The organism is Ruegeria sp. L11 (genome assembly GCF_056531755.1).
Genome location: NZ_JBQFMI010000010.1, coordinates 1 through 54,088 on the forward strand (window position 1 = coordinate 1; position 54,088 = coordinate 54,088).

At 57.9% G+C, this 54,088-nt stretch carries 62 protein-coding genes (1 of these 62 cut by a window edge); 40 read left to right on the forward strand and 22 right to left on the reverse strand.

Features of this window, described 5'->3' with window-relative positions; genetic code table 11:
* The 8 genes from ACR0CE_RS14845 to ACR0CE_RS14880 form a co-directional block, all read left to right on the forward strand.
* A partial coding sequence (locus ACR0CE_RS14845; protein WP_480833065.1) for a hypothetical protein occupies positions 1–215 on the forward strand: 215 nt, incomplete at its 5' end.
* A 196-nt stretch (positions 216–411) separates the two neighbouring features.
* Complete coding sequence (locus ACR0CE_RS14850) at positions 412–1,566, forward strand: phosphoserine transaminase (RefSeq protein ID WP_480833066.1); 1,155 nt, start codon at positions 412–414, stop codon at positions 1,564–1,566.
* A 97-nt stretch (positions 1,567–1,663) separates the two neighbouring features.
* Positions 1,664–3,259, forward strand: a complete 1,596-nt coding sequence (gene serA, locus ACR0CE_RS14855) for a phosphoglycerate dehydrogenase (protein WP_480774129.1) — start codon at positions 1,664–1,666, stop codon at positions 3,257–3,259.
* Positions 3,260–3,380: 121 nt separating this feature from the next.
* Positions 3,381–4,109 (forward strand): metallophosphoesterase family protein, encoded by a 729-nt coding sequence (locus ACR0CE_RS14860; protein WP_480774128.1) that lies wholly within the window; start codon positions 3,381–3,383, stop codon positions 4,107–4,109.
* Positions 4,110–4,144: 35 nt separating this feature from the next.
* Complete coding sequence (gene serB / locus ACR0CE_RS14865; protein WP_480833067.1) at positions 4,145–5,023, forward strand: phosphoserine phosphatase SerB; 879 nt, start codon at positions 4,145–4,147, stop codon at positions 5,021–5,023.
* A 41-nt stretch (positions 5,024–5,064) separates the two neighbouring features.
* The gene (locus ACR0CE_RS14870) at positions 5,065–5,394 is read left to right on the forward strand and encodes an ArsR/SmtB family transcription factor (protein ID WP_480506475.1); all 330 of its coding nucleotides are present in this window, start codon (positions 5,065–5,067) and stop codon (positions 5,392–5,394) included.
* Complete coding sequence (locus ACR0CE_RS14875; RefSeq protein WP_480833068.1) at positions 5,382–5,810, forward strand: SRPBCC family protein; 429 nt, start codon at positions 5,382–5,384, stop codon at positions 5,808–5,810. Before ACR0CE_RS14870 ends, ACR0CE_RS14875 begins: the two co-directional genes overlap by 13 nt.
* Before the next feature lie 22 nt (positions 5,811–5,832).
* Positions 5,833–6,153, forward strand: a complete 321-nt coding sequence (locus tag ACR0CE_RS14880; RefSeq protein ID WP_267364302.1) for a YciI family protein — start codon at positions 5,833–5,835, stop codon at positions 6,151–6,153.
* A 5-nt stretch (positions 6,154–6,158) separates the two neighbouring features.
* Here ACR0CE_RS14880 and ACR0CE_RS14885 read toward each other — a convergent pair whose 3' ends face one another.
* Positions 6,159–7,157: an asparaginase gene (locus ACR0CE_RS14885; RefSeq protein ID WP_480833069.1), complete on the reverse strand. Its 999-nt coding sequence runs from the start codon at positions 7,155–7,157 to the stop codon at positions 6,159–6,161.
* 179 nt (positions 7,158–7,336) lie between these two features.
* Here ACR0CE_RS14885 and ACR0CE_RS14890 point away from each other — a divergent pair, with 179 nt between their 5' ends.
* Positions 7,337–7,873 (forward strand): invasion associated locus B family protein, encoded by a 537-nt coding sequence (locus ACR0CE_RS14890; protein WP_209505046.1) that lies wholly within the window; start codon positions 7,337–7,339, stop codon positions 7,871–7,873.
* An 81-nt stretch (positions 7,874–7,954) separates the two neighbouring features.
* Here the strand turns inward: ACR0CE_RS14890 and ACR0CE_RS14895 are convergent, their stop codons facing one another.
* Positions 7,955–8,425, reverse strand: a complete 471-nt coding sequence (locus ACR0CE_RS14895) for a DinB family protein (RefSeq protein ID WP_480559954.1) — start codon at positions 8,423–8,425, stop codon at positions 7,955–7,957.
* Between the two features lie 465 nt (positions 8,426–8,890).
* On the opposite strand from ACR0CE_RS14895, the gene ACR0CE_RS14900 reads away from it, so the two are divergent.
* From ACR0CE_RS14900 to ACR0CE_RS14915, 4 genes are all read left to right on the forward strand, one after another.
* Positions 8,891–9,058 (forward strand): hypothetical protein, encoded by a 168-nt coding sequence (locus ACR0CE_RS14900; protein ID WP_209505044.1) that lies wholly within the window; start codon positions 8,891–8,893, stop codon positions 9,056–9,058.
* Positions 9,059–9,166: 108 nt separating this feature from the next.
* Positions 9,167–9,544, forward strand: a complete 378-nt coding sequence (locus tag ACR0CE_RS14905) for a lysozyme inhibitor LprI family protein (RefSeq protein WP_480484164.1) — start codon at positions 9,167–9,169, stop codon at positions 9,542–9,544.
* A gap of 93 nt (positions 9,545–9,637) precedes the next feature.
* Positions 9,638–10,825, forward strand: coding sequence for a dual-specificity RNA methyltransferase RlmN (rlmN, locus tag ACR0CE_RS14910; protein ID WP_480484163.1), 1,188 nt, complete (start codon positions 9,638–9,640; stop codon positions 10,823–10,825).
* A gap of 286 nt (positions 10,826–11,111) precedes the next feature.
* Positions 11,112–11,732, forward strand: a complete 621-nt coding sequence (locus tag ACR0CE_RS14915) for a cytochrome P460 family protein (protein WP_480493906.1) — start codon at positions 11,112–11,114, stop codon at positions 11,730–11,732.
* On the opposite strand, the gene ACR0CE_RS14920 is transcribed toward ACR0CE_RS14915, so the two are convergent.
* The 3 genes from ACR0CE_RS14920 to ACR0CE_RS14930 all read right to left on the reverse strand — a co-directional run bounded on the left by ACR0CE_RS14920 (position 11,729) and on the right by ACR0CE_RS14930 (position 14,707).
* On the reverse strand, positions 11,729–13,387 hold the full coding sequence (locus ACR0CE_RS14920; RefSeq protein ID WP_480833070.1) for a U32 family peptidase: 1,659 nt from the start codon (positions 13,385–13,387) through the stop codon (positions 11,729–11,731). The two genes, ACR0CE_RS14915 and ACR0CE_RS14920, sit on opposite strands and share 4 nt — an antisense overlap.
* Positions 13,388–13,451: 64 nt before the next feature.
* Positions 13,452–13,790: a hypothetical protein gene (locus ACR0CE_RS14925; RefSeq protein WP_267363720.1), complete on the reverse strand. Its 339-nt coding sequence runs from the start codon at positions 13,788–13,790 to the stop codon at positions 13,452–13,454.
* Positions 13,787–14,707, reverse strand: a complete 921-nt coding sequence (locus ACR0CE_RS14930; RefSeq protein WP_480833071.1) for a DnaJ C-terminal domain-containing protein — start codon at positions 14,705–14,707, stop codon at positions 13,787–13,789. Before ACR0CE_RS14930 ends, ACR0CE_RS14925 begins: the two co-directional genes overlap by 4 nt.
* Positions 14,708–14,867: 160 nt before the next feature.
* Between ACR0CE_RS14930 and ACR0CE_RS14935 the strand changes: the two genes are divergently transcribed.
* Positions 14,868–15,251, forward strand: a complete 384-nt coding sequence (locus ACR0CE_RS14935) for a hypothetical protein (protein WP_267363718.1) — start codon at positions 14,868–14,870, stop codon at positions 15,249–15,251.
* On the opposite strand, the gene ACR0CE_RS14940 is transcribed toward ACR0CE_RS14935, so the two are convergent.
* Both ACR0CE_RS14940 and ACR0CE_RS14945 read right to left on the reverse strand, forming a co-directional pair.
* The gene (locus tag ACR0CE_RS14940; protein ID WP_480833072.1) at positions 15,252–16,352 is read right to left on the reverse strand and encodes a cystathionine gamma-lyase; all 1,101 of its coding nucleotides are present in this window, start codon (positions 16,350–16,352) and stop codon (positions 15,252–15,254) included.
* 3 nt (positions 16,353–16,355) lie between these two features.
* The gene (locus ACR0CE_RS14945; RefSeq protein ID WP_267363716.1) at positions 16,356–17,198 is read right to left on the reverse strand and encodes an LOG family protein; all 843 of its coding nucleotides are present in this window, start codon (positions 17,196–17,198) and stop codon (positions 16,356–16,358) included.
* Between the two features lie 79 nt (positions 17,199–17,277).
* Here ACR0CE_RS14945 and ACR0CE_RS14950 point away from each other — a divergent pair, with 79 nt between their 5' ends.
* From ACR0CE_RS14950 to dapD, 3 genes are all read left to right on the forward strand, one after another.
* Complete coding sequence (locus tag ACR0CE_RS14950) at positions 17,278–18,189, forward strand: threonine/serine dehydratase (protein WP_480833073.1); 912 nt, start codon at positions 17,278–17,280, stop codon at positions 18,187–18,189.
* 44 nt (positions 18,190–18,233) lie between these two features.
* A complete protein-coding gene (locus ACR0CE_RS14955) occupies positions 18,234–18,833 on the forward strand; it encodes a GntR family transcriptional regulator (RefSeq protein WP_209598385.1) in 600 nt (199 codons plus the stop codon).
* A gap of 109 nt (positions 18,834–18,942) precedes the next feature.
* Complete coding sequence (gene dapD / locus ACR0CE_RS14960; RefSeq protein WP_480833074.1) at positions 18,943–19,770, forward strand: 2,3,4,5-tetrahydropyridine-2,6-dicarboxylate N-succinyltransferase; 828 nt, start codon at positions 18,943–18,945, stop codon at positions 19,768–19,770.
* A 117-nt stretch (positions 19,771–19,887) separates the two neighbouring features.
* Here dapD and ACR0CE_RS14965 read toward each other — a convergent pair whose 3' ends face one another.
* Positions 19,888–20,286 (reverse strand): hypothetical protein, encoded by a 399-nt coding sequence (locus ACR0CE_RS14965; protein ID WP_480833075.1) that lies wholly within the window; start codon positions 20,284–20,286, stop codon positions 19,888–19,890.
* A gap of 226 nt (positions 20,287–20,512) precedes the next feature.
* Positions 20,513–20,848 (reverse strand): cupin domain-containing protein, encoded by a 336-nt coding sequence (locus ACR0CE_RS14970; protein WP_480774119.1) that lies wholly within the window; start codon positions 20,846–20,848, stop codon positions 20,513–20,515.
* Between the two features lie 115 nt (positions 20,849–20,963).
* Between ACR0CE_RS14970 and ACR0CE_RS14975 the strand changes: the two genes are divergently transcribed.
* Positions 20,964–21,308, forward strand: coding sequence for a hypothetical protein (locus tag ACR0CE_RS14975; protein WP_209598381.1), 345 nt, complete (start codon positions 20,964–20,966; stop codon positions 21,306–21,308).
* On the opposite strand, the gene ACR0CE_RS14980 is transcribed toward ACR0CE_RS14975, so the two are convergent.
* Positions 21,305–22,363 (reverse strand): transporter substrate-binding domain-containing protein, encoded by a 1,059-nt coding sequence (locus tag ACR0CE_RS14980; protein WP_480488553.1) that lies wholly within the window; start codon positions 22,361–22,363, stop codon positions 21,305–21,307. The genes ACR0CE_RS14975 and ACR0CE_RS14980 overlap by 4 nt on opposite strands.
* Before the next feature lie 209 nt (positions 22,364–22,572).
* Between ACR0CE_RS14980 and dapE the strand changes: the two genes are divergently transcribed.
* Genes dapE through rnr form a run of 3 tightly spaced genes read left to right on the forward strand, consistent with a single transcriptional unit; the run spans position 22,573 to position 26,597 of the window.
* A complete protein-coding gene (gene dapE, locus ACR0CE_RS14985) occupies positions 22,573–23,712 on the forward strand; it encodes a succinyl-diaminopimelate desuccinylase (protein ID WP_480833076.1) in 1,140 nt (379 codons plus the stop codon).
* Positions 23,713–23,715: 3 nt separating this feature from the next.
* A complete protein-coding gene (locus tag ACR0CE_RS14990) occupies positions 23,716–24,291 on the forward strand; it encodes a TIGR04282 family arsenosugar biosynthesis glycosyltransferase (RefSeq protein ID WP_480833077.1) in 576 nt (191 codons plus the stop codon).
* A gap of 47 nt (positions 24,292–24,338) precedes the next feature.
* Entirely contained in the window at positions 24,339–26,597 is a 2,259-nt protein-coding gene (gene rnr / locus ACR0CE_RS14995; protein ID WP_480833078.1) for a ribonuclease R, read from the forward strand.
* On the opposite strand, the gene ACR0CE_RS15000 is transcribed toward rnr, so the two are convergent.
* Positions 26,588–26,974, reverse strand: a complete 387-nt coding sequence (locus ACR0CE_RS15000; RefSeq protein WP_480474187.1) for a DUF1801 domain-containing protein — start codon at positions 26,972–26,974, stop codon at positions 26,588–26,590. The genes rnr and ACR0CE_RS15000 overlap by 10 nt on opposite strands.
* Positions 26,971–27,669 carry a glutathione S-transferase family protein gene (locus ACR0CE_RS15005; RefSeq protein WP_480833079.1) on the reverse strand — a complete coding sequence of 233 codons (699 nt, stop codon included), beginning with the start codon at positions 27,667–27,669 and terminating at the stop codon, positions 26,971–26,973. Before ACR0CE_RS15005 ends, ACR0CE_RS15000 begins: the two co-directional genes overlap by 4 nt.
* Positions 27,670–27,753: 84 nt before the next feature.
* Here ACR0CE_RS15005 and ACR0CE_RS15010 point away from each other — a divergent pair, with 84 nt between their 5' ends.
* Complete coding sequence (locus tag ACR0CE_RS15010; protein WP_480484146.1) at positions 27,754–28,467, forward strand: helix-turn-helix transcriptional regulator; 714 nt, start codon at positions 27,754–27,756, stop codon at positions 28,465–28,467.
* Between the two features lie 87 nt (positions 28,468–28,554).
* Positions 28,555–29,847, forward strand: a complete 1,293-nt coding sequence (locus tag ACR0CE_RS15015; protein WP_480833080.1) for a lytic murein transglycosylase — start codon at positions 28,555–28,557, stop codon at positions 29,845–29,847.
* Positions 29,848–29,897: 50 nt separating this feature from the next.
* Here the strand turns inward: ACR0CE_RS15015 and ACR0CE_RS15020 are convergent, their stop codons facing one another.
* Together ACR0CE_RS15020 and ACR0CE_RS15025 are read right to left on the reverse strand one after the other, a co-directional pair.
* Positions 29,898–31,295 (reverse strand): aspartate aminotransferase family protein, encoded by a 1,398-nt coding sequence (locus ACR0CE_RS15020; RefSeq protein ID WP_480588361.1) that lies wholly within the window; start codon positions 31,293–31,295, stop codon positions 29,898–29,900.
* A gap of 77 nt (positions 31,296–31,372) precedes the next feature.
* Positions 31,373–32,056: a GntR family transcriptional regulator gene (locus ACR0CE_RS15025; protein WP_480484143.1), complete on the reverse strand. Its 684-nt coding sequence runs from the start codon at positions 32,054–32,056 to the stop codon at positions 31,373–31,375.
* A 140-nt stretch (positions 32,057–32,196) separates the two neighbouring features.
* Between ACR0CE_RS15025 and ACR0CE_RS15030 the strand changes: the two genes are divergently transcribed.
* From ACR0CE_RS15030 to ACR0CE_RS15050, 5 genes are all read left to right on the forward strand, one after another.
* On the forward strand, positions 32,197–33,282 hold the full coding sequence (locus tag ACR0CE_RS15030) for a polyamine ABC transporter substrate-binding protein (protein WP_267363696.1): 1,086 nt from the start codon (positions 32,197–32,199) through the stop codon (positions 33,280–33,282).
* A gap of 69 nt (positions 33,283–33,351) precedes the next feature.
* Positions 33,352–34,479: an ABC transporter ATP-binding protein gene (locus ACR0CE_RS15035; protein ID WP_480484142.1), complete on the forward strand. Its 1,128-nt coding sequence runs from the start codon at positions 33,352–33,354 to the stop codon at positions 34,477–34,479.
* Positions 34,479–35,369: an ABC transporter permease subunit gene (locus tag ACR0CE_RS15040; protein ID WP_480484141.1), complete on the forward strand. Its 891-nt coding sequence runs from the start codon at positions 34,479–34,481 to the stop codon at positions 35,367–35,369. Before ACR0CE_RS15035 ends, ACR0CE_RS15040 begins: the two co-directional genes overlap by 1 nt.
* Complete coding sequence (locus ACR0CE_RS15045; RefSeq protein ID WP_480474178.1) at positions 35,366–36,184, forward strand: ABC transporter permease; 819 nt, start codon at positions 35,366–35,368, stop codon at positions 36,182–36,184. Before ACR0CE_RS15040 ends, ACR0CE_RS15045 begins: the two co-directional genes overlap by 4 nt.
* On the forward strand, positions 36,181–37,485 hold the full coding sequence (locus ACR0CE_RS15050; RefSeq protein WP_480833081.1) for an NAD(P)/FAD-dependent oxidoreductase: 1,305 nt from the start codon (positions 36,181–36,183) through the stop codon (positions 37,483–37,485). The genes ACR0CE_RS15045 and ACR0CE_RS15050 overlap by 4 nt, the downstream gene beginning before the upstream one ends.
* Here the strand turns inward: ACR0CE_RS15050 and ACR0CE_RS15055 are convergent.
* From ACR0CE_RS15055 to ACR0CE_RS15065, 3 genes are read right to left on the reverse strand one after another with little or no spacing between them, the layout of a single operon-like run.
* Positions 37,478–38,365 (reverse strand): phosphotransferase, encoded by an 888-nt coding sequence (locus ACR0CE_RS15055; protein WP_480484139.1) that lies wholly within the window; start codon positions 38,363–38,365, stop codon positions 37,478–37,480. The genes ACR0CE_RS15050 and ACR0CE_RS15055 overlap by 8 nt on opposite strands.
* A gap of 50 nt (positions 38,366–38,415) precedes the next feature.
* A complete protein-coding gene (locus tag ACR0CE_RS15060) occupies positions 38,416–39,078 on the reverse strand; it encodes a flagellar hook capping FlgD N-terminal domain-containing protein (protein ID WP_480833082.1) in 663 nt (220 codons plus the stop codon).
* A gap of 2 nt (positions 39,079–39,080) precedes the next feature.
* Positions 39,081–40,325: a flagellar hook-length control protein FliK gene (locus ACR0CE_RS15065; RefSeq protein ID WP_480833083.1), complete on the reverse strand. Its 1,245-nt coding sequence runs from the start codon at positions 40,323–40,325 to the stop codon at positions 39,081–39,083.
* Positions 40,326–40,435: 110 nt separating this feature from the next.
* On the opposite strand from ACR0CE_RS15065, the gene ACR0CE_RS15070 reads away from it, so the two are divergent.
* The 6 genes from ACR0CE_RS15070 to ACR0CE_RS15095 all read left to right on the forward strand — a co-directional run bounded on the left by ACR0CE_RS15070 (position 40,436) and on the right by ACR0CE_RS15095 (position 44,126).
* Complete coding sequence (locus ACR0CE_RS15070; protein WP_480484136.1) at positions 40,436–40,711, forward strand: rod-binding protein; 276 nt, start codon at positions 40,436–40,438, stop codon at positions 40,709–40,711.
* Entirely contained in the window at positions 40,701–41,060 is a 360-nt protein-coding gene (locus ACR0CE_RS15075; protein ID WP_480484135.1) for a flagellar biosynthesis protein FlgN, read from the forward strand. Before ACR0CE_RS15070 ends, ACR0CE_RS15075 begins: the two co-directional genes overlap by 11 nt.
* Before the next feature lie 210 nt (positions 41,061–41,270).
* A complete protein-coding gene (locus ACR0CE_RS15080; RefSeq protein ID WP_209505009.1) occupies positions 41,271–42,482 on the forward strand; it encodes a flagellin N-terminal helical domain-containing protein in 1,212 nt (403 codons plus the stop codon).
* Between the two features lie 77 nt (positions 42,483–42,559).
* A complete protein-coding gene (gene flaF / locus ACR0CE_RS15085; protein ID WP_267366590.1) occupies positions 42,560–42,934 on the forward strand; it encodes a flagellar biosynthesis regulator FlaF in 375 nt (124 codons plus the stop codon).
* Positions 42,934–43,335: a flagellar biosynthesis repressor FlbT gene (gene flbT / locus ACR0CE_RS15090; RefSeq protein ID WP_480833084.1), complete on the forward strand. Its 402-nt coding sequence runs from the start codon at positions 42,934–42,936 to the stop codon at positions 43,333–43,335. The genes flaF and flbT overlap by 1 nt, the downstream gene beginning before the upstream one ends.
* Complete coding sequence (locus tag ACR0CE_RS15095) at positions 43,332–44,126, forward strand: DUF1217 domain-containing protein (protein ID WP_480833085.1); 795 nt, start codon at positions 43,332–43,334, stop codon at positions 44,124–44,126. The genes flbT and ACR0CE_RS15095 overlap by 4 nt, the downstream gene beginning before the upstream one ends.
* 76 nt (positions 44,127–44,202) lie before the next feature.
* Here the strand turns inward: ACR0CE_RS15095 and ACR0CE_RS15100 are convergent, their stop codons facing one another.
* From ACR0CE_RS15100 to ACR0CE_RS15110, 3 genes are all read right to left on the reverse strand, one after another.
* The gene (locus ACR0CE_RS15100) at positions 44,203–45,777 is read right to left on the reverse strand and encodes a DUF427 domain-containing protein (RefSeq protein WP_480484132.1); all 1,575 of its coding nucleotides are present in this window, start codon (positions 45,775–45,777) and stop codon (positions 44,203–44,205) included.
* 104 nt (positions 45,778–45,881) lie between these two features.
* A complete protein-coding gene (locus ACR0CE_RS15105) occupies positions 45,882–46,583 on the reverse strand; it encodes a winged helix-turn-helix domain-containing protein (protein ID WP_267365085.1) in 702 nt (233 codons plus the stop codon).
* Positions 46,555–46,842 (reverse strand): hypothetical protein, encoded by a 288-nt coding sequence (locus tag ACR0CE_RS15110; protein WP_480484131.1) that lies wholly within the window; start codon positions 46,840–46,842, stop codon positions 46,555–46,557. Before ACR0CE_RS15110 ends, ACR0CE_RS15105 begins: the two co-directional genes overlap by 29 nt.
* Positions 46,843–47,018: 176 nt before the next feature.
* On the opposite strand from ACR0CE_RS15110, the gene ACR0CE_RS15115 reads away from it, so the two are divergent.
* The 4 genes from ACR0CE_RS15115 (at position 47,019) to ACR0CE_RS15130 (ending at position 50,938) form a co-directional block, all read left to right on the forward strand.
* Positions 47,019–47,477 (forward strand): hypothetical protein, encoded by a 459-nt coding sequence (locus ACR0CE_RS15115; protein WP_209505002.1) that lies wholly within the window; start codon positions 47,019–47,021, stop codon positions 47,475–47,477.
* 110 nt (positions 47,478–47,587) lie between these two features.
* On the forward strand, positions 47,588–48,205 hold the full coding sequence (locus tag ACR0CE_RS15120; RefSeq protein WP_480555014.1) for a ribonuclease HII: 618 nt from the start codon (positions 47,588–47,590) through the stop codon (positions 48,203–48,205).
* Positions 48,206–48,312: 107 nt separating this feature from the next.
* Complete coding sequence (locus tag ACR0CE_RS15125; RefSeq protein ID WP_480484129.1) at positions 48,313–49,416, forward strand: DNA methyltransferase; 1,104 nt, start codon at positions 48,313–48,315, stop codon at positions 49,414–49,416.
* Positions 49,417–49,555: 139 nt separating this feature from the next.
* Entirely contained in the window at positions 49,556–50,938 is a 1,383-nt protein-coding gene (locus tag ACR0CE_RS15130; RefSeq protein WP_480506438.1) for an adenylate/guanylate cyclase domain-containing protein, read from the forward strand.
* A gap of 65 nt (positions 50,939–51,003) precedes the next feature.
* On the opposite strand, the gene ACR0CE_RS15135 is transcribed toward ACR0CE_RS15130, so the two are convergent.
* Positions 51,004–52,140 carry an alkane 1-monooxygenase gene (locus ACR0CE_RS15135; protein WP_480833086.1) on the reverse strand — a complete coding sequence of 379 codons (1,137 nt, stop codon included), beginning with the start codon at positions 52,138–52,140 and terminating at the stop codon, positions 51,004–51,006.
* Positions 52,141–52,201: 61 nt separating this feature from the next.
* Positions 52,202–53,257, reverse strand: coding sequence for an A/G-specific adenine glycosylase (gene mutY / locus ACR0CE_RS15140; RefSeq protein ID WP_480833087.1), 1,056 nt, complete (start codon positions 53,255–53,257; stop codon positions 52,202–52,204).
* An 81-nt stretch (positions 53,258–53,338) separates the two neighbouring features.
* Between mutY and ACR0CE_RS15145 the strand changes: the two genes are divergently transcribed.
* On the forward strand, positions 53,339–53,845 hold the full coding sequence (locus ACR0CE_RS15145; RefSeq protein ID WP_480484125.1) for a DUF721 domain-containing protein: 507 nt from the start codon (positions 53,339–53,341) through the stop codon (positions 53,843–53,845).
* A 13-nt stretch (positions 53,846–53,858) separates the two neighbouring features.
* Positions 53,859–54,088: the start of a DsbA family protein gene (locus ACR0CE_RS15150; RefSeq protein ID WP_267365070.1), read on the forward strand. It continues 433 nt past the right edge of the window; 230 of the gene's 663 nt are visible here — the first part of the coding sequence; its start codon is at positions 53,859–53,861; its stop codon lies off the right edge, out of view.

A 54,088-nucleotide genomic window follows, 5' to 3' on the forward strand; every position in this document is an offset into this window, starting at 1 on the left:
AAAACAACCCGCTGAAAAACGCCCCCCACACGGTGCGTGATCTGGTCGGCGACTGGGACCGCCCCTACACCCGCGAACAGGCCTGCTTCCCGCCGGGTTCCATGGGCGTCGACAAATACTGGTCCCCCGTCAACCGCGTCGACAACGCATACGGCGACCGAAACCTCGTATGCACATGCCCACCAATGGACGCATACGAAGACGCCGCAGAGTAACACAAACAAACCCCGCTGAAACATCGGCGGGGTTTTTCGCCAATCGGAAACGCGTGTTCTGATTTGTGCCCGTTTCAGATGTCGTTTTTACCCGGTAAAGCGTCTTTTCCGCTTGCTGCAGGTGCGAAGGCCCCCTAGGTCTGTCCGTGGGACACCCCTCCCCAACGAGGGGCGTGTATCTGGAAGGGTAATACACATGACGATCGAACAACCGGCGACGCGGCCGGCCAATCCGCGCTTTTCTTCCGGCCCCTGTGCCAAACCCCCCACATTTGACCTGACAAAACTGTCCGATGCCGCATTGGGCCGGTCGCACCGTGCCGCTGTCGGCAAGGACAAGCTGAAGGCGGCCATCGAAGGCACGCGTGAGATTCTGGGCATTCCGGCGGATTACCGCATTGGTATCGTTCCCGCCTCGGACACTGGCGCGGTTGAAATGGCGCTGTGGTCTTTGCTGGGTGCGCGCAAGGTCGAGATGCTGGCCTGGGAAAGCTTTGGGTCCGGCTGGGTGACCGATGTGGTCAAGCAGTTGAAGATCGACGCCGAGGTGAAAACCGCGGATTACGGGCAGATCGTTGATCTGGCTTCGGTTGATTTCGCAAATGACGTGGTCTTTACGTGGAACGGCACCACCTCGGGTGTTCGGGTGCCCAATGGCGACTGGATTGCCGATGATCGCCAGGGCCTGACGATCTGCGATGCAACCTCGGCGGCCTTTGCGATGGATCTGCCCTGGGACAAGCTGGATGTAACGACCTTCAGTTGGCAGAAAGTGCTGGGCGGCGAAGCAGCCCACGGGATGCTGATCCTCAGCCCGCGTGCTGTTGAACGGCTGGAAAGCTATACCCCCGCATGGCCGCTGCCCAAGATTTTCCGCCTGACCAAGGGTGGCAAGCTGATCGAGGGCATCTTTACCGGGGCAACGATCAACACACCGTCAATGCTGGCGGTTGAGGATTATCTGTTTGCGCTGGACTGGGCCCGCTCGGTGGGCGGATTGCAGGGGCTGATCGCGCGGGCGGATGCCAATGCGGGTGCGGTACACGCGTTCTGCGACCAGAACGGCTGGATTGCCAATCTGGCCGAGGATGAGGCGACGCGTTCGAACACATCCGTCTGCCTGAAGTTCACCGATGCCCGTATTCAGGACGGTGCAGCCTTTGCCAAGGCAGTCGCCAAGCGGCTTGAGACCGAGAATATCGCGCTGGATATCGGTGCCTATCGCGACGCGCCAGCAGGTCTGCGCATCTGGTGCGGCGGTACGGTTGAAACCTCGGATATCGAGGCGATGCTGCCCTGGCTGGCCTGGGCCTTTGCGACCGAGATCAAAGCGCAGGCGCAGGCTGCCTGAGTTTCATGTGCCGGGCTGAAGCCCGGCCTACCCCATCACCGTTATAGGGCGGGCGTCAGCCCGCTATCCCCCTGAAGAATTCAAAGGACCAAGCAAAATGGCTCCCAAAGTACTGGTATCCGACAAGCTCAGCGAAACCGCAGTGCAGATTTTCCGCGACCGTGGCATCGACGTGGATTTCATGCCCGAGCTGGGCAAAGACAAGGACAAGCTGGCCGAGGTGATCGGTCAATATGACGGTCTTGCCATCCGTTCAGCCACCAAGGTCACACCGACCCTGCTGGAAAAAGCCGACAGGCTGAAGGTCATCGGCCGCGCCGGGATCGGCACTGACAATGTCGACAAAGAGGCGGCCTCGAAAAAAGGTGTGATCGTGATGAACACGCCCTTCGGCAACATGATCACAACCGCCGAGCACGCCATCGCGATGATGTTCGCCGTGGCGCGGCAGATCCCCGAGGCCAGCACCTCGACCCATGCGGGCAAGTGGGAAAAGTCCAAGTTCATGGGGATCGAGCTGACGAACAAGACACTGGGCGTGATCGGTGCCGGTAACATTGGTGGCATCGTGTGCGAACGAGCGTTGGGCCTGAAGATGAAAGTCATCGCTTATGATCCTTATCTGGGCGAAGAGAAAGCCTCCAAGATGGGCGTCGAAAAGGTCGAGCTGGACGAACTGCTGGCGCGCGCCGATTTCATCACCCTGCATGTGCCGCTGACAGATCAAACCCGCAACATCCTGAGCCGCGAAAATCTGGCCAAAACCAAAAAGGGTGTACGGATCATCAACTGTGCCCGTGGCGGTCTGGTCGATGAAGTGGCTCTGTCCGAGATGCTGCAATCCGGCCATGTTGCCGGAGCGGCTTTTGACGTGTTCAGCGAGGAACCCGCCAAGGACAACGCATTGTTCAACCTGCCCAACGTGGTCTGCACGCCCCATCTGGGCGCGGCGACGACCGAGGCGCAGGAGAACGTGGCCTTGCAGGTGGCTGAACAGATTTCGAACTACCTGCTGACAGGCGCGGTCGAAAACGCGCTGAACATGCCCAGCGTGACTGCGGAAGAAGCCAAGCTGATGGGGCCGTGGATCAAGCTGGCAGGTCATCTGGGCAGCTTCATCGGCCAGATGACGGACGAGCCGGTCAAGGCGATCAATATCCTCTATGACGGTGTGGCCGCTGAAATGAATCTGGCTGCGCTGAATTGTGCCGTGGTCGCGGGGATCATGAAAAAGTTCAACCCCGAGGTGAACATGGTCTCGGCCCCTGTAGTCGCGAAAGAACGCGGGATCAAAATCTCGACCACCAATCAGGACAAGTCGGGTGTTTTTGATGGCTACATCAAGGTCACGGTCGTAACGGACAAGCGTGAACGGTCGATCGCCGGCACCGTGTTCAGCGATGGCAAGCCGCGCTTTATCCAGATCAAGGGCATCAACATCGATGCCGAGGTCGGCGCTCATATGCTGTACACCACCAACGAAGACGTGCCCGGCATCATCGGCACGCTGGGTCAGACCATGGGTGAGAGCAACGTCAATATCGCCAACTTTACCCTCGGCCGCGCTGAGGCCGGAGGCGAAGCGATTGCACTGCTCTACGTCGACGAACCGGTCCCGGCCGAAGCGCGGGCGAAGCTTGCCGAAACAGGCCTGTTTACACAGATCAAGCCACTGGAATTCGACGTCGCCTGATCGGGGCTGTTGAGTTTGAGGAACAGTTCAGGACCCGGTTATGCGAATATCCGGGTCCTTTGTTCTCTCAAACCATGATCTGAGGCACAAGCAAGCTGAACTTTACCGCCGGAGGCCGTCTATGACGCAGCCAATCTATGTTATTGGTGATCTGCACGGGCAGGTGGCTGAGCTGGAGCGTGCGCTGTCCCTGATCCAAAGCGACGGCGGACCCGATGCTCAGATCGTGTTTCTGGGTGATTACGTGGACCGCGGCCCTGACAGTCGCGGGCTGATCGAACGCCTGATTGAAGGGCGTGATGCGGGTCGGAACTGGATTACTCTGCTGGGCAATCACGACCGCATGTTTGCCTGGTTCATGGAAGACACTCCGCGCCACGATCCGCATTTGTTGGTGGGATACCACTGGTTGCATGACAGGTTGGGCGGGGTCGACACCCTGCGCAGCTATGGGGTGGAATTCGAAGGTCAGATCCGCCTTGAAAACCTGCACAGGATGGCGCAGGCAGCGGTGCCGAAGTCGCACCTGACCTTCCTGCGCGATCTGGTGGTGATGCATCAGACCCCCGAGATTGCCTTTGTTCACGCGGGTATCCGTCCGGGTGTCCCGCTGAATGAACAGCAGGCAAGTGATCTGATCTGGATCAGACAGGACTTCCACGACTACCAAGGCCCGCATCCCAAACTGATCGTTCATGGACACACGCCTGTGGATCAGGCGACGCACTATGGCAACCGGATCAATCTGGACACGGGGGCCGGGTACGGACGCCCGACGGGCGTCGCCGTATTCGAGGGACAGAATTGCTGGGAACTGACCGAACAAGGTCGAACACCATTGACGCCCTGACCGTTCCGCATGGGTATGACACTGGAGATTGGAATATGTACGTCGCCACTTTGCTGACCAACCCGGCTGCACCCTCACTGGACCGCGCCTTGCCAGAATCGCTGCGCAACGCGTGGGGCGGTGGGGATGTCCTGTGGCTCAGCCCGGACGAGGCGGTCGAGTTTGACCTGCGCGACATGCCCGCCAATCGCTGGGACGTTTGGGCAGACTTGCAGGGCATGGGCGTGGACCTGATTGTGCAGCCCGCACAGGGGCGGCGCAAACAGATGCTGCTGGCCGATATGGACAGCACCATGATCCAGCAGGAATGCATTGATGAACTGGCGGATGAGGCTGGCGTCGGCGAAAGGGTCAAGGACATCACCGCCCGCGCCATGAACGGAGAGTTGGATTTCGAAGGTGCCCTGATCGAACGGGTTGGTCTGCTGAAGGATCTGGATGAAAGCGTCATTGGCAAAGTTCTGCGCGAACGGATCACGCTGATGCCCGGCGGACAGGCGTTGCTGGCAACGATGCGGGCTAACGGAGCCTATGCTGCACTGGTGTCCGGTGGCTTTACCGCCTTCACCACGCGGGTGGCAGAACTGCTGGGGTTCGATGAAAACCGCGCCAACACTCTGCTGGCCGCAGATGGCAAACTGACGGGCGATGTGGCGCGTCCTATTCTGGGACGTCAGGCCAAAATCGAGGCGCTGGAACAGATCTCCACTCGCCTTGGCCTGTCCGAAGTTGACGTGATCGCCGTCGGCGACGGGGCCAATGATCTGGGCATGCTGGGGCGGGCCGGAACCGGCGTTGCCCTTCATGCCAAGCCGTCGGTGGCCGCGAAATGCGATGTGCGGGTGAATCACGGCGACCTGACGGCACTGCTTTACCTGCAAGGGTACAGTCGCGCGGATTTTGTCGAGTCTTGACAGGGCTTTTCATTATTTAACATTTGTGTTAAATATAGGTCATGAGCACGCTTCTGACCACCTTTTCCGCTTTGTCCGACGCCACCCGGTTCTCGATTGTCGAGCAATTGATGGAGCAGGGCGAACTGCCCGCCGGTGACCTGATCGAAGGGCGCGGAATGTCCGGCGCTGCGATTTCGCGCCATCTGAAAGTATTGCGCGAAGCCGGGCTGGTTGAACAGCGCGTGCGGGGCACCCAACGGATGTACTCCATCCGGCCCGACGGGCTGCGGATGATTGCCGACTGGACGATCTCCAAACGGCAATTCTGGGAAAGCAGCCTCGATCGCCTCAGTGATATCATCGAAAGGGAGAATTCATGGCCGACCTGAAACTGGAACGGGACTTCCCCGTCAGCCCAGAAGACCTGTTTGCATGGATCAGCGACGGCAGCCGGTTGTTGCAATGGTGGGGGCCCGAAGGGATGCACGTGCCTGAACACAATCTGGATTTCTCGCGCACCGGCCCGTGGTATTCGGTCATGGAAAACGGCGAGGGCCAGCAATACAAGGTCTCGGGCCACGTCACGCATGTCGACCCGCCAAACTCGGTGGGGTTTACCTGGGGCTGGCATGACGATCAGGATCAGCGCGGGGCCGAAAGCCACGTCATCTTTACAGTCACAGCGACAGGCACGGGGTCACGCCTGGTTTTGGACCACCGCGAACTGGCCGATGCCGAAGCAGCCGCGAACCACAATCAGGGCTGGACGTCTTCGCTGCGCAAACTCGAAGCGAAGTGCAAATAACGTTTCATCAGGGAGGAGCGATATGCCCCAATATTTGTTTGTCTATCACGGGGGACACACCCCGACCGACCCCGCCGAGATCGAGGCGACCATGGCCGCTTGGGGCGCATGGTTTCAGGGTATGGCCGAAGCGTTAGAGATCCCCGGCAACCCGGTCGGACAATCCTATACGGTCAGCAGCAGCGGGGTTGTCGACAATGGCGGTGCGAACCCGGCTTCGGGCTTTACCGTGATTAAGGCCGACAGCATCGAAGCCGCGACCGAGATGGCCAAGGGTTGTCCGATGGTCGTCAACGGTTCGGGCTCGGTCGAGGTGGCCGAGGTGCACGAGATCGAGATGTAGCGGCCTTAGCCGGGGAAACCCGACGCAGGTTTGATCACGCCGCATTCCAGCCCCCGGCGGCTGTATTGCGTGGCGTTCATGAATTTGCGGGTGGCCGGGTGATCGGCCTCCAGCACACCAAGGCTCACCAGAATAGCGGCGATGGCACATTCGCTGGCCCGTGTGGTGCCATCGGTGATCTTCAACGCAACGCCCATGCGTTTTTCCGGGATGATGGCCACAAACACCGCCTCGGCCCCGGTCTTGATGGCGACGCGCCCGTTCATGGCGCGCATCAGTTCGGTGCAGGCACGGGTCTCACCGGCTACCAGTTCCGGGTGTTTCACCATTGCCGCCACCAATTGCACCGCCGCCTCGCTGGAACGGTCGGACCGATCCGAGGCGCTTGCGAACCACGCCATCGACCGGGCCAGCCCGGCCAGCGACACGGCGAAATTCGGGGCGGAACAGCCGTCAATACCGTAACCGGGGCTGGTTTCGCCTGACGTCTCTTCGATGGCAGACAAGCAGGCCTGTTGCACCGGGTGATCAATTTCCAGATATTCCGGCCCTGCGCCCATATGCTGACCCAGTGTCAGGAAACCACAATGCTTGCCGGAACAATTGTTGTGGATCTGGCACGGGGTGTCATCCGCCAGGATCAGCCGATCCCGCGCGGCAGTGTCTGCCGGCTCCTGTGGCCCGCAGCGCAAGTCGTGCTCGCTCAGCCCCAGATGATCAAGCCACGCCGTCACGCGGTCGGTATGGATCGCGGCCCCGTTGTGTGACGCGCAGGCCAGCGCAAGATGTTCGCTGTTCAATCCGTATTTTGCCGCGGCTCCTGACGTGACCAGCGGAAGCGCCTGAATCATCTTGGCGGATGAGCGCGGATAGATAACCGCCTGCGGGTCGCCCCAGCTGCGCACGATCTGGCCGGTGTCGTCGCAGATGACCGCGTGGCCCAGATGCAGGCTTTCCAGCAACTTGCCGCGCCACAGTTCTGTCATTGCTACGGGCTGCGTCATCAGGACCTCCGAAATTTATGCGCAAAAATCTGCCAATCGCCCTTTCGCCTGTGGCGAAACCTGCGTTAGTGTGTGTATGTCGGCAATCATCGGAATGCGCAACGGAATAGACGGGCCGGAAGGGTTCGCAGCCATGTCCGATGGATTTGAGGTATCGGTCGAGCTAGGAGGCTGGACAAATGGGATCAATGCTCGTTCGTACGATTGCGGGCCTGTGTGTGGCAGGCATCGCCGCAACGTCTGCACTCGCCCAACAGGCGACAAGCACAAACCGGGTTGCTGCAAAAACGGACTGGAGCGTTTTTGTCGAAGATGATCCCACCGAATGCTGGAGCGTTTCGGCCCCCAAGGAAACCGTGAACACCCGGGGCGGGCGCGTCGTATCCGTGCGGCGCAGCGACATCCTGTTGTTTGTGTTCTATCGCCCCAATGCCGAGGTCAAAGGGCAAGTGACCTTTACCGGCGGCTACCCGTTTGCTCCTGGATCGACGGTGAACCTGAATGTCGACGGGTCCGAGTTTGAACTGTTCACCGAAGGTGAGTGGGCCTGGCCCGCATCAGATGCAGATGACGCCAAGATCGTCACCGCGCTGAAACGCGGAACCGAGGCTGTTCTGACTGCCCGGTCCGAACGCGGCACACAAACCAAGGACACCTTCTCGCTGCTGGGCTTTACCGCAGCAATCGAAGACGCCGAAAAGCGCTGCACCAAGTAAGCACCCCGACCTAAGCAAATGGTCCCGTCTTTGGCGGGGCTTTTTTTTTGATTGGCTACGGTCAACGGCGTTCAGCAATTGCTACGGCATTCCTGAAATGTCCGTTGGTTCAGGAGTTACCCCTGTCGCAGTGAGCATGGCATGTACCTGTCCCCGGTGATGGGTTTGGTGGTTGAAAAGCTGAACGACACAGACAGCTTTCGGCATTTCAATTTTGGCAGAGCCGTCCGGAGGGTACCATTTGATCGCGCCCTTGAGATCTGTGTCGGTTGTACTGGCTGCCCACCGTTCGATTTCCGCGTCTCGTTCTATGCGTAAGCTTTTGAACTCAGACCAGTCTGTTGGACTGGTTAGTGAGTGTGTGATCGTATCTTGTGGGCGTTCATTGCCTTTAATGCGCTCAAGGATAAGCGCGTCGGCCCAATAGAGGTGGTTCAATGTCCCGGCGATGGACTGAAAAAAAGCGCCTCGATCCATCCAACGCTCGGCATTTGTCAATTCGTTGGCCGCTGTAACGAGTGAGGAGTTTTGCCAGCTGTTGTAGCGTGCCATGAGTTGGCAATATTCGGCTGAAATCATTTTCAATGACCTTAGTTCTATTGAAGGGATTGTGGAAAGATGGGGCGCTTAGCATTGGCATTGAGCAAATTGCGCCTTCAAACGGGCAGGCTAGCGCGCCGCCGCGTGACGCCATGTTAGATGCGCCACCGACTTTGCGTAAGCTTTTTCTTATTTGTGCATGTCGGGGTTCAGTATCACCGAGCGCCGCTTTCGGTACGCTCCGCATTCAAACAGTATGCCACACAAGCGCTTCCGTCGTAGTTATGTTGAAACCCTCTGAGATGGGGAACCTTCAACACCGCAGAACTCAATAACAATGTGGAACAGCACTGTTACTCACCCCAGAGCGCAAGATGCAACTTTACGCAGGATCAACCCGTTTACTTGATCCGTATCAATGTGAGCCCTGACGATTTCCGAACTAATCAGTTCAAGAGAAACCAAGGAGTTGCCACCATGCTGAACAAATCTCTTGTCGCGTTGATGATGATATCAGCCATGCTGCTGAGTGCCTGCGAAAACAAGGGCGAGACTTATCCTGTAACCGGCGAACAATGCGGACCGAACGATCCGGTCAAGACCCTGGATGCCGAAGATTGCTATATCCCACCCGCGGGTGTCTGACGCGGAACTGCATTTCCGTTGGTTTAGGGGGCCAACCGGCATCTAAACCTTTCTGGCAAAACATGTTACTCTGGCCTGACCCCAGCTGAATGGATGAATGAGGCGGCCATGCGTCTGATCTTGATCGCGCTGCTTTTGCCAGCCACCGCAACCGCCGACCCGGCGTTGGAATGTTCCGACGCCGGATCACAAGTCGAAATCGGATCCTGCGTCGGAGAGATGGAAGCACGGGTCTCGCGCGCGCTGCAGGTGAGTTTTGATTTGGCGGTACAATCTGCCAAGGAGCTGGACGAGGTCACCGGGCGGATAGTGGCTGAACCTGCCCTCATAGCGGCGCAACAGGCCTGGGAAACCTATCGCGATACGCATTGCACCGCCGTCGGCGCGTCGTTTGGTGGCGGATCGGGTACAGGTATCGCAATCACATCATGCCGGGTGAATTTGGGGCGGGCACGCGTTGAGGAACTGTTGAGTTTTGCAGACTGACTGAAACGATTCCTTTTGATCTTTGCACAGGTTCCTATATAGAGGCGCATCCCAAGCCAGAATCCTTGAAGATACGCCTCAGCAGGTACCACAATGTCGCCCAAAGCGCCGATCACTCAAGACGTCATGACCCTCCCTCGCAAATTGCCCGAGGGGAAGGTGAACCTTGTCGGTCTCACCCGCGACCGTTTGCGCGAGGTCCTGATCGAACATGGTACGCCCGATAAGCAGGCAAAGATGCGTACCGGTCAGATCTGGCAGTGGATCTATCAATGGGGCGTGCGCGATTTTTCCCAGATGACGAATCTCGCCAAAGCGTACCGTGCGCAACTGGCCGAAAACTTTGTGGTCGAGATACCCGAGGTGGTGACCCGACAGGTATCCGAGGACGGCACCCGCAAATATCTGTGCCGTATCGCGGGCGGGCACGAGGTCGAGGTGGTCTACATCCCCGAAGAAGATCGCGGTACGCTGTGCATTTCATCTCAGGTCGGATGTACACTGACATGTTCGTTTTGTCATACGGGCACCCAGAAGCTTGTACGTAATTTAACATCTGCCGAAATTGTCGGGCAGATCATGATGGCGCGCGACGATCTTGACGAATGGCCGACCCCCGGTGCGCCAAAGGATGAAACGCGCCTTCTGTCAAACATCGTTCTGATGGGAATGGGCGAGCCGCTTTACAATTTCGAAAACGTCCGCGATGCGATGAAGATCGCGATGGACCCCGAGGGGATTTCCCTGTCGCGCCGCCGCATTACGCTGTCGACCAGTGGAGTGGTACCCGAAATTGCGCGCACGGCTGAGGAAATCGGCTGTCTGCTGGCGATCTCGTTCCATGCAACCACGGATGAAACCCGCGACGTTCTGGTTCCAATCAATAAACGCTGGAATATCGAGGAGTTGTTGCAGGCGCTGGCCAGCTATCCCAATGCCTCGAACTCCGAGCGGATCACGTTCGAATACGTGATGCTGGACGGTGTGAATGACAGCGACGCGGATGCCCATCGTTTGATCGACCACATCAAGCGTCACAAAATTCCGGCCAAGATCAACCTGATCCCGTTTAACGAATGGCCCGGCGCGCCGTACAAGCGCAGCTCGAACAACCGCATCCGCGCTTTTGCCAACATCATCTATCAGGCAGGCTACGCCTCTCCCATTCGCAAGACACGGGGCGAGGATATCATGGCGGCGTGCGGTCAGTTGAAATCGGCAACCGAACGTGCCCGCAAATCGCGCAAACAAATTGAGTCCGAAGCCGGTTTAACCCCGTAGTTTTTCTGTTCGGTTCATCATGGATCGGGTGGTCGTGCTTTGATTGTCCAAGATGACCGCCTGCACGCATGAAGTGTGCCTGTAAACTTAATGTTTCAGATGCTGATTCAATATGCATAATTTGCTATATTTCAATGATTCAATGCCGCAGGATGCAGGTTCAAATCGATGCACAAGGCGGTGAGATTCCGGGACCTGAGCTGGTAAGAGTTCCCGGAGCCGCTAGAATAAGAACTCTGTCGTCACGTGGCGCTCAGGCGAACTGATTTTCAGGTGGGTCGTAATAATGGACTCCTATCTACGAATAATTCTCCAGCACAAAGCCATTGCGTGCGCGATACTTCTGATTTCTTCAGGACTGGCAACGGCGGATGGTCACAACGCTCATATCGCGATCGAAAATCCGGCAGAGCTGAGCAAGGATGAGGCCGCGGCCCACTACCATTCACTAAGCCGTCGCATGGCACGGGGGTATGCCGCGGCGCAACTGGATCTGATCCTCAACTACCAAAGCTGGCCGCTTTTTAACGACGCGCCTTATATCTCGGCCACGCACGGGCAGCGTTACGTAAACTCGTATGCCAACCGAATGGCACATAACTACGGGACATTGCAGCAAGGCGAAAAACTTCCCATGGGATCGGTGCTTGCCAAGGACAGCATGACGGTGACCGATGAAGGTCACATACATCCAGGCGCCATGTTCATAATGGAAAAATTGCCAGACGGTACCAGCCCGATCACCGCTGACTGGCGTTATATAATGGTGCTGCCGGACGGGTCGGTGTTCGGGGATACTATGGGGGACCGCGCCAGTGAGGTCGCGTACTGCCATGTCTGTCACGAGCAAGTGGCGGATCGCGACTATACGTTCTTTATCCCCGAAGAATATCGGGTGGGAAACTAAGCCGGTTCACCCGGCAGCTTGAGTTCTGTCGCCTCACGGCGGCTGAGCTGTTCGCCTTGTTTTCGTTTGGACAGTACCTCGCGGGCCAACGCGTATTTGTCATCCTGCCAGAAGATCAGGCATCCGTTGCAGCCCTTGCCGCAGCATCCTTCCGTGCCGATGCGGTTTGTCTTGAACCGGCGTTCGTTACCGTCTTCGCCAATCTTTTCAACCAGATCATCGCGACGGCGTGCATAAGCTGTTGAATTGTCGCGACCGGAGGTTTCCAATCCCTGCACGAGCTTGTCAAAGCGAATGCGGCTCCAGTGTTCGTCGGTCAGGGCGCGTTCCTTGCGCAGCACTGAATAGACCGGAAAACGGGCGCGCAGATCGTCGATATCCTCGTGATCAAACAGGGTGAAAGGCAACCGGATGATGGTTTTTGTGCTGCCATGAACCACGTCCAACCGTGCGCCATCATGGGCGCGTTCGAAATCATAGACCCGCAGCAGAACCGTGTCGCGTGCGACTGGCGAGACGAAATCCAGCACATCACCCGGTTCCAGCTTGTTCTTCACCTCAACCAGAAAGGCATCCTCGGTCACTTCGGTGACGATCCCGGCATATTCCCATTGCGAGATCGAGGCCGTGTGTTCGTAATCATGTGCATAGTTTGTCAGCCGACCCTCGTGAAAGGCCAGCGTATAGCCGCGATTTCCGACGGTTTCGAGCTCGCGCATGTAAGGCTTGGGGTCCCAGTTTTCGGGATCCGCGAAATAGTCATCGATGGCCATACGATAGGCCCGCGCGACGATCGCGGCGTAGTATTCCGATTTGCCGCGCCCTTCGACCTTGAGGCTGTCGACACCGATTTTCAGGTACTCGTTCAGCTTCGGCATGATGCAGAGGTCGCGTGAGTTGAGGATGTACGAGCCGCGATCATCCTCTTCGATGGGCATCAGGTCACCGGGGCGGCAGCCTTCTTCCAGCAGGAATTCGAACAGGTCGGCGTTTTCCTCGGTGATACGCAGCTCCTGATGTGTGCCATCCTTGAGGCGCAGTTTCAGACCATAGTTCCAGCGACAGGAATTGGCGCAGTTGCCCTGGTTGGCCCCGCGTTCGGCCATGAAATTCGACAGCAGACAACGGCCCGAATAGGTCATGCACATAGCACCGTGCACGAAGGCTTCTAGCTTAATATCAGGGCATTTCTCACGGATCTCGACCAGTTCGGGATAGGAAACCTCACGCGCCAGAACCACCAGCTCGGCGCCCTGATCCTGCCAGAACTTCACCGACAGCCACGAACAGATATTGGCCTGGGTCGAGATATGCAGCGGCAGTTCGGGCGCGCGCTCGCGGACGTATTGGAACACGCCTGGATCGGCGATGATCAACCCGTCGGGCTGCACCTTGCGCACCGTGTCGATATATTCATCCAGCTTCGGGATGTCTTTGTTATGCGAGAACAGGTTCAGTGTCAGGTAGGCGCGCCGGCCATGGCTGTGGCAGAACTCGATCCCTTCAATCACCTCGTCCAGCGAAAACTCGGACTTGGTGCGCAGCGACATATCCGGCGTGCCCAGATACACGGCGTCTGCCCCATAGAGGATGGCGAGTTTAAGTTTGCGCAGATTGCCCGCAGGCATCAGCAATTCGGATCTGGGCTGGGTCATGGAAGCTACCTGACAAAGGATCAAGGCGGCCTTCTACGCCAAAATCATTGCGCCCAAAACCCTGTTATCTGCGACGGAACCGCGCTGTGCCAATGACCTCGATCAGTTGTTTGCGCACCGGCTCGGGTTGCGCCTCGACTGCGTTCAGAACCTCACGCAGTTCAGCGCGCAGCCCATGCATCTGATCAATCAATGAGATCATCATCGACAGCGCATCGGCCTCCATGTCGTATTGCTCGTGCAACTCGCAAGCCAGTTCCAGCCGGGCAACGTCGATACTGTGATAGACCAGCCCCTGCTCCGATTGTTCAGGGATCACGATTTCGGCCGCAAGATACTCGGTCAGGCGGTCCGAGGTCAGGCGCGAGACGGTTTCGATCAGTTCCTTTTCGGTCAGGGTCATGACGGCATTCCTTTCCGCGGATCGTAGCGGTGCGTTTCGCGCCATGTCTCCATGAACTGCCTGAGATCATCATCGATCTTGTCGGGCATCGAGACAGTCAATTCGATCAGTTGGTCGCCGCGCAGGGACGAGCCGCGCTTCTTCACCCCCTTGCCGCGCAGGCGAAGGGTTTTGCCGCTGCTTGTGCCCGCCGGAACATTGACGTTCACACCGCCATCGATGGTGGGGGCGGCGACTTTCCCGCCCAGAATGGCCTCATCGATGCTGATCGGCAGCGTGATATGGATGTCGTCGCCCTGACGGTCAAACACCGGATGTTTGGCGACCGTGACGGTCACCAACGCATCCCCCGGAGGGCCTTCGCCATAACCCGGAGCACCCTTGCCGCGCAGGCGGATGGTCTGACCTTCGGTTATACCGGCGGGGATCTTGACCTCGATCCGATTACCGTCTGGTAGGGTCAATTTCTGGCTGGCGCCAAACACGGCATCCAGAAAGCTGATTTGCAGGGAATAATTCAGGTTATGCCCCGGCGCATGAAACTCATGCCTTTGCTGGCCGCCAAATCCACCGCGGCCGCGCATGAATTCGGCAAAGATGTCCGACATGTCGTCCGGGTCCGCCTGACGCCCGCGATAGGGGTTTCCAGCGGCCTCAGCATAGTCCCGGTAATAGTGTTGTTGCGGGCGTTCCTGACCCGATGCGTCGATTTCGCCATTGTCGTAACGGGCGCGGGTTTCAGGATCTTTCAGCAAGTCATACGCAGCAGCTGCGGCCTTGAATTTGGCCTCGGCCTTGGCATCGCCGGGTTTCAGGTCCGGGTGGCACTTCTTGGCAATACGCCTGTAGGCTTTCTTGATTTCGTCGGCACTGGCGTCTTTCGATACGCCAAGGACGGAATAGGGATCGTCGCTCATCTCACACTCACGGGTCAGGGACAGGTCTGATCTTGATGAATGTGTTCTACCACGTGTTTTCAACGGGTCAAAAGGAAGAGGCGATTGAATTGTCTCGAAAAAACTCAGAAGCCTGCTAATATCTTCATATTTCTGATTGTAGATTGACGGAGGCCATCCCATGTCGCGCAGAATCAAATCCGCTTTGGCCCTGCTGGCCGGCAATGCCATCGGGCTGTTGCTGGCTTCGCTGATACTGTCCGGTTTCGCGATCAAACCGATCTCATTTATCGTGGTTGTGATTGTTTTCACCGTCGTTCAGGTGATCGCCGAGCCCTTGATACTGAAGCTTGGCGAAAAGAAAGCGCCCGCATTGAAAGGCGGGATCGCTCTGGTCGTAACATTTGTGGGCCTGCTGGTGACCGACCTCATCGCGTCGGGGCTGACCGTTGGCGGTATCTCGAACCTGCTGGCGGCGACGCTGCTTGTCTGGCTGGGGGCGCTGATCGCCAGCGTGGTACTGCCGATCTACGTTTTCAAGGACCTGCGTGCCGCGAAGAAGTAATCACAGCGCGTTCAGGCTGGCCTCGATCGCCTTCCACAGTTCGTCCACCGGTTCGCATCCAACGGACAGGCGGATGAAGGCCGGGTCGACACTATCGCCCCAGCGCGCGCGGCGCTCGGCCGAGCTGTGAACACCACCGAATGAGGTGGCGGGGCGCAAAAGCGGGCAAGTGTTGATGAAGGCTTCGGCCTTGTCTTCGCTTTCCAAAGTCAAGGATAGCAGAAATCCGAACCGTGCCGTTTGTGCCTGCGCCAGTGTGTGTGATGGATCATCGGCCAGCCCAGGATAGCGGACCTGTTTGACCGCCGGGTGACCTGCCAACCGTTCCGCTATTACCTGAGCCGAGTTGCACATCCGGTCGAACCGGACATCCAGCGTTTCCAACCCGCGATGCAACAGCCATGCCTCATGCGGTCCGGGGATTGAGCCGGAGACTCTCCGCCATTCCTCGACCCGTTCCATGATGTCACTGTTGCGGCTGGCCACGTGACCCATCAGCATGTCGGAATGCCCGCCCATCGCCTTGGTGTCGGACGACACGACCACGTCGATGCCCAAATCCAACGGGCGCTGACCCAGCGGTGTCATCGTCGTATTGTCGGCAATCGTCACCCCGCCAGCAGACCGCACCTGTTCGGCTATAACTTTCAGGTCAATCATGTCCAGACCGGGGTTCGAAGGGCTTTCGGCGAACACAACGTCAAACCCGTCAAAACCACCTTCGGCAAACGCAGTGGTCGGTCGCTCTTCAACTGTCACGCCAAGACGCGAAAGGAACAGGTCCGCCAGCAGACGGGTGACATAGTACCCGTCCGAAGGGATCAGAAGGCGCGAACCGGCTTGCACCGTTGCAAACAGAGCCGCAGAAATCGCGGCCATGCCGGACGGGAAGCTGCGACAAGGCGCGTCTTCCAGATGCGACAAAACATGCTCAAGATGTACCCAGGTGGGGTTATCGACACGGCCATAGGTCGGGTGGCCGTCCGGCGCACCGGGCAGATGGAACATGCTGCTTTGCGTCAGTGGAAGGGCGACGGGTTCGCCTTTTGACAACGCGTTGCCACGCAGGTGGAGCATTTCGCCTGTCTTTGGAGTTTTCATCGCTCAGCGCCCCGGAATTTCGTCGCGGGGCGGGGCGGGTTCCCAGTTCTCGATGATCTCGGCCGCCTCCTGCGCGGTATCGACAAAGCGGAACAGGTCCAGATCCTCGTCCGAGATCGTACCGGCATCCGCCAGTGCGTCCCAGTTGATGACCTTTTCCCAGAACGCGCGGCCAAACAGCAGGAAAGGCACACGATCCATTCTGCCGGTCTGGATCAGGGTCAGGGATTCGAACAGTTCATCCAGCGTCCCAAACCCACCGGGAAAGATGGTGATGGCGCGGGCGCGCATCAGGAAGTGCATTTTGCGGATCGCAAAATAGTGGAAATTAAAGCTGAGATCTGGCGTCACGAAACTGTTTGGCGCCTGTTCGTGCGGAAGCACGATGTTCAGCCCGATCGAGCACCCGCCTGCTTCGTGTGCACCGCGATTGCCAGCTTCCATTACACCGGGGCCGCCGCCAGTGACGATCACATTCTCGCGGCATCCGGTTTCTTTCGATTTCACGGTCATCAGTCGCGCGAATTCGCGTGCCTCATCATAATATTTCGACAGACCGGCCAGGGTTTCTGTCCGCGCGGTGTGCTTTTGCGAAGGTTCGGGAATGCGGGCACCGCCGAACATGACGATGGTCGACGTGATCTCACGCTCGGTCATGATCATTTCGGGTTTCAGCAACTCAAGCTGCAAGCGTACAGGGCGCAGCTCGTCCCGGCACAGAAACTCGTCATCCGCGAAAGCCAGACGGTAGGCCGGAGAGCGTGTTTGCGGTGTGTCCGGAACCTCTTTTGCGGTCGAGCGGTCGGTCTGCGCATCGCGAAACGGACTGTGGCGGTCTTCTCTCATCGTTGATCGATCCCTGCTTGCGTGTTTGACAAACAGCTATAGGGTTCGCGGGCAGAGTGCCAGTCACGGAAAGACGAGAATGAATTGGAAAAGTGAAATATCGGCAGCACGGGACCGCATCGCGGGTTATGCGCAGGTAACCCCGGTTATGGAAAGCAACATTCCCGGCTATCCGGTTGAGCTGAAACTCGAGCACATGCAGCATACCGGCAGTTTCAAGGCGCGGGGTGCGTTCAATACGCTGCTCAGCTCGGACGTGCCGGCTGCGGGTGTGGTCGCCGCATCCGGTGGCAATCATGGTGCGGCGGCGGCCTATGCCGCGCAGACGCTGGGGTATCCTGCAAAAATATTTGTGCCGGAACTGGCGGGCCCGTCCAAGATCGCACTGATCCGGCAAACCGGTGCCGACCTGAGTGTTGTTTCCGGTGAATACGCGAACGCGCTGACCGCAGCGCAAGAGCATGAGGCAATGACGGGTGCAATGCAGATACATGCTTATGACGCCCCGGCCACGGTGGCGGGGCAAGGGACCTGTTTTGCCGAATGGGACGCCCAGGGCTTGCAGGCGGATACGGTACTGGTCGCTGTTGGCGGCGGCGGGCTGATTGCAGGGGCGCTGGCCTGGTTCGGTGGCGCGCGCAAGGTTGTGGCGGTCGAGCCGGAAACGTCCTGTGCGTTGAATGCAGCGTTGCGCGCTGGTGAACCGGTCGATGTTTCCGTGTCGGGGATCGCCGCAAACGCGCTGGGCGCGCGGCGGATCGGCGAAATCTGTTTTGAACTGGCACAGGGTATGAGTTCGGTTCTGGTGTCTGACGATGCCATCGCTGCGGCACAACTGGCGCTTTGGCGCGCGCATCGCATTCTGGTAGAACCTGCGGGCGCGACCGCATTGGCAGCCTTGACCTCGGGTGCGTATCGGCCTGAACCGGGTGAACGCGTGGCCGTTCTGGTGTGCGGTGCAAATATCGCGCCGGACCCGTTCGCTGGGTAAATTATCGGGTTGTGGTTGTGGATGGTGGATTTTATCTATAATCCATGACTGCAATGATTTCCGACACGATTTACCAAAGCCTCAGCCAGCGGATCATCACCGGAGAGCTGGCGGCCGGTGAAAAGCTGCGGCAGGATCATATTGCCCGAACCTTCGATACCAGCCATGTTCCGGTGCGCGAAGCCTTGTTGCGGCTTGAGGCGCATGGGTTGGCCCGGCATGAACCACGCAAGGGAATGCGGGTTACGGCGCTGGACCCGGCAGAGGTTCGGGAGGTGATCGAAATGCGCGTGGCGTTGGAAACGCTGGCGTTGCAGCAATCGATGCAAAACATGTCTCCGGTCGCGCTGGAGAAGATCGAAAACGCACGCATCGCCTGTGACGAGGCGCAGTCGATGCCGCAATGGGAGGCTCTGAACAGAACGTTTCATCGCGCCATCCTGACACCTTGCGGGTTGCCTCGGCTTTTGCACGCAATCGACGATCTGCATATCGCAAGCGCACGCCATTTGTTCGCGCAATGGCGGTTGAAATGGGTGCAACGGGCTGACACGGATCATGCGGCCATCGTGCGGGCGTTGAAGCGCAAGGAAATGGCCACAGCAACGGCGATCCTGACCCGCCATATCCGGCGCGCAAGCTGATGACCCTTTGCCTCAGACGCAATTGGGCCCGTCTACGTCGCATTGCGCCATGGGTCGGGCTTGCGTATAGGCCAAATCAACGTGAACAGATTCTGTAGGGAGACACCCCATGTCCAACGCGCAACTGGAAGCCGCCATCGAAGCCGCCTGGGAGGCACGCGAGACCATCACGCCCGCCACAACAGGCGAGCAGCGCGAGGCGATCGAGGACACGCTGAATGCGCTGGACAGTGGCTCGTTACGCGTGGCGGAAAAGCTGGAAACCGGTGACTGGCACGTAAATCAATGGGCCAAAAAGGCGGTTCTGCTGGGCTTCCGTATCAAGGACATGGAAATCCAGCCGGGCGGTCCGCAGGACGGCGGCTGGTGGGACAAGGTAGACAGCAAGTTCGCCGGTTGGGGTGAAAACCAGTGGCGGTCTGCCGGGTTCCGCGCGGTTCCAAACTGTGTGGTTCGCAAGTCGGCATATATTGCACCGAGCGTGGTGCTGATGCCGTCTTTCGTGAACCTCGGGGCCTATGTTGACGAAGGCACGATGGTTGATACCTGGGCCACCGTCGGATCCTGCGCGCAGATTGGCAAGAATGTGCACCTGTCGGGCGGCGTTGGCATTGGCGGAGTGCTTGAGCCGATGCAGGCTGGCCCAACCATCATTGAAGACAATTGCTTTATCGGCGCGCGTTCGGAAGTGGTCGAGGGATGTATCGTCCGCGAAGGCTCGGTTCTGGGGATGGGAGTGTTCATTGGTAAGTCCACCAAAATCGTGGACCGCGAAACCGGAGAAGTCATGTATGGCGAGGTTCCGCCCTATTCGGTTGTGGTCGCGGGTTCCATGCCGTCAAAGAACAATGTCAGTCTCTATTGCGCGGTGATCGTGAAGCGGGTTGACGAAAAGACCCGCTCGAAAACGGGCATCAACGAATTGCTGCGGGACTGATCGTTCTGGGAATGTCATAAGGCCGGAGCAGTTACGCTCCGGCCTTATTTGTTCTTTGGGTCAGGTCGGCTAAGGCAGATACCAAGCTTGTGGCCCTAGCCTGCCTTGAAGTGCTGCTTAGCGGCTCTCACCCTGCATGGCTTCCACTTCTGTGCTTCCTGCATTGGTTTCCGCACCATCGGCCTCACCACCGCCTTCGGCCTCGCCGCCACCTCCGGATTCACCATCGCCGCCGGATTCGCCTCCGCTTTCGGCCTCACTACCGCCTTCGGAATCGCTACCGCCCTCGGTTTCACTGCCACCTTCGGCCTCACCATCGCTGCCGGATTCACCTCCGCCTTCGGTCTGCGCGCCGCCTTCGGCCTCGCCGCCACCGATGGCTTCGCCGCCTTCACCGCCCGCTTCTTGGGCATAAGCAGCATCACTTGTTACAAAGGACAGAATTGCAACAGCCGGTATACCGGAAAGTACAATCACGCTTGCTGTTGTTGTCATCAATCTGGACAGAACACTCATCTCAACTCTCCTTTGAAAATGACTTATGCAGTACCCACAGCGTAGGGTCGGCATCGACGCTTAGTTGTGAATTGCTGGCGTCGTGTCCCGGCTAGCGGGAATTGGCCCAAAATGAAGAGGAAGACTGGCGCAAAAGTGCCGGATTCAACTCAACAGCTTTTCAGGCCGGAGGCCTTCAATCAATGAGGGAGGCCGAGACTCGCGTTCACTGAGTCTCTCACCCAGCTTATCCCTTGATCGGATATCGGTCCGGTTCCTCGAAAACATCTATGACCCGTGTGCCAGCCTTGATTTTGCCGCCATGTTCCACGCCTGATGGGATCGAATAACTGTCGCCCGAGCGGTAGGTCCGGGTCTGCCCGTCGATGGTCAATTCAATCTCACCCTCCACCACTATGCCCCATTGGGCTTTGTGAGAATGTAAGGGCAATTCGAAATCCTGAAGAAACGTAAAGAACGCCACCAATCCTGCATCCGACCGGATCACGGCCGTTTGCACCACGTCGTCGGGGAACGGTACGTCGAGGCTGGGAAAACTCGCTATGAAATCTGGGTAGGGCATGAAGGCGTCCTTTGTATTCGGGATCGGTTTATTCCGGGTACTATGGGGGCAAGGCGGGGCTCCTGCAATTGTTGGCTGCTTGACCGCGAACTGGCGCGGGGCTATGGCCCGGTGCATGGAGAAGCAAAAGAAACCCTCGCGTCAGCAAGTCTATACCCTTCTGGTCCAGATTGGCCGCAAGGAGGGCGACGGGCTGCCCGATGGGGCGACCGGCGCGGCGCTAATGTGCTATGCCAGCGGCGTGGATGAGGCCGAGGCCGTGCGTGAGACGGTCGCGATCCTGAAGCAGGCCGACACCGCACCGCTGGATGTCACCGGATACGGCACATTGGCCGAGCGTGAAGCGCAAGGTCACGATATCGAGGCGGACGAACGTGCGCTGATGCAAAGAGCATTGGATGAAAACGCAGTGATCGTCGCGCAGATGACACCGTTTTTCGGAGACGAGGCGCAGGCCTAGTTCCGCGATCCGAACCACTTGCGATAGATTTCGTCATAGGTTCCGTCTTCGCGCAAGCCAAGCAATGCCTGGTTTACATCCTCGACCAGAGGTGATCCGGTCGGGAAAGCGATGCCGTAGTTTTCGCGCAGGAAAACACCACCTGTCATCGACGCAATGCGCCGCCCTTCATGGGCCGCAAAATAGGACAGGATCGGCGCGTCGAATACGACGGCATCCAGATCTTCGGCCTTGAAAGCGTCCAGCATCTCATTCAACCCCGGATAGCTGGTAAACTCGATCTCGCGCCGGTTCAGAAAACTGGCCGCTGTCGACCCTGATATTGTCCCGACAGTCTTGCCGTACAGGTCGTTCACCGAATTCACGCTGCCGGTAATGGCGTCCACGGTCATGACCGAGGTGATACGGGCGGTGAACACCGAAACGATGAACAAGGATGACACCACCAGCACGACACCCAACATTCGACCGAACGGAGTGCGCGGCATTCGCTCTTCGAAGCCGCCATTCACAACCAAGTTCAGCGCCCACCAGAACGATGGGAACCACGCTTCGTTCAAGTCGCGGTCGAAATAGGGTTGGGCGCGGCGTTCAAAGCTCCACATCAACATGCCGCCACCGAGGAGAATGGCAAAGGCCAGCCCTATGGCGATGAACAGTTCTTTCGAGAGCAGGGCCTGCAACAGCGATGGTTTTCGTACCGCGTCCGAGGGTACCATGATCTGAAGACCCGCTTCGAAGATCGGCTGAGAGAAATCCATTTGCGTTTCACGCAGGGCGGTGATCGAGATATTGGCGATGGCAAGGTCTGCAGATCCGCTCTGCACGGCACCCAACATGTCAGAAAACGCCTCGACGCGGTTGACCGTGTAGTCCCAGTTCAGAGCCTTGGCCAAAGCCGCCAGCAAATCCATAGAGAAGCCGGTTTCGTCGCCATCCTCGACATAGGAAAATGGCGGGCGGGTCACGGTTGTGACCGAAAGGGACTGTGCCAGGCTTTGCTGTGCGATGACGGCGAAAGTCAGGCAGATCAGTGCGAAGAAGGCGCGCTTCATATTCAATTCACCTGTTTCGCGGCCCTGTAACGCGAATTTGTGGCGGGCGGCAAGGTGGTCGCAGGGTAAAGTGCCATGTTTTATTGGGGTGTCGCTTTGACATCTAAATATTTGGATGACCGTTTTTTTACGGATTGGGGTTGGAAAACCGGCCAAATCGTTGAATCTGTGCGCGAACCCGCGTCAGACACAGTTCCAGAGGCCCCCGCATGACTGATCCCGTCCAATTGACAGCCGAACTGATCCGTTGCCCTTCGGTCACACCTTCAGAAGGCGGAGCACTTGTTTTGCTTGAGGCGGTGCTGTCGGAGGCAGGTTTCGAATGCACGCGCGTTGATCGCGGCGGCATCAGCAACCTTTTCGCGCGTTGGGGGCAGAAAGGTCATGCGCGCAGTTTCGGATTCAATGGTCACACGGACGTCGTCCCTGTCGGCGACGAAGCTGCCTGGACTGCGCCGCCCTTCGGGGCCGAAGTGCGGGATGGTGTGATGTATGGGCGCGGCACCACCGATATGAAATCCGGAGTTGCGGCTTTTGCGGCTGCGGCAATGGATTTCGTGCGTGACACCCCGCCGGACGGGGCAATTGTCCTGACGATTACCGGTGATGAGGAAGGCGATGCGTTGGACGGCACCACTGCGCTTCTCGATTACATGAAAGGCGCGGGTGAGCGTATGTCGGTCTGTCTGGTAGGTGAGCCAACATGCCCGAACAAAATGGGTGAGATGATCAAGATCGGCCGTCGGGGCTCAATGACTGCGTGGTTTAAGATTACAGGTGTGCAGGGGCATTCGGCTTATCCCCATCGGGCCAAAAACCCGCTGCCCGCAATGGCGCGGCTGATGGATCGGCTTGCCAGTCATGAACTGGATCAGGGCACGGACCATTTCGACGCCTCCACACTGGCTGTTGTCACCATCGACACTGGAAACGCCGCGACCAACGTGATCCCGGCGCAATGCAGCGGCGCGGTCAATATCCGCTTTAACGATCTGCATTCCGGGGCAAGCCTGAGTGACTGGTTGCAGTCAGAGGCGGATCAGGTGGCAGCTCAGTACGGTGTCGAAATCGGTGTCACGATCAGTATTTCGGGTGAAAGTTTTCTGACCCCGCCGGGGCCTTTGTCGGATCTGGTGGCCAAAGCGGTCGAAGCCGAAACCGGCGTTACGCCTGAGCTGTCGACAACCGGCGGCACCTCGGACGCGCGCTTTGTCAAAGACCATTGCCCGGTGGTGGAGTTCGGCTTGGTCGGGCGCACGATGCATCAGGTGGACGAGTGCGTTGAGGTTGCGCAGATCGAGCAGCTCAAATCGATCTATACCCGTATCCTGACGGATTATTTCGCCTGATCCATGCAACGCACATTGGTGATCATGGTCAAGGAACCCAGACCGGGTCGTGTCAAGACGCGGCTGGGGCGCGATATCGGCATGGTTGGTGCCGCGTGGTGGTTTCGGCATCAGACCCGCGCCTTGATCAGCAGGCTACGTGATCCCCGTTGGCAGATTGTGCTGGCCGTGTCGCCCGATGCAGAAGGCCTTGTAAGCCGTGTCTGGCCCGATGACCTGCCACGCGCGCCGCAGGGGTCCGGTGACCTGGGTGGCCGGATGAAGCGGATGTTGTGCGGAATGCCCAAGGGGCCGGTTTGCCTGATTGGTGCGGATATTCCGGGTATTTCGCGTGCACATATTGCCCGTGCATTTGGTGCGCTTGGGCGATCCCAGATGGTGTTCGGCCCCGCGCCGGATGGCGGCTATTGGCTGGTCGGTGCGCAGCGCTATGGCGCGCTGCCCGCAGGTCTGTTCCACGATGTGCGCTGGTCCACAGAACATGCATTGGCCGACACACTTGCCTCAATCCCAAACTGCCGTGTGACCCTGCTGGACCAGCTGCGCGATGTGGATACGGTCGCTGATCTGAAACCCTGAGGTTTTTTGGTCATGACGCGGTCGCAAACGCGTGCTACGCCGGAAGCATGACTCGCATCCCTACCAAGCAGGAGGTCCTTGACTGGATCTCGGCGAACCCCACCCTGACCTCGAAGCGCGATATCGCCAAAGCCTTTGGCATCAAGGGCGCGGATCGTATTGACCTCAAGCGCATTCTCAAAGAGCTTGAGGCCGAAGGGCATCTTGAAAAACGCAAACGCAACTATCGCGATCCGGACCGTCTTCCACCTGTCAGTGTCTTGCAGGTGAAAGAGCCGAATGCCGATGGTGATCTGTTCGCCCGACCACTGGAATGGCATGGCGAAGGGGTCGAGCCCATCGTTCTGATCATCGCGCGGGCCAGCGACCCGGCCTTGGGCGAGGGTGACCGTATTCTGGCCCGCCTGACCGTCGTGCACGAGGAAGATCACAATTACGAAGCGCGTCTGATCCGCCGGATCGGAACCAACCCGCGCAAGATCGTGGGCATATTCCGTAAAGGGGCCGAAGGGGGCAGAATCGTCCCTATCGACAAGGCAGGCCAGACCGAATGGCTGGTTGCCGATGGCGCGGTGCATGGTGCCAAAGACGGCGAATTGGTCGAGGCCGAACAGGCCGGGCCGAAAAACCGCATGGGCCTGCCGCGCGCGCGCATCGTTGAACGGCTGGGTGATCCGACCGCGCCCAAGGCTGTTTCGCTGATCGCGATCCATCAGCACGGTATCCCGGATGACTTTCCCGACAAGGTCATAGCCGAAGCAGACAATGCCAAACCCGTTGGCCTGAAGGGCCGCGAGGACCTGCGGGACATGCCGCTGCTGACCATCGACCCCTCGGATGCGCGTGATCGTGATGATGCCTGCTACGCGCACGCGGATGAAGACCCCAAGAACCCTGGTGGACATGTGATCTGGGTCGCTATCGCCGATGTTGCTGCTTATGTGCTGCCCGGCTCGGCCCTGGACCGCGAGGCGCGCAAGCGGGGCAATTCAAGTTATTTCCCTGACCGAGTGGTCCCGATGCTGCCTGATCGTCTGTCGGGTGATCTGTGTTCCCTGCATGAAGGCGTCCCGCGTGCCTGTATCGCTGTGCGGATGCAGATTGACGCGGACGGTAACAAGATTGGTCATCGTTTCGTGCGGGGGTTGATGCGTTCGGTCGCGTCGCTAAACTATGCCGAAGTGCAGGAGGCCATCGACGGCAACCCGAACGACCGCACCGGGCCATTGGTGGAGACGGTCTTGAAACCGCTTTATGCCGCCTATGCCGCGCTGAAGAAAGCGCGGGCTGTGCGACAGCCGCTGGAACTGGACCTGCCCGAGCGTAAGATCGTGCTCAGCGAAACGGGTCATGTTGAAAGCGTGGCGTTCCGTGACCGGTTGGATGCGCATCGGTTGATCGAAGAGTTCATGATCCTCGCCAATGTCTCGGCTGCGGAGACACTGATCGCCAAGCGCCGTCCGCTGCTGTTCCGCGTGCACGAGGAACCCGCGCCCGAGAAACTGGAAAGCCTGCGGGAAACGGCGCAGGCTGCCGGATTGAACCTCGCCAAGGGGCAGGTGCTGCAAACCCGCCACCTGAATGCGCTGCTGAACGCCGCCGCCGGGACCGAGGATGCGGAACTGATCAACCTGACCACTCTGCGGTCAATGGCACAGGCATATTACAACCCAGAAAACTTCGGCCATTTCGGGCTGGCGCTGCGGAACTACGCGCATTTCACCTCTCCTATCCGGCGCTATGCCGATCTGGTCGTGCATCGGGCGCTGATCTCGGCCCACGGTTGGGGCACGGACGGTTTGACAGAAGACGAGATTACCCGGCTCGAAGAAACGGCCACTCATATCTCGGATACTGAACGCCGATCCATGATGGCTGAACGGGACACGACTGACCGCTATCTGGCCGCGTATCTGAGCGAGCGAGTCGGCAATGAATTCACGGGCCGGATCAGCGGCATTGCCCGGTTTGGTGCTTTTGTCAAAATGGACGAAACCGGTGCGGATGGCTTGGTTCCGGTGCGATCACTTGGGCGCGAGTTTTTCCATTTCGACCGCGAGGCCGGGACACTTATGGGGGCGGACACGGGGCTGACTATCGCCATTGGTCAACGTGTCACCGTTCGACTGACCGAAGCGACACCAGTGACCGGCGGGTTGGAGCTGGAGCTGCTGTCCATTGACGACCAGGCCCTGCCGCGCGGACAAGGGCCAAAAGGGCGATCATCCCGGCGCAAAGCGATCAGCACCAAGCGCAAGAAAGACAAGATCAAGCGCAAGGTCGAACGCAAACGCCGTCAGAGGTGATAGGTCAACGCCCGGGCAATCAGCCATCCGTGGCGTGTTGGATCGATTTGTGTAGTGTCATCAAACAGAACGGCACGGTTCCCATCTATCTGGTCCTCGCCCGGAAAGGCGGATGTGAAATCGCTTATCAACCGGGTTCGGCAGTGCACAAACAAGGCGAAACTTGCCGACTTGTGCGCGCCCAGCCGGATCGTTGACCCCTTGGGCGCAAGATAGGCGGGCTGACCCCACCGCAGTTCCTCTTGCACCGTGGGGGCGGCAGGCAGAGAGGCTGCCGTGTCAAACACAAGCGCCCGCAAGGCCAGAGCCCCCGCACGGATTTGCGGGGGCAGGGCTTCAAAGGCCGAAGCGACCAAAGGGTTTTCAAAGGGTTTCATGCAATTGGTATCGCCTGTTCCAACCGATCCACGTAGCTGTTTAGCAGGTTATCCTGTTTGATCCGGCGGGTCAGGGGGGTGTCCGCAGGTGTGGCGCGCATCGCTGCAAGCATTGGACCAACGCTCATGTCAGCCGATGTCGGCCGGTCCCCAAGCAGGAAAGAGGATTGCCACAGATAGGCCGAGATCGCCTCGAGGTCACGTTCGACCCGGTCCAGCCGTTCGGACAGCGAAAACCGCCCGATTCCCTGCGACGTGATCCCCTTCAGAACGGATTTCCGGATCGCATTGGATGCGGGTTTTCGGATCAACGCCGGAATTCCGGTAAAGAACGTATCTCGCAAGATCGGCCAGACTTGGTCATTGCCCCAGCGATCTAGAACGATATGAAAATACAGATGCTCTTCGGCCATGCGCACCAGGGCGCGGGACTGCGCCTTTTCGACATCCGTCAACCCTTTGTCGAAATCCGCGCCCTGCTGTTCCAACCAATCGCGGATCAGGTCGCTGTCCGGGACTAGGCGTTCCGGCGTCCGCAAAACGGGCAGCTTCTGGTGGGGCATCTTACGGGGGTCAAGCATGTCCGAGCGCTGCCAGGTCTGGCCGGACTGCTGAAGCATCAATGCTGTCTTGACGCAGAAGGGGCTGGCACTGAACAGGCCGAAGGCAGAGGGGAAGGTGAGAAGGGTCAGCATTATAAGGCTCCGTGTTATGGGGTGCTGACTGAGTATCGGGGCCTAATGACAGTTTCTGTCATTAGGGATAAGCTATAATACATCATGTCCCGCACCGCCCGTTTGTTCCAACTGATGCAAGCCCTGCGTTCTGGCCCTTCGCCCAGAACATCCGAACAGTTAGCGCAGGATTTGGGTGTTTCGGCCCGAACAATTCATCGGGATATTGATGCATTGCGCGGACTGGGTGCCGTGATTGATGGCGAAGCGGGGTTTGGCTTTACGCTGATCGAGGACGCAACCCTGCCCCCATTGGGGTTCACTGATGATGAGCTTGAAGCGTTGGTTCTGGGCCTGCGCGAAGTTCAGGTGATTGGCGATCCGGCTTTGTCGGGCGCAGCGGGCACGGCCCTGCGGAAACTTCAGGGACGCTTGCCGCAACGCCAGTCCCACCGGCTCAGCCATGCGGTTCTGGCAGCTACACGGTTCAACCGCCCGCCTGAGCCCACGATTGACGTGGCCACTCTGCGGCAGGCGACGTGGGATGAGCGCGCGGTCGAGTTTTTCTATACGGACGCGAAAGGCGACGCTACGCACAGGCGCGTCAACCCTTTGAGCATCGTCTATCTGGATCACTCGAACGTGTTGTTGGGCTGGTGCCACCTGCGACAGGATTTTCGCGTTTTCCGGTTGGATCGCTTGCAGGACATGTCAGTGACGGAACAAAGTTTCAGGCCGAACCGCGTGCCCCTGCTGCGCGAGGCATTGGAACGCATTCGGGCAGAGCGTGCTGCGCAGGAGCGAGAGGCGAACGTCTGAGCACTTTGTGAATTTCTGATTCTGCGCTACCCTGTGGTCGAGCAGTAATCAGGAAAAAACGGAATGCGAAAATGCGTAGGCGGCGTCATGACCGTCGCATTGTGGGCATCCATAGTGCAGGCGGAAACAACAGAAAACACCAGATGGGCAGACAGCGGGATTTCACGCGAAGCGCTGCTACTGGCTTCGGCGGATGTGACCGTTTCGATCCGTCCGGTCCCGCGCCCGTTGATTGAGGCCTTGCCCGTGGTTTCTGCGACAACGGCACGGTTTCAGTCCTGGCTTGGCGCCTTTCAGGGACGCGCGCGGCGGCAGGGCATTTCGCAGGGAACACTGACTCAGGTGTTTTCGGGGATGAGCTATGACGAAGATGTCCTGGAACGGGATCGCAATCAGGCTGAGTTTTCGAAACCCATCTGGGAGTATCTTGAAACCGCAGTGTCGGAAACGCGCCTGTCGAACGGGCGCGCCGCCCTGCAGCGGCATCGGCAGGTGTTGAACCGGATCGAGGCTGAATACGGTGTCGAAAAAGAGGTGGTCGCTGCCATCTGGGGGCTTGAAACCTCTTTCGGGTCTTATCGCGGCAGCAGTCCAACGCTTCGTTCATTGGCAACGCTAGCCTTTGATGCGCGGCGGGCACAATTCTTTGAAACGCAGTTGGTCGCTGCCCTGCGGATCGTGCAGGCTGGCGATATCAGCGCCGGCAACATGCTTGGCAGTTGGGCGGGCGCAATGGGGCATACACAATTCATGCCCACGTCATATCTGGATCACGCGGTGGATTTTGACGGTGATGGCCGGCGGGACATCTGGTCGGATGACCCGACGGATGCGCTGGCTTCGGCGGCGTCTTATCTGGCGCGGCATGGTTGGACCAGGGGTCAGCCGTGGGGCGTGGAGGTTCGTCTGCCGACCGATTTCGATTACGCCTCAGCCCGTCGCGATTTTACGCTGATGCCGTCTGAATGGGCCGCTCAGGGTGTCGTGGCGCGGGATGGTACCGTCGTGCCGGATCATGGGAAGGCCGCTATCCTGCTTCCGGCGGGAAGTCAGGGCGTTGCGCTGATGATCTTTGACAATTTCAACGTGATCGAGACGTATAACGGGGCCGACGCCTATGTGATTGGCATCGGGCATCTGTCCGACCGGCTTGCAGGGGGCGCACCGTTTCAATCCGACTGGCCGCGCGGCGACCGGGTGCTGAGCTTTGCCGAGAAAAAGGAACTTCAGACCCGTCTGACGGATGCGGGCTTTGACACAAAGGGTGTCGACGGGCGTACCGGGCCAAATACGATCAACGCGGTTCGGGCGTATCAAATGGCGCAGGGGCTGGTCCCGGACGGATACCCCACGCCAAACCTGCTGGAGAGGTTACGGTAAAGAAAAGGCGGCCCGAATGGGCCGCCTTTGAAGACGCATAAGTCGCTAAATCAAGATGCGGCTTTCATCAGCCCTTGTGCAATGATCTCGGCCTGCGCTTCGTCCAGCGACTTGTAGATCCGCACGAACATCTCGTCGATATCCGCAGGTGTCAGGATCAGCGGGGGTGAAATGATCATCCGGTCGCCGACGTGGCGCATGATCAGGTTATTGGCAAAGCACCGATCACGGCAGATATAGCCGACCGTGCCGGGTTCGGATGCGAATTTGGCGCGGCTTGCTTTGTCCGGGGTCAGCGCGATGGAGGCCATCATGCCAACGATCTTGGCCTCACCCACCAGCGGATGATCTGCCAGTGCCTCCCATTTCTCTTTCAGATAGGGGGCGGCAACGTCGCGCACGTGCTCAACGATCTTCTCTTCTTCGAGGATGCGCAGGTTCTCCAACGCCACGGCAGCCGCGACCGGGTGGCCGGAATAGGTATAGCCGTGATTGAATTCGGTACCGCCGATCACTTCGGCGATTTCGTCGTTCACGATGGACCCGCCGATGGGTGCATAGCCCGAGCTAAGGCCCTTTGCGATGGTCATGATATGCGGTTTGATGCCAACGGTTTCCGATCCGAACCAGTTGCCTGTCCGGCCAAATCCGCAGATGACCTCGTCGGCTATCAGCAGGATATCGTACTTGTCGCAGATACGCTGAATTTCCGGCCAGTATGTATCGGGCGCGACGATCACGCCGCCTGCACCCTGAACCGGCTCGGCGATAAAGGCGGCGACCCGGTCTTCACCCAACTCTTCAATCGCCTCTTCCAGCTCGCGCGCGCGGGCCAGACCGAATTCTTCGGGCGACATGTCGCCGCCTTCGGCCCACCAGTTGGGTTGGTTGATGTGGTGGATATTCGGGATCGGAATGCCGCCCTGCGCGTGCATCCCGGCCATACCACCCAGCGAGGCTGAGCCCACGGATGAGCCGTGATAGGCGTTCTTGCGGCTGATGATGATGTTCTTGTCTGGCTGGCCCTTCTGGGCCCAGTAGGTGCGCACGAGGCGGATATTGGTATCGTTTGCCTCGGACCCGCCTGCTGCGAAAAAGACATGGTTCAGATCGCCCGGGGCCAGTTCGGCAATCTTGGCGGCTAAAGCAATCGCGGGGACGTGGGTCGTTTTGAAGAAGGTGTTGTAATAGGGCAACTCGCGCATCTGGCGCGCGGCAACATCGGCCAGCTCATCACGCCCATATCCGATATTGACGCACCACAGGCCTGCCATTGCATCCAGAATTTCCTCGCCTTCGCTGTCGGTCAGATAAACACCATTGGCACGTGTGATCACGCGCGCCCCTTCCTTCCCCAGCGCACCATTGGCCGAGAAAGGGTGAATGTGATGCGCGGCATCCAGCGCCTGCAATTCGGCGGTCGGCATGTGGTTGGTGATGGTAGACATCGGAGAATCTCCTACAAGAACGCAGTTGGCGAACACAATATGATCAAATTTTTTCCTGTCAATCGAATCAAGTTAGATCAGACAGACGTCAATGCCTCCGCCATCAGGTCCATACCCTGTTCGATGTCCTGAGCGGTTGCCTTTGCAGTCATTTCTGCGTCACCGGCGCGCAAAGCGGCAATAATGTCCTTGTGCCGATCCGGAAGGCTCTGTGTGCCGAAGCGCCCGCAGACAACACGCAAAGAGGGGCCAAACCGCAACCAAAGTCTTTCAGCCAGATCACTGAGGATCGGCGCGTTTGCGTAAGAATACAGCGTTTCGTGAAAAGCTTGGTTCAAACGCAGATAGCCACCGACATCACCATCGGCGATCATGCGATCCAAATGCCTGTCCAGGCGTTCCAGGTGATCAATGTCCTGCGTTTTCAGGTTGGCGGTTGCACGTCTGGAAAGCTCTGATTCTATTGAAATTCTGGCGAAGATCATCTCTTCAATATCGTTCGAGTTCAGCAGCGGTACACTGACGCGCCGATTGCCCTGGAAAACCAACCCTCCATCCGAGATCAACCGGCGAATCGCTTCGCGGACCGGAGTCATCCCAACACCCAGCGAATCAGTCAGGCCCTGGATTGTGACGGGCTGACCTGGGACCAGTTCACCGAACAGAATCTGTGATCTGAGTGTTTGGTAAACCTGCTCATGCGCGGGTTGTTTGCCCCCTTCGGTCGACGGCGCATATGCCTTATTTTTGATCAAATCCAATTGGTTCTTCCCATTTCGACTAAGCCTGACTTGTCAGGTGACTGGCCACGTGAAACCATACGCTGGATCGAGGGAAAACGCAAAACTTGATCAAATCCAAAAAAACGGGAAAATACCCGTACACTTGCAGGGAGAAGAATATGACAATCAAAACGCTGACTATGACGGCGGTCATCGCATTGGGGACTTCGGCGGCATTTGCTGAAGAGGTGCGTGTTTACAACTGGTCCGACTACATCGACGAAGAACTGCTGAGCAAATTCGAAGCAGAAACAGGTCTGACCCTGATCTATGACGTGTTTGACAGCAACGAGGTTCTGGAAACCAAGATGCTGGCTGGTGGTTCGGGCTATGATGTGGTGGTGCCGTCAGGTACATTCCTTCAGCGCCAGATCCAGGCCGGCGCGTTTCAGCAGCTGGACCAAAGCAAGCTTTCGAACGCCGGAAACCTTTGGGATGTAATCGAAGAGCGAACCGCCGGTTATGACCCGGACAACGCGTATTCGATCAACTACATGTGGGGAACAACCGGGATCGGCGTGAATGTCGGTAAGGTCAAAGAGGTTCTGGGCGACGACGTTGCTCTGAACAGCATGGATCTGGTCTTGAAGCCCGAGAACATGGAAAAGCTGGCCACTTGCGGCGTGCATTTCCTGGATGCCCCGGCCGAGATCATTCCCATGGTGCTGCAATACCTTGGTGAAAACCCCGACAGCCACGACGCGGACGTGATTGGCAAGACCGAAGCGGTTCTGACGGCGGTCCGCCCGCATATCCAGAAATTCCACAGCTCGGAATACATCAATGCACTGGCAAACGGCGATATCTGCGTTGCTGTGGGCTGGTCGGGTGACATCCTTCAGGCACGCGACCGTGCTGCAGAAGCAGATAACGGTGTAGAGATTGAATACCACCCCTTCGCCGAAGGGTCGCTGATGTGGTTCGACCAGATGGCAATTCCTGTCGATGCTCCAAATCCCGAAGGCGCACACACGTTCCTCAACTTCATTCTGGACGCCAACAACATGGCGGCGGCATCGAACTATGTGTATTACGCCAATGGCAACAAAGCGTCTCAGGAATTTCTGGAAGAGGACGTGATCGGCGATCCGGCCATCTATCCGGATGATGCCACGATGCAGAACCTGTACATCACGACACCTTATCCGGCGAAAACACAGCGGGTCGTGACGCGTCTGTGGACCAAGGTCAAATCGGGTACCTGATCCGAATTGCACCGGCAGGGCGGCGCCGCCGCCTTGCCTCTCTTTCCAGCTATTCGAACGAGGGCCGTAGTGAATTCTGACGTCTTTGCGCCATGGGATGACCCGCAGGCGAAACCCTTGATCCAGTTCCGAAACGTGACCAAGCGTTTTGGTGAATTTACTGCCATCGACAACCTGTCTCTGGATATCTTCGAGCGAGAGTTCTTTGCCCTGCTTGGTCCGTCTGGATGTGGCAAAACGACGATGATGCGGATGCTGGCCGGGTTCGAAACACCGACCGAAGGCCAAATCCTGCTTGGGGGGAAGGATATCGACCCGATCCCGCCCAACAAGCGGGCCGTGAACATGATGTTCCAGTCCTATGCCCTTTTTCCTCATCTTAGCGTCTGGGAAAACATCGCCTTTGGCTTGCGCCGGGACAGAATGCCCAAACACGATCTGGAAGACCGGGTCGAAGAGATGCTGCGCCTGACCCGGCTTGAACAGTTCGCCCGCCGCAAACCGCATCAGATATCGGGTGGGCAGAGGCAGCGTGTGGCGCTGGCGCGCTCACTTGCCAAAGCGCCCAAGCTTTTGCTGCTGGATGAACCGCTGGGCGCGCTGGACAAGAAGTTGCGCCAGGATACCCAATTCGAACTGATGGATATTCAGGAAAAAACCGGCACCACATTCGTGATCGTTACGCACGATCAGGAAGAGGCCATGACAGTCGCCAGCCGTGTGGCGGTGATGGATCAGGGTCAGCTTATGCAGGTTGCCACTCCGGACCGGATTTATGAGAACCCCGCCTCGGTCTATGTCGCTGATTTCATCGGGGACGTGAACATCATCGAAGGGCGCGCGACATCTGTCGGAGAGGATACCTATCAGGTAGACTGGGCCGAAGGGCAAGCGCCGCTGACCGCCGCATCAGCGAAGAACTTTGAAAAAAGTCAGTTTTGCCATCTGGCGATCCGCCCGGAAAAAGTGACAATCTCGGCCGAGCGTCCGGCAGATGCAGTGAATGCGGTGCAAGGCAAGGTTCATGACATCGCGTATCTGGGCAATCTGTCCACTTACCACGTTGAGTTGGCAAACGGCACAATCATCAAGGCACAGACGGCCAACACCCGCCGCATCTCGCGCCGTTCATTCACCTGGGAAGACCCGGTCTGGCTGTCCTGGACGGCCACGGCTGCGGTTCTGCTGGCCGACTGATGCGCCGCGCTGTTCTGATCGCCATACCTTATGTCTGGCTGTTGGCGCTGTTCATGGTGCCATTCTTCATCGTTCTGAAGATTTCGCTGTCGGACACCGCGCTTGCGATCCCGCCCTATACACCGACACTGGATTTTTCAGCTGGTTGGTCGGGGATCAAAGAGTTCTTCAGCCAGCTTGATCTTGAAAACTTCATCTGGCTGACCGAGGACGACCTGTACTGGAAAGCGTATCTGTCCAGCGTCAAGATCGCTTTGATCTCAACCTTCCTGACTTTGCTGGTTGGCTACCCCATCGCCTATGGCATGGCCCGTGCGCCCGAGGAATGGCGGCCAACACTGATGATGCTGGTGATCCTGCCTTTCTGGACGTCATTCCTGATCCGGGTCTATGCGTGGATGGGCATTCTGTCGAATGAAGGGTACCTTAACCAACTGCTTCTGTGGACGGGCATCATTTCGACGCCTTTGACGATCCTGAACACCTCGACTGCCGTCTATATCGGTATTGTCTACACTTATCTTCCGTTCATGATCCTGCCGATCTATTCGTCATTGGAACGCATGGATGGTTCGTTGATCGAGGCGGCCGAGGATTTGGGTTGCTCGAGGGCACAAGCCTTCTGGCTGGTCACCATTCCACTGTCCAGACCGGGCATCATCGCAGGTTGTTTTCTGGTGATGATCCCCGTGATCGGTGAGTTTGTGATCCCGTCACTACTGGGTGGGTCCGGCACGTTGATGATCGGCAAGGTTCTGTGGGAAGAGTTTTTCTCGAACCGAGACTGGCCCGTGGCAAGTGCTGTCGCGATCGTGCTGTTGCTTATTCTGGTCGTTCCCATTGTGCTGTTCCAGCGCAACCAGCAGAAACAGGCGGAGGCTGACGGATGAACAGATTAAGCTGGTTCAATACAGTTTCGCTGACGCTGGGTTTTGCGTTCCTCTATATTCCGATGATCATCCTGATCATCTTCAGCTTTAACGAAAGCAAGCTGGTCACGGTCTGGGCCGGGTTTTCGACCAAATGGTATGGCGAACTGGTTCAGAACGAGGCATTTCTGGATGCCGCGTGGGTCACGGTCCGGGTTGCGGTGTTTTCTTCGACACTGGCAACGATTCTGGGGACTGCGGCCGCTTATGTGCTGGTTCGGGGCAAGCGGTTCTTTGGCCGGACACTGTTTTCCGGCATGATCTACGCGCCACTTGTGATGCCCGAGGTGATCACCGGCCTGTCGCTGTTGTTGCTGTTTATCGGGATCGGGCTGGACCGGGGTATCCTGACAATCGTTCTGGCTCACACAACATTTTCGATGTGTTTTGTCTCGGTTGTCGTCTCGTCACGGCTTGTGACATTCGACAAATCGCTGGAAGAAGCCGCTTTGGATCTGGGTTGTTCACCCGCGCAGGCCTTTGGTCTGGTCACCCTGCCGATCATCGCGCCTGCGGTAATCTCGGGCTGGCTGCTGGCTTTCACATTGTCGCTGGATGATCTGGTTATAGCGTCGTTCACATCGGGCCCGTCGGCGACGACCCTGCCGATCAAGATCTTTTCGGCCGTGCGGCTGGGCGTCAGCCCCGAGATAAACGCGCTGTCGACGATTATGATCGCGGTCGTGACGGTTGGGGTGATAACGGCCTCACTTGTGACCAAGCGCGCCATGATGCGTCAACGGCAGGACGAGCAGGCCGCTGCGCGCACCGAATGAAACGGATATTTCCCGAATACACCTATGGTGCGGGTCCTCGTGATGGTTGCTGGTGGGACGAGACCATTGCAAACCCGAACTGGCCAGAGTTTCAGGGCGATCTGAACGTTGATGTCGCCATCGTCGGTGGCGGCTTTACAGGGGTCTCAGCGGCTTTGCATCTGGCTGAAAACGCGACCTCGGTTGCTGTGCTCGAGGCAGGCCCACCGGGGTGGGGCGCATCAGGTCGCAATGGCGGTTTCTGCTGTCTTGGCGGGTCAAAGCTTGGGCAAAAGTCCATGGTGCGCCGCTATGGCCGCGAAGCGGCGCAAGCCTATGAGACGGCTGAACAGGATGCGGTCCAGCTTGTTGCCGATCTGCTGGCGCGGCATCGGATAGATGCCGATACGCATTCCAACGGTGAGACTCAACTGGCCCATTCGCGGCATGCGATGGATGTCCTGCGCCGATACGCGGACGAGACCGGCATTCTGCACCAAGCCGCCGAATTACCAGCGCTCGGTATGGGTGGTGCATTTTTTGGTGGGTATACTCTGCCGGTTGGCTTCGGGTTCAATCCCCGGAAATACCTGTTCGGGCTGGCAAGCGCTGCGGCAGCTTCGGGAGCGAATTTCTTCCAGAACAGCCCCGTTCTGAACATTGAAAAAACGACGTCCGGCTTCAGGCTGCAAACAAGCGCGGGGCAGGTTAACGCACAGGTCGTGCTGATTTGTACCAACGGGTATTCCAGCGAAGACATCCCCGATTGGATGTCCGGACGCTATTTGCCTGCGCAATCGACCGTGATGGTAACACGCCCACTTAGCCAGGCAGAACTATTGGCGCAGGGCTGGAACTCGGACCAGATATGTTACGACACGCGCAATCTTCTGCACTATTTTCGCCTGATGCCGGATGGGCGCTTTTTGTTCGGAATGAGAGGCGGCTTGTTGTCGTCGCCCCGGTCCGAGGCCGCGATCCGGGCAAAGGTTCAACAGGATTTCAAACGCATGTTCCCGGCCTGGGCAGCGGTTGAGGCGACTCATATCTGGTCGGGGATGGTGTGCCTTTCGCGAAGCCTGATGCCTTATGTCGGTGCCGTGCCCAAGCAGCCAGGCATGTTTGCCGGATTTGCGTATCATGGCAACGGCGTCGCTATGGGGACTTACAGCGGGCGCGCATTGGCGCGGCTGGCATTGGGCAAAGAGGCCCACTTGCCAGCCCCGATGAGGCAAACTCCTGAACGGTTTCCGATGGGCCGCTGGCGTCGCGCATTGATGCCACCGGCATACGCCCTCTTTGCGCTTTCCGACCTCAGGTAAACTCAATCGGTTTCAGGATTTCGATTTCCAGTTTCAACCCTTCGGAATAGTCGGGTGCACCGTTTTCTGCGCGCCACAGGCAATAAGCGGCCATGCGCCAAGCATACCATGGCTTGAGCCGTTGATAACGGGCAACAATCTCGGGTCTGCGATAGGCGGACAGAAACTGAACTTCTTCCGCGTCCGACAATGGTGAGCCCCGGTACAACCTTTGCATTGCCGGGGACAGAAACAGCGCAAGGTCTTCGCACGGGTCGCCAAAGGCCGGGCATTGCCAGTCGATCAAGGTCAGGCCGCGGGACGCGACCAGAATATTTCCAGCGACCGGATCGCCATGGATCAGGCAAGTCTTGGTCGTGGGGGGGACGGATATCGAAGGTTGCAGTTTTGCCAGTTCGTTTCGGGTTTCTGACCTGCACCCTTGCAGAATTCTGTGCCCATGGGCCATCAGGTCCGCGCTGCCGTTACACCCGGCGGGCGCTGGAATGGTGTTGGGCAGCGAGTGCAACCTGCGCAGCAGTTCACCAACCTTGTCCGACCCATTCCGCCAAGGTGTTCCGGGTGCGTGGTCGTAAAACACCCAATGCGCGTTCCTGTGCTGTCCTGCGGCGCGAAGCCTTGGTACAAATCCGGTCGGACCAAGCGCCTTGAGGCAGAGGGCTTCCAGCTTTGCATCATTTCGAAACAGGGGGTTGCGTAAGGTCGGGCTGTAGAGCTTCAGTACTTTGTCGCCGTTGTCCCCCAGCACTTTCCACACCCTGTTGGTCCGACCACCATACAGGATTTCGAACTGCGCGTACATGTTGACCAACCCCATAGTGCTGAGGTGTTCAACCAGATCATGAGGGGGGGCAGGCAGGTCGGGCAGAGGTCTTTTCACTTCTTCTGGCGAGTCGAGTTGCCAACCTTTGGCCCGTACTGCCTGACAGATCAAGCGCCCGTTCGGACCGCAGTGACCAGATCTGCGGAAATCACTTGACCACCTTGCAGGGTCAGCAGAACAGCATCCTCTCCCACCTGCGCTTCGACAACGCGGTTATAGGCAGCGACCGGTTTCTCGGAAATCAGCCGGTCATTCTTGTAGCTTTCCAGCGTCGCGGTGTAGTTGCCAGTAGCCATCGGATCGCCTGAGGAACTCACACCTGCCCAAGCAAACTCCGTCGCTGTTGTGGGAACAGAAACCGTGTCGACGACTGTGCCTTCATGATCACGGATCACCAGTCTGGTTGCGTCCGCGTCAGAATCCGCGTTCGAGAACAGGGTCACCGGCTGGCCGTTGAAATGGAAACCCGAGGCAGATCGGACGTCCATTCCGACCCAGCTTGCAAGGTCGTTCAGATTGACACTGCCAAGCGTGCTGGTCAGGGCGGAAAGCAGGTCATTGGTTTGAACCTGTTGTTCAACCATCGAAAATTGCGCAAGTTGCGATGCGTATTCGGTTGAATCCATCGGCTCCAGCGGGTCCTGATTCTGGGCCTGCGCGGTCAGCATCAGCAGAAACGTTTCGAAATCCGAGGTGATCGCAGAACTCCGGGACGGACCGGCAGTTTGCTGAGAGGTGGCAGCCTGTGTGGCGGTGACGGGTGTGATCATTTTCAATATCTCATATCGATGCCCCTGACCGGAGCAGGAGTTTGTGGAAGCGGCGTGGCTTGAGCGAGGTGTACGTTCTGAACCGGTTCGGATTCCGGTGCGGCCTGAGCGTCGAATTCATCTGTCCACTGATCCCGTGCACCTGAATCCGACGGAGTCCCCAGATCAATGCTCAGGTTTCCATAGCCCAGTTTCTGAAACTCCTCCGTAAGAACGGACAGGTGGCGGCGCAAAAGCTCCATCGTGTCCGGGCGTTCGGTTGCGATTGTCATCTGTAGCCCGTCATCCCGACCGTTCAGCACAATGGATACGCGCCCCAATTCTTCGGGGCTTAGCGAGATTTCCATGATGCCGGTTCCCGGTCGGGTCTGAATCGTTGCCGCCAATTGCCCGGCTATGGCACGGGCAATTTCAGCACGGGCGAACGGAGAGGGCATCGCCGAGTGTTGTGCCACCTCGCGGGGGGCTTGCTGAACGGGTTCGTCTAAGGCGATGGGCACAGAGTCAACCTCATGAACCGGTGCCGCCTGTTCCGCTTCGATTGAGTTGAGGATCAGTTGAAGCTGCGCAACGGGTGTCGCGCGGTTTGGATTTGTCGGATTGGGCGTGGCAGCGACTTCCGCTGTCTCGGGCGCCGTCTTTGCGCTTTCAAGGAGGGGTTCGGCTTTCAACCCGCCTGTCTGGTCCTTTGATCGGGTTGGCTGGCTCAGCACAGGCAAAGCCTCTGAGGGTTTTTGGGCTGGCGTGACCTGGGTCGAAGCGGTGTGAACCTGCTCTTCGATTGGTTGCCCGGGCACAAAGGGTTGAATGTCGGTCTGACGGGGCAAACCCGTTGACGCAACGGTTTGTTCCGGTTCTGTCGTACCCGTTGCGGGGATATCCGCTGCGGCAGGAACAAACGGCGCGGGATGCACTGTATCTGCCCCAGGCGTTTCGGATGTCCCGGCCATTTCGGTCTGCGATGAAATGTTGTTTGCCAACTCTGGTGCCCGAGGTGAAATCTCCTCGACAGATGCCTCAGCCGTGTTTGACAGAACGGCCTCAACCTCAATCTCGGCAGTTTCGTCGGTGGTTTCGATAGAAGTGGCCAAAGTCGTGGTGCCGGGGAGAGGATGTGTTTGGTTTCCCTGTTCAAGGATGTCCTCGAAACTGTCCGCCCCGGCAGTACGACCCGGTTCTTTGGCGGGCGAATTGGGTTTCGCAGTTGCTGTTGGCGCTGCGGCCGCCAGCGTTAGTGGGTTGGGCATTTTGCTCTGGCTCCGTGTGATTGATCAGAACTCTGCCCGCAGGAAGTTACGTTTATTTTAACCGCTTTCACCTTTGATCGAGAAAGTTCGAAGCATTTTCGGAGAAAACCATGCACGTCTCAGCAATTTCCCAGGTGGCTCAAACGCCATTGGCCCAGACACGACTGAAAGACGCGGCCATAGAGTTGGAGGCCGCATTCCTCAGCGAAATGATGAAGTCGGCCGGATTGGGCAAAACGCGCCAGTCTTTTGGAGGAGGAGCCGGTGAAGACCAGTTCTCTTCGTTTCTTGTTCAGCATCAGGCACGCGAACTGGCCCGGGCTGGAGGGGTGGGTTTGTCAGAAATTCTGCTGAAATCACTGATGGAGAAAACCGATGACATCTGAAGTCGACATGGCACTGATCAAATCTCTGGAAGAAGTTCTGGATCTGGAGCGTGCGGCGCTTGTCCAGGGCGATCTGGATCGCCTGACGCATATGGTGCCGGAAAAAGAAAAACTGATCGGCGCGATCAACGACCTTCAGGTGATTGACAGCGATGCATTGGTTCGAGTGCAGCAGAAAGTCGAACGCAATCAGGCATTGCTGAACAGTGCCGCCGACGGGATTCGGGCCGTCGCCAGCCGCATGGCTGAACTGCGACGGGTTCGGCAGGAATTCAGCACGTACGGCGCGGATGGGCAACGAAGTGAGTTTTCCGTTCGAAATACGGCAAAGCTGGAAAAACGCGCATAGGCTTGGGTTTGATTCAAATCTGAAACACCTGGTTCGGGCGTTTTAGCACTCCGTTAGGGGATCGGGCTCAAAAGTGATGCTGCACCTGGAAACATCAGGTGGCGCGAACAGCCACGCGGCGCGTCGCACAAGTCAGAAAGACACCAATGCCCGCAGATATTGTGGGGTGAACATGGGCGAAAATCGCCCGAAGGCAAAAGGATAAAAGCTATGTCCAGCATTCTGACAAACAATGGCGCGATGGTTGCGCTGCAAACTCTCAAGTCGGTCAACAAGAACCTGGCGATGACCCAGAACGCGATTTCGACCGGTAAGGACGTCGCGACAGCCAAGGACAACTCAGCGGTTTGGGCGATCTCGAAAGTGATGGAGTCCGACGTCAAGGGCTTTAACGCGATCAAAGACAGCCTCGCGCTGGGCGAATCGACTGTTGCGGTTGCGCGAAATGCGTCTGAAACTGTCACCGACCTGTTGACCCAGATGAAAAGCAAGATCGTCGCGGCGCAGGAAGACAACGTTGATCGCGGTAAGATCAATGACGATGTGACCGCACTGAAGGATCAGATCGCATCGGTTGTCAGCGCGGCCCAGTTCAACGGTCTGAACCTTGTTGACGGCTCAACCGGCTCTGCATCGATCCTCGCATCGCTGGATCGGGACAACACCGGGGCGGTGACTGCGTCGTCAATCTCAGTCTCGGGGCAGAACCTGTCGACCGGTGGATATGTCACCAAACAGGTTTTCGACGGCTCTACCGGCGCATCGACCGGCAATGACCGCGTGGGGGCAACCATTGACAATGGTGCAACGGCCGCGACGGCGTTGGTGACCGATGAATCCAGCGGTGCTTTCGCGGCCGGAGACAAGGTTGTCGTCGCCATTAACGATCAGGTTGTTTCCTATACCGTTTCCGCGGAAGATGCTGCTGCGACGACGACAGGTGACCTTGTTGCTGTCGGATTGAAATCGAAGATCGAAGAGCTGGGAATTACCGGCCTGACTGTCGATTACGACTCCGGCACTGCGGGTACGTTGTCGGTTACAAACGGCACAGGATCTGACATCTCGTTCTCGGCTCAGTTCGTGAATGCGGGTGCCGGTGGTTTGGGCGCGCTGGCAGGTATTGATGTGTCGACAGGTGCGGGGGCAACCGCTGCGTTGGCGGCTGTCGAATCGCTTATCGATACTTCGATTGATGCCTCGGCCGCCTTTGGCTCGGCGCAGGGTCGTATCGAGACCCAGAAAGAGTTCATTTCGAATCTCTCTGACTCGTTCAAATCCGGTATCGGTGCGCTGGTCGACGCTGACATGGAAGAAACCTCGGCGCGTTTGCAGGCCCTTCAGGTGCAGCAGCAGCTGGCAACACAGTCGCTTTCGATCGCCAACCAGGCGCCGCAGTCGATCCTGTCGCTGTTCCGCTAATACGCAACGCGGTCCGGGGCGCGGTTTTCGCGCCCCGGTCGTGACTATCTGACGACGGCTTTTTGGAAGGATTTCAAGTGACCCCGCAAACCCTCGCTCAATACACCTATGCGCAAGCCGCCGCGCCGACGCGAACGCCCCGTGACACTGAATATGAGGCAATTTCCAGAATTACACGGCGTCTCAAGGCGGCCACGGCGCGCAAGGCAACGGATTTCTCGGCGTTTGTTCAGGCCGTGCACGAGAACCGCCGGTTATGGGGGGTGCTGGCGACAGGTGTCGCGGATTCGGCAAACGCTTTGCCGAACGATATTCGCGCCAGGATTTTCTACCTTGCCGAGTTTACGGAACTGCACAGCAGCCGCATTTTGGCGGACGGCGCGTCCATCGAACCATTGCTTGAAATAAACACGGCGATTTTGCGCGGATTGCGCCAGATGAGGGCAACCTGATGAGCGGGCTGGTTTTGAAACTTGCCCCGAAGGAAAGGGTGCTGATCAATGGTGTTGTGATTGAAAACGGCGACCGCCGTGGCCGGTTTTCGATCATGACGCCGCAGGCCAATGTCCTGCGGTTGCGCGATGCGATACATCCGGATGAAGTAAATACTCCGGTGCGCCGTGTCTGCTATGCCGCGCAACTTGTTCTGTCCGGAGACATGGATCCGGCTCGGGCGCGTCAACACCTGTTGCGCAGCGTAGAAGAGCTGAGCCAGGTTTTTACGGATACAGACAGCCGTCGTGTATTGTCCGAGGCGACAGACGCGCTGGTGGCCGAGCAATACTATAAATGCCTCAAGTCACTTCGCTCGCTTCTCCCGCGCGAAGATCGGTTGATGGCCTATCAGCAATGAGCTTTCAACCTGTCATTCCGACCGGCGGGATCGTCGGCTGGCGGTTTCTGCAACGTACTTACCAAGGACAGTTTCAAAGTTTCTCGTCTTCGGCAGTGAATGAGAGGGAGACAAAGTATTTCCTGGACAACATTGCGAAAGTGAAGACCGCCGAACAGTTGGTTTCGGACCGCAGATTGTTGCAGGTCGCTTTGGGTGCCTTTGGGTTGGAAGGGGATGTGGATAACCGGTTCTTTATCCGGAAAATCCTGGAGGACGGAACACAGGCGGATGACGCTTTGTCCAATCGTTTGGCGGATAAACGGTACCGGGAGTTTTCGGATGCTTTCGGGTTTGGTCCGGGAGCTGTTCGAAAAACGGTGCTGGTCACAAAAATGGAAGAGATAGCTCAGGCCAGCCTGTCAGCGCGGTTTGAGATCGCGGTCGGACAGTCAGATGAGACGATGCGCATTTCGCTTTATGCCCAGCGCGAGCTGTCTGATCTGGCGAAAAGCGGAAGCAGTACAGATACGAAATGGTTCGATCTTATGGGGTTGCCACCACTGCGCAATATGATGGAAACGGCGCTTGGGCTGCCGCAGTCATTCGCCCAACTGGATATCGACAAACAATTGGTCGAGTTCAAAAGCCGGCTATTCCGTCTGACTGGATCGGATGATCTGGCACAGTTTTCCGACCAGAAGGCGGTTGAGAAACTGACCGACACCTATCTGGCCAGAAGTCAAATCGCGGGTCTTCAGAGTACGATTTCACCAGCGCAGACCGCTTTGATCCTGCTTCGGGCTGTGTGATCAGAAGACGTGGGGCAAAAGCCCGGGTCGCAATCTAGTACCCGACTTCTCTCGTTTGACCTGCACAAACCAAAAGTTAACCGTTCAAAATCTCGTCGGCTGTGGTTTGCAATGCGTAGCATATAACGGGTCTAGTCACGTTGTGCAGGTTGACCGCGCCCAATGGTAAGGCGTTGGAACAGGCAGGCTCAATATCTTCGGACACGACTATGCGATGGCCTTCGGTTTTCCCATATTCGCCCAACCGCGCTGCTATGTTGGCCGCTTGTCCAATAACCGTAAAATCAAGTCGTTCACGAGAGCCCACATTGCCATAGGTGACGCGCCCATAAGCCACGCCAATAGAACAGTCGCAATGTATGCCGGTACCTGCTTTGCGCAACTCTCCCAACGTTTCGACGATTTTGATTGCCGAGCGCTGGGCATTGGCACGGGCCGCGCTGGCGTTTTCATTGGCTGCCGGGAATACCGCCAGAACAGCGTCACCAATGAATTTCAGAACTTCACCTTCGTTTTCGTGAACGATACCCGAGACGGTTTCAAAGAACTCGTTCAAAACACTGATATATGTGCCCCGCCCTAGTTTCTCTTCGAGGCTTGTCGAGTTGCGGAGGTCACAGAACATGATTGCAGCGTCGATTTCATCCCCGTCACCGCGCCGGATCTCACCCCCCAACACGCGTGCGCCAGAGCGTTTTCCAACATATGTTTCCAGCAAAACCTGTGCATTCTCGCGTTGCATGAACACTTCATAAAAGCGTGCGATTACCGAAGAGCATTCGAATACAAGGCCCAGATTCTCGGTGGTGAACCCGTTGGGATGGTCACAGGTCAGGGTCAGAACGTTGGTCCGACCGTCAGAGAAGGGCAACGGCATCGCGACATAGTCGGTGGCACCCTTTGCCCGCAACTCCTCCATGATTGGGAAGCTGTAATGCGGGTTATCGTCGTTCAGTCTTTGCCGTACGCCGCCCAACCCGTTCGAGACATGGCGCAACGGGCTGTTGATGAAAGCCGGGTGATCATAGATTTCGTAGGTCGGGGCGCGGGTCAGAATCTCGTCCTGATCCTTTTCCCAGATATAGTGTTTGCCCGCGATCAGGGGGTGCAAGGACCATGCCAGAATGCTCAGCCGCTGGATGGCGATGCCGTGCTCCAGCATCTTCTCGGCCAATGCCTGGGTAAAGCTTTCGGGCGTGGTCGCGGCGGAAGCACCGCGCATCAGCCAGTCGATCAGTGGTCCGCTGATATTGCCGTCGTCAGGCTCGCGCAGGCGATTGTTGCCCAGGTCAATCCGGGTGTAGGCGCCGGACACAAACCCGATACAGCCCCGGATGTCCGCGCTTTCCGGCAGGGCTTGTTCATAAGCCCAGACGGAATTGGTCAGGGGCCCCGAGGCCAGTTGGATGTCGTGGTAAGTGGCGGTGCCTTTGAACGGGCAGAATGTTTGCAGGTCTGTTTCTTCGCTCAGATCCACACATACATCTGCGCGGGGAACGTAAATCGTTGGCGGCAAACGCGTTTCATACATCACCTTTGCGTTTGTGCTTTCAGCCAGAAGAATGTCGTTCCGGTAAATGGCAATCCTGCCTTCCAGCGGCTCAACTGAGATTCCATATCCATTCATCTGTGGCGCGGCGTGGACGTTCATAAGCGACCTCCTCTGCCTGGGGTTTGTTTAGAATGGGGCTTTCCACCTGACATTCCAAGAGGCTGCAACGGGAATTTACCGGGCGCGAGCGACGCGCCAAAACGTCAGACCATTTGAATGACGTCCTTCTCGATCGACAGCATATACCCCTTCTTGGCAATATTCTTGACCAGCAGTTCGCTGACCATCTGGTTGCCAAGCGCGTCGCGCAACCGCTTGATCCGTGTTGCGCCCGCGGCTTCGTCACAATCGGCGGCATCGCGACCGGAAATCATGGCCTCGATCTGGGCGCCGGACAATACCTCGTCATCCAACCGGGATTCCGCCAGAATCGACAAGGTTTCCATCGCGGCGGGCGTCAGTTTGAAATCCATGTTGTTAAGGTAGACAGTGTTTTCTTCGCGACTGATCAGCAGCGACGTTACCTGAATGCCGGTACGTTCGATCTGTGCCATGCGCCGGTTCAACAAGACCAGCATCACCAGAAAGACCAGTGCCGAGATCATCATCGCACTGGCAAAAACCAGCAGCACATAAATCACCATCCGATAACTGGACAGGGTGTCGGCAAAGGCGGTGCCAGACTGGGCCAGAATTTCAAGCAGACGAATCTCGGTCTGTGACGTCAGATCGGCCTCGACAAACAACCGCTCGACACGTGCGTTGAACGCATTTGCGTCCGGCAAGGTCCAGAACAGGAAAACGGCAGCGGTGATCAGAATGACGACAATGGCCGCGATGCCCAGCACAACCAGCCGGACACCCGACCGGCGTGCATCAGAAACGGAGATAGAATTGTCCGGCATTGCCTTTCCTCTGATCCAACCCTTCCGGCCCGAAAACGGACTGCACCTCAAGCAAGGTCCAACCTGATGCGTTCAGGCGCTGGGCGATTTCTGCCCGGGCCTGCCCCTTGTCGCAACTTGTGACCTGCATGACGCCGTAATGCAAACGCAGCGGGTTGTCCTTCTTGGCTTTGTAGTCCGCGTAACAATCTGCCGCTGTCGCAGCAGAACCAAGCGATAACAGGGCCGCAAAGGTCAGAGAAGAGAGGATCTGTTTCATAGGCCGCATCCTGCGCATGAGTTGTCGCGATATTCAATAACCCAAGGGGTTTGCGGCACCTGATATCCGATAACACCGGGCCGTTATTGCTTGTCTGGGGCAGGTGCTCCCACTTTCAGGGCAATCAGCACGCGGTCCGTCATGCGGTCGCACGAACATCCGAAAGGACAGGCATCATGCATAAGAAATTCATCGCTTTAATCATTGCGGCCGCAGTTGCGATTACCGGTGTGTCGGCTTCTCAGGCGAAGGCGGCCGACGCAAAGGACATTCTTGGAGGGTTGGCGGCCATCGCAATTATCGGTGCCGGCGTTCATTACTATAACAAGGAAAAGAAAAAGGATCGGGCGACGCGTCAACAGACCTATACCCATACACCATATGTGGCGCAGCCAGTGCGCCCGTTGCCGCCGCATGTGGCGCGTTACGACCTGCCCCAGCGCTGCCTGCGCACCTATGATGGGTATTCGCAGGATCATCCACTGCTTGGGCCGAAATGCCTTGAAAAACACTACAAACATGCCAATAGCCTGCCGCAAGAGTGCAAGGTCGGTTTCTGGAATGGCAAAAAGGTCAGGCAGGCTTATGAACCTGCATGCCTGCGCCAGAAGGGATACCGCGTCGTTTATCAGTAGTTTGGGTTGAGCAGGAACGGTGCCACAGAAGTGCCATGAGAGAGAGGGTGGTGTGGGCCGCCCTCTCTTTTCTTCTTGCGGTACTGCGCGAAACGCGGTTTTCCAAGGGCATGACAATGCCGACTTTCGAACTTGAGCAGGCGCTACTGGACATGGGCCACATCCGTATCGCAGGTGTGGATGAGGTCGGGCGCGGCCCATTGGCCGGGCCGGTTGTGGCTGCCGCCGTGATTCTGAACCCGCAGCACTTTCCTGATGGCCTGAATGACTCAAAAAAGCTGACCGCAAAACGCCGGGCTGCGCTGGACGCTGAGATTCGAAACACTGCTGAGTTCGCGGTAGCCGAAGCTTCTGTCGCCGAAATTGATGAGGTCAATATCCTGAGGGCGTCGCACTTGGCGATGATGCGCGCGGTGGAGGCGTTGACCTCGGCACCTGATTTTGTGCTGATTGATGGCAACCTGATACCGCAGGGTCTGAGAATTCCGTCACAGGCCGTTGTGAAGGGCGATGCACGATCGGTGTCGATCGCGGCTGCTTCGATCCTGGCGAAAAACTGGCGCGATCAGGTGATGGTGGATTTAGCGCAACAGCATCCGGGTTATGGGTGGGAAACCAACGCAGGCTATCCGTCAAAACAACACAAGGAAGCGCTGCGAAATCTTGGCGTGACCCCACACCATAGGCGTTCGTTCAAACCGGTGCACAATATCTTGTATCAAGAGTAAATCGTAAGCTGCTGATTCAAAAAAGAATTTGACGGCGAATCGACTTTGACTCATCCTTGTCTCAACCAAATGAGCGCAAAAGCGCCGTGGACACTTGAGGCAGTGATATGACAACAACCACCAAAAAGGGCGCAAGAGCGCTCCCTTTAAACACGATTCTATCCGGGGACTGCATCGATGTGATGAACAGTCTGCCCGAGGCGTCAGTGGATCTGATTTTTGCGGACCCGCCGTATAACCTGCAATTGAAAGGTCAGTTGCATCGTCCGGATAATTCCCAGGTCGATGCGGTGGATGATCACTGGGATCAGTTCGCAAGCTTCGGGGCGTATGACCAGTTTACGCGCGAATGGCTGAAGGCGGCGCATCGTCTGCTGAAACCCAATGGTGCGATCTGGGTGATCGGGTCTTATCACAACATTTTCCGCGTGGGGTCAGCGCTGCAGGACGCCGGATACTGGATTCTGAACGACGTTGTGTGGCGTAAGTCGAACCCGATGCCGAATTTCCGCGGCAAACGGTTCACCAATGCGCATGAGACGATGATCTGGGCGTCCAAGCGCGAAGGCGCGAAATACACCTTCAACTATGAGGCGCTGAAAGCCCTGAACGAGGGTGTGCAAATGCGCAGCGACTGGGTGCTGCCGATCTGCACCGGGCATGAGCGGCTCAAGGATGAAAACGGCGACAAGGCGCATCCGACGCAAAAACCGGAATCGCTGTTGCACCGCGTGCTGGTCGGCTCGACCAACCCTGGCGATGTGGTGCTGGATCCGTTCTTTGGCACCGGCACCACCGGGGCCGTCGCCAAGATGCTGGGGCGCGAGTTCATTGGTATCGAGCGAGAGGAAAGCTATCGCAAGGTGGCTGAAAAACGCATCGCCAAGGTCCGCAAGTTTGATCGCGAAGCTCTGGAAGTCAGTGCCAGCAAACGTGCCGAGCCACGCGTGCCATTCGGCCAACTGGTCGAACGCGGGATGTTGCGCCCGGGTGAAGAGCTTTATTCCATGAACCAGCGCCACAAGGCAAAGGTGCGTGCGGATGGAACGCTGGTGGGTGACAATGTCAAAGGGTCAATCCATCAGGTCGGCGCGCATCTGGAAAACGCCCCGTCCTGCAACGGCTGGACATACTGGTGCTTCAAGCGGGACGGCAAGACCGTACCGATTGACATCTTGCGGCAACAGATCCGCGCAGAGATGCACAACTGAATTCACGAACACCGCCGGTGCCTGTGGCCTGACACATGGCACTATGCCTTGCCCCGCCGATCAACCGGCGGGGTCTTTTGTTTTGCCTTCAACAGTGATTGCATAAGGCTGCCTAGCCTCCGCAAGAAAGACCACGGCCATGACCGAGACGACCGCACAGCCCCGCCGAAGCCTGTTTTTCACCCAGCCCGATGCGTTTGATCTGGACAACAAATATACCGAGGCCGCGTTGGAACGGCACAAGCGCGAGGGTCTGGAATTGGCTGTGCGTGCGCGATGGGTGGCGATGGCGCTGACTGCGGTGCTGCTGGTTTTTCTGAACCCGCAATGGGAGGTGCTTTGGTATCACTTCATTCTGCTGCTGATCTGCGGCAACGGGTGGTTGATCCGCCGTGCAGGTCGTGTCGGGCAATCGCGGGGCGAGTTGTTTTTGATTTTCGTCGACCTGCTGATCATGACACTTGGGATGATCGTACCCAATCCCTTCAGCGATGATGTCAGGCCATTGGCCATGCAATACCGGTTCGACAACTTTCAGTACTTCTTCATCATTCTGGCGGCAGGCACATTGGCCTATTCCTGGCGGACCGTGATCGCCATCGGGACCTGGACGGCGATGATGTGGACGATCGGGTGGATCGTTGCCTGGTGGGTCGCAACGCCCATTCCCGGGATCAGCGAAAAAGTTGCGACCGCTTTGCAAGACTACCCGGATGTTGCCGAGCTTCTGGATCCGAACAGTTTCATGGCGCCTCAGCGCATCCAGCAGGCAATCGTGTTCATGATGGTGGCCGTGACTTTGGGCCTTTCGATGCAACGGCTGAACCGGCTATTGATGAGCAATGCAGGGCTGGAACGGGAACGGGCCAACCTGTCACGCTATTTCTCGCCCAACGTGGTAGAGGAGCTGAGCCAGAATGACGAGCCGCTGAAACAGGTCCGAAAAGAGAATGTGGCCGTTCTGTTCATCGACATCGTCGGATTCACGAAATACGCCGCCGGTCGTGACCCCTATGATGTGATCGAAGTGCTGCGGGGCTTTCACGCCCGCATGGAAACCGAGGTTTTTCGTCACCACGGGACCCTGGACAAGTATCTGGGGGATGGGCTGATGGCGACCTTTGGCACCCCGGTGCCCACGCCGTTGGACGCAAGCAACGCGCTGGGATGTGCGCGCGCGATGGTCAGCGTGATCGACCGATGGAATCTGGACCGCCGCCGGGCGGGAGAGCCTGAAATCCGCGTCGGGATTGGGGTGCACTATGGCTCGGTCGTGCTGGGCGACATTGGTGCGAACCGGCTTGAATTCGCGGTCATCGGGAATGCCGTCAACGTCGCGGCCAAGCTCGAGGCGCTGACGCGTGATTTACAGGCGCGTATCGTGGTCAGCGATGCCGTGCGCGCGCGGATTGCAGAGGAAAACCAGTCTGCGCCTGTCGCCATGACTGGTTTTGCAGAGCTTACCGATCAATCTGTGCGCGGCGTGGAAACACCGATGGATATCTGGGTGATGAAAGGCTGAAGACCTTACACCTCGCCAGAACAGTACCCAAAGCGCCGAGCCTGATGGGCCGGGCGGTGCATCGGTTACGCATCAGGTGCGGGGTTCAGGGCCTTGTTATAGGCGTGCCAATCGGTGATCTCGGGGTAGTACTGACGCCGCCAATCCCGGACCCGTGGGTTCATGACCCGTCGCCACAGCGGTGGGATCATCGCAGCCACAGTCATGACGGGATAGCCATAGGGCAGTTGCGGTGCCGTTTCGGGCGTGTGGTGTTGAAGCAGCGGGAACCGGCGGTTTGGTTTGTAATGGTGATCCGAATGGCGTTGCAGATTGATCAGCAACCAGTTTGAAGCTTTCTGCGAGGCATTCCAGGAATGTCGGGGCAGGACGTGCTCATACCGCCCGTCGCCCAGATGTTTCCGAGTCAACCCGTAATGTTCAACGTAGTTGACCAGTTCCAGCTGCCAGATCGCGACACCGGCCTGCAACAGAAACAGGGCCAGACCGGACCATCCTCCGACCAGCGCCGCCAGTGCCAGCATTCCCCCTTGCAACGCCCAATACCGCCAGAACGGGTTGGAGCGGTCGGTCCAGGGGCGGTCCTTGCGGGCCAGTTTTCCGCGTTCGGCGTTGAAGGCCGAGACCAGGCTTTGCCGCAACACCCTAGGGTAAAAGCGGTGAAACCCTTCGTTGTATCGCGCCGTCACCGGATCGCGTGGCGTGCCCACATGACGGTGATGGACCAGCAGATGCTCGGACCGGAAATGAGAATAGAGCACCATGGCAAGAAGGATATCGCCCAGCCAGCGTTCCCAACGGCTTTTCTGATGCATCAGCTCGTGGCTGTAATTGATACCGACCGTACCCGTGATAACACCCATGCCAAAGAACAGGCCGATTTTCTCAGGCGTCGAAAGCTGACTGCCGTGGCTCGCGTACCAGATCAGGCCAAACAGGGTAAGGAACTGAAGGGGTGCCCAAAGCTTGGTCAGCAGGATATACCGTTGAAGAGCGTCGTCTGGCGTCTCAGGGTCCGCATTTCCCACGTTGAGCCCGGTGATCCGGTCCAGCACGGCAAAGACCCACCAGGTCGAGATCGGGATCAGCAGAACCCACCATCCGCCCGCGAAAGCAGTGAACCAGATCAGTGGGATCAACAGCAGGGACACCCAGAAGGGTGATGCCGATTGCCAGCGTGCCAACGAGACTGTTGCGCTCATCTCTGGTGCTCCTACTAGATGGGGACAGCCTAGCCGCGAGGCCAGGGAATGCACAGCGGTCTTATTGTCCTTTCCACAGATCATAGGCTTTGCGCATCACCGTGGGCAGGTCGCTGGGTTTGAAGCTGTGCTTTCCCACTGCGATTAGATGATCGGGAGCATCTTGACCGGTGGTTTCTGCGGTCCAGATTCTTAAAATCAGATGAAAATGCGTAAAAGTGTGGCGCACCTCGCCCGACACCATCTTCCAATCTGCCGCAAGCGGGGGGTGCTCGACCGGATCGTCAGCCCACTCCGATCCGGGCCAGCCCAGCATTCCGCCCAGCAGACCCTTGTCCGGTCGGCGCTCGAGCAGCAAGGCCCCATCTGGCATGCGCGCGATGTAAACGTGACCGTGACGGGTGGGTTTGGGCTTTTTCGGTGTTTTTCGGGGAAGATCAGCCTGTGTTCCCGCAAGCCGCGCTTGGCATGGATCGCGCAGCGGGCAAATGCCACATGCCGGGGATTTCGGTGTACAAATTGTGGCCCCCAAGTCCATGACCGCCTGAGCGTAATCACCGGGCCGATTAGAAGGTGTCAGCGCCGAGGCTTTTTCCTTCAGCAAGGGTTTCGAGCCGGGCAGCGGCGCGTGGATGTCGTAAAATCGGGCCATGACGCGTTCGACATTGCCGTCCAGAACCGTTTCAGGCTGATCGAAGGCGATGGCCGAGATTGCCGCAGCTGTATAAGGGCCGATGCCGGGTAAATTCAGCAGCGCACCATAAGTTTCGGGGAACTGACCATTGTGATCCCGCGTCACAACGCGGGCGCACTTCAAGAGGTTGCGCGCACGCGCGTAATACCCAAGGCCGGCCCATTCCCCCATGACCTGCTCATCCGGCGCGGCGGCCAGCGCCTGAACCGTAGGCCAACGTGTCACGAAGCGCAGAAAGTAATCCCGCACCGCTGCTACAGTCGTCTGTTGCAACATCACTTCGGATAACCAGACCCGATAGGGGGCAGGGCGTACCCCGGCGGCGCGCTCTGCCGGTCCTGTGCGCCATGGCATGGCGCGAGCGTTGTGGTCATACCACTCCAGAAGCGCAGCGCTGACGGTGAATTCAAAGGAATCACGCAAGTTTTATTCGTCTCCCTGTCAGGTTTCGCTGGCACCCGGTGTTCTGCCTACTACAATAGCGGTGCAGGAGTTGGAAACCAGATGCAACGCAGACGTTCGTCAACCCGCGGGTTCAAGCGCACCGCGTCTTTGCTGAATGACCAGATCAGGCGCGCCGGGGAAAGCCGGGGCTTTGCTGTGTCACGTCTGTTGACCCATTGGGCCGAGATCGTGGGTCAGGATACCGCCGCCATCGCGCGCCCAGTCAGTGTCGGCTATGGCAAAGGTGGTTTCGGCGCGACTCTGACCGTTCTGACCACAGGTCCGCAGGCCCCGATGCTGGAAATGCAGAAGGAACAGCTGCGTGGTAAAGTGAACGCGGTTTACGGTTACAATGCCATCAGCCGTGTCCGCATTACTCAGACCGCTCCGACCGGATTTGCCGAGGGGCAGGCCAGTTTCGACCATAAACCGAAGCAAGCAAAACCCGAGATTGCACCTGAAATTGCTGCCGAGGCAGACAAAGTGTCACGCAGTGTAAATGATGAAGATTTGCGCGCGGCCCTTGAACGTCTTGGGCGCAACGTTTTATCCAAACAGAAACGCTGAGAAAGGGCTGAGAATGAGCCGTATTGCAACCGTAATCTGTGCGGCCGTCGCCGTGGCCGCTGGCGGCTATTGGGTGTCGCTGTCAAATTCCAATACAAGTTTTCCGCTGGTCAGTGCCGCCGAGGCGCAAGAGGCGGACCTGGATACATCCACCATCATTGACATGGTTCAGGGCGCCGAGGGCGCGCCTGTCGAAATCATCGAATACGCATCCTACACCTGCCCGCATTGCGCGAATTTCCA

Coding starts and splice junctions, on each gene's coding strand:
- ACR0CE_RS15060 (WP_480833082.1), bottom strand. CDS start 39,078: ATGATCACACCCGTCACCGCCACACAGGCTGCCACCTCTCAGCAAACT.
- dapD (WP_480833074.1), top strand. CDS start 18,943: ATGTCCAACGCGCAACTGGAAGCCGCCATCGAAGCCGCCTGGGAGGCA.
- ACR0CE_RS15030 (WP_267363696.1), top strand. CDS start 32,197: ATGACAATCAAAACGCTGACTATGACGGCGGTCATCGCATTGGGGACT.
- ACR0CE_RS14905 (WP_480484164.1), top strand. CDS start 9,167: ATGCGTCTGATCTTGATCGCGCTGCTTTTGCCAGCCACCGCAACCGCC.
- ACR0CE_RS15050 (WP_480833081.1), top strand. CDS start 36,181: ATGAAACGGATATTTCCCGAATACACCTATGGTGCGGGTCCTCGTGAT.
- ACR0CE_RS14930 (WP_480833071.1), bottom strand. CDS start 14,707: ATGAGCGACGATCCCTATTCCGTCCTTGGCGTATCGAAAGACGCCAGT.
- ACR0CE_RS15065 (WP_480833083.1), bottom strand. CDS start 40,325: ATGCCCAACCCACTAACGCTGGCGGCCGCAGCGCCAACAGCAACTGCG.
- ACR0CE_RS14965 (WP_480833075.1), bottom strand. CDS start 20,286: ATGAGTGTTCTGTCCAGATTGATGACAACAACAGCAAGCGTGATTGTA.
- ACR0CE_RS15020 (WP_480588361.1), bottom strand. CDS start 31,295: ATGTCTACCATCACCAACCACATGCCGACCGCCGAATTGCAGGCGCTG.
- ACR0CE_RS14935 (WP_267363718.1), top strand. CDS start 14,868: ATGTCGCGCAGAATCAAATCCGCTTTGGCCCTGCTGGCCGGCAATGCC.
- ACR0CE_RS15015 (WP_480833080.1), top strand. CDS start 28,555: ATGACCGTCGCATTGTGGGCATCCATAGTGCAGGCGGAAACAACAGAA.
- rlmN (WP_480484163.1), top strand. CDS start 9,638: ATGTCGCCCAAAGCGCCGATCACTCAAGACGTCATGACCCTCCCTCGC.
- ACR0CE_RS14850 (WP_480833066.1), top strand. CDS start 412: ATGACGATCGAACAACCGGCGACGCGGCCGGCCAATCCGCGCTTTTCT.
- ACR0CE_RS14895 (WP_480559954.1), bottom strand. CDS start 8,425: ATGGCACGCTACAACAGCTGGCAAAACTCCTCACTCGTTACAGCGGCC.
- ACR0CE_RS15005 (WP_480833079.1), bottom strand. CDS start 27,669: ATGCTGACCCTTCTCACCTTCCCCTCTGCCTTCGGCCTGTTCAGTGCC.
- ACR0CE_RS15000 (WP_480474187.1), bottom strand. CDS start 26,974: ATGAAACCCTTTGAAAACCCTTTGGTCGCTTCGGCCTTTGAAGCCCTG.
- ACR0CE_RS15040 (WP_480484141.1), top strand. CDS start 34,479: ATGCGCCGCGCTGTTCTGATCGCCATACCTTATGTCTGGCTGTTGGCG.
- ACR0CE_RS15100 (WP_480484132.1), bottom strand. CDS start 45,777: ATGAACGTCCACGCCGCGCCACAGATGAATGGATATGGAATCTCAGTT.
- serA (WP_480774129.1), top strand. CDS start 1,664: ATGGCTCCCAAAGTACTGGTATCCGACAAGCTCAGCGAAACCGCAGTG.
- ACR0CE_RS15095 (WP_480833085.1), top strand. CDS start 43,332: ATGAGCTTTCAACCTGTCATTCCGACCGGCGGGATCGTCGGCTGGCGG.
- ACR0CE_RS14860 (WP_480774128.1), top strand. CDS start 3,381: ATGACGCAGCCAATCTATGTTATTGGTGATCTGCACGGGCAGGTGGCT.
- ACR0CE_RS14945 (WP_267363716.1), bottom strand. CDS start 17,198: ATGAGAGAAGACCGCCACAGTCCGTTTCGCGATGCGCAGACCGACCGC.
- ACR0CE_RS14970 (WP_480774119.1), bottom strand. CDS start 20,848: ATGCCCTACCCAGATTTCATAGCGAGTTTTCCCAGCCTCGACGTACCG.
- ACR0CE_RS14890 (WP_209505046.1), top strand. CDS start 7,337: ATGGGATCAATGCTCGTTCGTACGATTGCGGGCCTGTGTGTGGCAGGC.
- ACR0CE_RS14880 (WP_267364302.1), top strand. CDS start 5,833: ATGCCCCAATATTTGTTTGTCTATCACGGGGGACACACCCCGACCGAC.
- ACR0CE_RS15135 (WP_480833086.1), bottom strand. CDS start 52,140: ATGAGCGCAACAGTCTCGTTGGCACGCTGGCAATCGGCATCACCCTTC.
- ACR0CE_RS14920 (WP_480833070.1), bottom strand. CDS start 13,387: ATGACCCAGCCCAGATCCGAATTGCTGATGCCTGCGGGCAATCTGCGC.
- ACR0CE_RS14955 (WP_209598385.1), top strand. CDS start 18,234: ATGACTGCAATGATTTCCGACACGATTTACCAAAGCCTCAGCCAGCGG.
- ACR0CE_RS14915 (WP_480493906.1), top strand. CDS start 11,112: ATGGACTCCTATCTACGAATAATTCTCCAGCACAAAGCCATTGCGTGC.
- ACR0CE_RS15105 (WP_267365085.1), bottom strand. CDS start 46,583: ATGCCGGACAATTCTATCTCCGTTTCTGATGCACGCCGGTCGGGTGTC.
- ACR0CE_RS15130 (WP_480506438.1), top strand. CDS start 49,556: ATGACCGAGACGACCGCACAGCCCCGCCGAAGCCTGTTTTTCACCCAG.
- ACR0CE_RS15110 (WP_480484131.1), bottom strand. CDS start 46,842: ATGAAACAGATCCTCTCTTCTCTGACCTTTGCGGCCCTGTTATCGCTT.
- ACR0CE_RS14950 (WP_480833073.1), top strand. CDS start 17,278: ATGAATTGGAAAAGTGAAATATCGGCAGCACGGGACCGCATCGCGGGT.
- ACR0CE_RS15075 (WP_480484135.1), top strand. CDS start 40,701: ATGACATCTGAAGTCGACATGGCACTGATCAAATCTCTGGAAGAAGTT.
- ACR0CE_RS14990 (WP_480833077.1), top strand. CDS start 23,716: ATGCAACGCACATTGGTGATCATGGTCAAGGAACCCAGACCGGGTCGT.
- ACR0CE_RS15120 (WP_480555014.1), top strand. CDS start 47,588: ATGACAATGCCGACTTTCGAACTTGAGCAGGCGCTACTGGACATGGGC.
- flbT (WP_480833084.1), top strand. CDS start 42,934: ATGAGCGGGCTGGTTTTGAAACTTGCCCCGAAGGAAAGGGTGCTGATC.
- ACR0CE_RS14940 (WP_480833072.1), bottom strand. CDS start 16,352: ATGAAAACTCCAAAGACAGGCGAAATGCTCCACCTGCGTGGCAACGCG.
- dapE (WP_480833076.1), top strand. CDS start 22,573: ATGACTGATCCCGTCCAATTGACAGCCGAACTGATCCGTTGCCCTTCG.
- ACR0CE_RS14875 (WP_480833068.1), top strand. CDS start 5,382: ATGGCCGACCTGAAACTGGAACGGGACTTCCCCGTCAGCCCAGAAGAC.
- ACR0CE_RS14885 (WP_480833069.1), bottom strand. CDS start 7,157: ATGACGCAGCCCGTAGCAATGACAGAACTGTGGCGCGGCAAGTTGCTG.
- ACR0CE_RS15145 (WP_480484125.1), top strand. CDS start 53,339: ATGCAACGCAGACGTTCGTCAACCCGCGGGTTCAAGCGCACCGCGTCT.
- rnr (WP_480833078.1), top strand. CDS start 24,339: ATGACTCGCATCCCTACCAAGCAGGAGGTCCTTGACTGGATCTCGGCG.
- ACR0CE_RS15010 (WP_480484146.1), top strand. CDS start 27,754: ATGTCCCGCACCGCCCGTTTGTTCCAACTGATGCAAGCCCTGCGTTCT.
- ACR0CE_RS14870 (WP_480506475.1), top strand. CDS start 5,065: ATGAGCACGCTTCTGACCACCTTTTCCGCTTTGTCCGACGCCACCCGG.
- ACR0CE_RS15070 (WP_480484136.1), top strand. CDS start 40,436: ATGCACGTCTCAGCAATTTCCCAGGTGGCTCAAACGCCATTGGCCCAG.
- ACR0CE_RS14925 (WP_267363720.1), bottom strand. CDS start 13,790: ATGACCCTGACCGAAAAGGAACTGATCGAAACCGTCTCGCGCCTGACC.
- ACR0CE_RS15045 (WP_480474178.1), top strand. CDS start 35,366: ATGAACAGATTAAGCTGGTTCAATACAGTTTCGCTGACGCTGGGTTTT.
- ACR0CE_RS14975 (WP_209598381.1), top strand. CDS start 20,964: ATGGAGAAGCAAAAGAAACCCTCGCGTCAGCAAGTCTATACCCTTCTG.
- ACR0CE_RS14900 (WP_209505044.1), top strand. CDS start 8,891: ATGCTGAACAAATCTCTTGTCGCGTTGATGATGATATCAGCCATGCTG.
- ACR0CE_RS15080 (WP_209505009.1), top strand. CDS start 41,271: ATGTCCAGCATTCTGACAAACAATGGCGCGATGGTTGCGCTGCAAACT.
- ACR0CE_RS15115 (WP_209505002.1), top strand. CDS start 47,019: ATGCATAAGAAATTCATCGCTTTAATCATTGCGGCCGCAGTTGCGATT.
- ACR0CE_RS15125 (WP_480484129.1), top strand. CDS start 48,313: ATGACAACAACCACCAAAAAGGGCGCAAGAGCGCTCCCTTTAAACACG.
- serB (WP_480833067.1), top strand. CDS start 4,145: ATGTACGTCGCCACTTTGCTGACCAACCCGGCTGCACCCTCACTGGAC.
- ACR0CE_RS14980 (WP_480488553.1), bottom strand. CDS start 22,363: ATGAAGCGCGCCTTCTTCGCACTGATCTGCCTGACTTTCGCCGTCATC.